This is a genomic window from Mumia sp. zg.B21 (assembly GCF_019550855.1).
Lineage (GTDB): Bacteria > Actinomycetota > Actinomycetes > Propionibacteriales > Nocardioidaceae > Mumia.
On the sequence record NZ_JAHWCJ010000001.1, the window covers coordinates 1,692,660 to 1,747,457 of the forward strand.

Genomic DNA, 54,798 nt, shown 5'->3' on the forward strand with positions numbered 1-54,798 from the left:
GTGGCTCGGCCTGCCGACGACCAGCGCCGAGCTGAGCGTGGGAGCGATCGCGATCAGCGTGCTGGTGTTCCTCGGGATCCCGCTCGCCGCCGGCGCCGCCAGCCGGCTCCTGGGCGAGCGCCTCAAGGGCCGCACCTGGTACGAGACCCGCTTCCTCCCCACGGTGAGCCCGCTCGCGCTGTGGGGGCTGCTGTTCACGATCGTGGTGCTGTTCGCACTCCAGGGCGACGCCATCACCCGCCGACCTCTGGACGTCGGACGCATCGCCGTGCCGCTGCTCCTCTACTTCGTCGCGATGTTCGCCCTCGCCTGGATCGGCTCGCGCGCCGCCGGGCTCGACGACGCACGGACGACGACGGTCGCGTTCACGGCTGCCGGCAACAACTTCGAGCTCGCGATCGCCGTGGCGATCAGCACCTTCGGCGCCACCTCGGGTGAAGCCCTCGCCGGCGTCGTCGGCCCTCTCATCGAGGTGCCCGCGCTCCTGGCGCTCGTCTACGCCGCCCGCGCCCTCCGGCCACCCCCACCTCAGGAGATCCCCCGATGAGCGTTCGCGCCGTGCTTTTCGTCTGTGTCCACAACGCAGGCCGTTCTCAGATGGCAGCCGGCTTCGTCCGGCACCTCGCCGGCGAGTCCGTCACCGTGCTGTCTGCCGGCTCCGAGCCTGCTGACCGGCTCAACCCTGTCGCCGTGGCAGCCATGGCCGAGCTCGGCATCGACATCGCCCAGAACCAGCCGCGGCTCCTCGAGACGACCGACGTCCGGCGCGCCGACGTCGTCGTCACCATGGGGTGCGGCGACACGTGCCCCGTCTATCCCGGCACCCGGTACGAGGACTGGGTGCTCGACGACCCCGCGGGACGCACCCTCGAGGAGGTCCGCCCGATCCGGGACGAGATCCGTGCCCGGGTCCGACGACTCGTCGAGAGCCTCGAGCCGGTCGACTGAGCGGAGGCGTCAGTCGACGCCGAGGTCCACGAGACTCTCGGCCACGAAGTCGCCGAGCTCTCGATGACCCGCAGGTGTCAGGTGGAGCCCGTCGTCGAGGTAGGGCAGGTCGAGCCCGACCGTCGAGACGTACGCCGCCCCGGCCCGGCCCGCGAGCAGCGCGAGCTGGGCGTCCACCCGCCGCGCCCCCCGTTCGCGGGCCGGCGCGGCGGCGGGCCCGACCACGACCACGGGCGGACCCTGCACGGACCTCATCACGCGCTCGAAGCCGGCCCGGACCGCCTCCGGCGTCTGGTCGACGTCGTTGAGCCCTCCTGCGATCACCACCAGATCCGCTCCGCCGGCCACGGCACGGGCAGCACGGGCGGCGAACCACGAGCCGTCGCACGGGCTCGCGGACCGGCTGAAGCCCGAACCGGAGAACGCGTCGACGTGGACCTGCCCCGACAACCGGGATGTCCAGGCGTCGCCGGCATCGTCCAGACCGAGCCCGGCGGACCAGGAGTCGCCGATCACGACGACCCGCTTCCCGGCGGGGGCGCCGACGACCCGGCGTGCCTCGGACTGCGACGTGAACCGCTCGCACCGCACGGCGTCGGCCCGGCTCTGCCCGAGGTCGGTGAGGAACGCCGCGCTGATCGTCAGGAGGAGCAGAACCACGGCCAGACGCGCCCGCCAGGAGACGTCCAGCAGACGTGGTCGGGCGACGCGACGTGCTCTCACCACCCCATGATCACTCCCCGCGGCGCCGAACGGTGAGAACCTGCGGAACAGATCAGGCCACGTAGACCTTCCGCAGCCGCTCGCGCACCTCCCACACCGTGCGATCGCCGGCGTGCAGGCGTACGGCGACTCCGGGTCGCAGCTCGAGGGCGCTACGGTCCTCGAACCGTACGGTCGCGTCCCCGGACAGCACCACGAACACCTCGTCGACCTCGGTGTCACGGACGGTGCCGGCAGTCATCTCCCAGATCCCGACCTCGGTGTCCCCGAGCGCAGCGAGTACGGCCGAGGCCGTCTGTGGCACCCCTGCGACGACGTCGCTCGGGTCGAGCGCGTCACCGGTGAGCGCGTGCGTCCGCACGTCGACGGAGACGACGCGGTCGTCGACGGGATCCATGTCTCTCACCCGCCCGTGAACGTCGAGGCGACGGCGGCGTTGTCGTCGCCCGAGCGGCGCAGCACCGCCCACACCACCGCGAGCGCAGCGAGTGTGAGGAGCAGCATCACGGTCGACACCGCGGCGATCTCCGGCCGCAGCCCGACCTTGAGCGACCCGAACACATAGACCGGCCACGGCGTGTAGCCGGGGACCTGGATGAACGAGGCGACGATCGTGTTGTCGAGGCTCAGCGTGAACGCCATCAGGGCGCCGGCGAAGATGCCGGGCCAGGCCAGCGGCATCGTGACCTGACGGAACCTGTTCCACGGGTTCGCGTACAGGTCGGCCGCCGCCTCCTCGATCTGCTCGTCCATCCCCCGCATGCGCGCCCGGACGATGAACGTGACCACGGCGAGCGCGAGCGAGGTGTGCACGATGACGAGCCGCACCATCCCGTTGTTGACGACCGAGAGCCCGCCGTCGGTCCCGAGCGTCACGAGCCACGGCAGGATCGCGATGCCGTCGATGACCTCCGGCGTGATCAGCGTGACCGCGAGCAGCGCGGTCAGCAGCCCCGCCCACCGGGCGCCGGACCGGGCGCGGGCGAGCGCGACACCGCCCACCGTCCCGAGCACGGTGGCCACGAGCGACGCGAGCACCCCGGAGACCAGCGACGTACGGACGGCGTTGCCGATGACCGGGTTCTCCCAGGCCCGCGTGTACGCGTCGAACCCGAAGCTGTCCCAGGCGCCGAGGAGTCGGCCGGTGTTGAACGAGTAGACGACGATCACGAGGATCGGCAGGAAGAGGAACACGAAGACCAGCACGCCGAGCACCGCGAGCGCGAGGTTCACCGGATCCGTACGGCGACGAGTGGCGCTCACGGCGTCACCTCCAGGTTCAGGTGGCGGGCTCGTCGTATGACCGCCCGTACGAGCAGGAAGGCCGCGGCGGCAAGCACCACCGTCAGCAGCACGAACACCATCAGCGTGACGGCCATCGCCGCCCCGAGCGCCCAGTTCTGGGCCGACGTGAACTGGCGTGCCACGACCTGGCCGATCATCGTGCCGCGAGCGCCGCCGAGCACCGACGCGGTGAGGAAGTCGCCCATCAGCGGGATGAACACCAGGAGGCAACCCGAGGCGATCCCCGGCAGCGTGTCGGGGACGGTGACGGAGAAGAAGGTCCTCCACCGTCCGGCGCCGAGGTCGCGGCTCGCCTCCCGCTGGCTCGGGTCGAGCCGCTCGAACACGACGTACAGCGGCAGGATCATCAGCGGCAGGTAGTTGTAGACGACGCCGAGCTGGACGGCCCCACGCGTGTAGAGGACGTCGAGCGGGCCGCTCAGGATGCCCAGCCACTGGAGTGCGTCCGACGCCATGCCGTTCGGCGACAGGATGATCTGCCAACCGAGCGTCCGGACCAGGAAGTTCGTCCAGAACGGCACGAGCACGAGGGCGAGCAGGAGCGGGCGCCAGCGCGGGTCGACCTTGACGGCCATCCAGTACGCGAACGGGACGCCGACCAGGAGGCACAGCAGCGTGCCGGTGGCGGCGATCCTCAGCGTTGCCCAGAACGTCGACATGAAGACGCCGTCGAGGACCTCGGCGTACCGGTCGAACGACAGGTTGTCCATGGAGACGGCGGTGAAGAGGTCGGGCTTCTCGCCGAACGAGTACCAGACGACCAGCGCCAGCGGGGTGAACACGAAGAACGCCAGCCACGCCCACACGGGGAACGACAGCCAGGCGCTCGTCGCGCGGGGACGGAGTCGCGACATCGTCCTCATCCCGCCTTCGCCTGGACGTGCTCGAGGATCGCGGTGAGACGGTCCTGGGCATCGCTCAGCGTGGCCGGCGTGAGTCGCGAGACCACCGCGTCCGACGGGAAGATCAGGTCGAGCATCTCCAGCTCCCACTCCTCGGCGAGGTCCCGTTGGCCGGTGATCCCGGTCGGGTAGCCGTTCCAGTCGACCTCGCCGATCGCGGTCTCGGGGTCGAGCATGAAGTTGATGAACGCGTGCGCGGCGTCGACGTGCTGCGCGCCCCGCGCGATCGCCCAGGTGTCGACCCACAGATTCGCGGTCGGCGTCGGGTAGACGAAGCGCCACCGGTCGGGGTCGTCGGACTCGGAGAAGGCGAGCCGGGCGTCGCCGTTGTACATCTGCAACAGCGCGAGCTCGTTCTGGACGACGCTCTGCGTCGGTGCCGAGTTGAAGGCCCGTACGTGCGGGGCGAGCCGGCTCGTCAGGTACGCCTCCGCCGCGTCGAGCGCCTTCGGATCGGTCGTGTTCGGGTCGATCCCCTCGGAGCCGAAGTAGATCGAGGCGACCTCCCACGGGTCGTCGAGCAGCGACACGGAGCCGCTCGCCTGCCCCGCGGCGAGATCGAGGAAATCGCGCCACGAGGTCGGGTTGCCGTCCACCTTCGTCGCGTCGTAGGCGAAGCCCGTCGTCCCCCACGCCTTCGGGACGGCATGGGTGTTGCCCGGGTCCCAGGGTTGGTCGACGAACGCCGTCTCGAGGTTCGCGATGTTCGGGATCAGACGGTGGTCCAGCGGGGACAGGAGGTCGTTCGCGACCATCATCGGGACGAACTGGCCCGACGGGACGAGGACGTCGTACCCGCTGGTCCCCCGGCTCGCGCCGATCTTGGCGATCATCTCCTCGTTGGAGGCGAAGCTGTCGACCTGGACGGTGATGTCGTGCGAGCTGCGGAACGCGCGGATGTTGTCCGGGCTCTCGTAGTCGCCCCACGAGTAGACGTTGAGCCGGTCCTCGAGGGTTCCGTCGGGCACGGCGGTGGTCGCCATCGTGCGGCTGCCGCTGCACCCGAGCAGCGTCGCGGTGCCGATCGCCGCAAAGCCGCCGAGCAGCGCCCGCCTGCTGATCCGCCCCGCCTCGGCGCGCGGTGCGAGAACCCGCACCGTGGCGGGCGGGCGTCGGCGGGTCATCCCTGCTCTTCCGCGAACACGTGGACGGCGGACGGCTCCCACGTCGCCCAGACCGTCGACCCGGTGGCGAGCGCAGGCGACGTGGACGCAGGGGTCCTCGCCAGCACCTCCCGGCCTTCCTCGCCGAGCACGACGTGCTGCACGACGTCGCCGAGGAACGACGTGCTGGCGAGCGTGCCGGCGACGACGTTCGGCGCACCCACCACAGGCTCGTCGGCCGTCACCGTCACAGCCTCGGCGCGCACCGCGACGCGTGCCGCGACGCCGTCGTCCATGCCGTCGAGCGCGGACGACTCGGGCACGAAGGTGACGCCGTCGGCGATCACGGCACCGTCCTTCACGATGCCGTCGGCGAAGTTCTGGGTGCCGATGAACCCCGCGACGAACGCCGTCGCGGGCGCGCCGTACACCTCCTCCGGCGTCCCGACCTGCTCGATCCGGCCGGCGTTCATCACCACGATCCGGTCGCTCATCGACAACGCCTCGGCCTGGTCGTGGGTGACGAACACGAAGGTGATGCCGACCTGGCGCTGGATCAGCTTGAGCTCCACCTGCATCTGCTCGCGCAGGTTGCGGTCCAGCGCCGACAGCGGCTCGTCGAGCAGGAGCACGTCGGGTCGGTTCACGATCGCGCGGGCGAGCGCGACACGTTGCTGCTGGCCGCCGGACAGCTTCTTCGGGCGCCGTTCGGCGTAGTCGCTCATCCGGACCAGCGCGAGCGCCTCGCGGACCCGCTCCGCGATCACGGCCTTGGCGAGGCGCGGCTGGCCCGCCCGCCGCTGGCGCAGGCCGTACGCGACGTTCTCCGCGACGGTCATGTGCGGGAACAGTGCGTACGCCTGGAAGACGGTGTTGACCGCGCGCCGGTTCGGGGGCACGCCGACGACCGACGTCCCGGAGAGGAGGACGTCACCCTCGTCCGGCTCCTCGAACCCGCCGATCACCCGCAGCAGCGTCGTCTTGCCACAGCCCGACGGTCCGAGAAGCGAGAGGAACTCCCCCTCGGCGATGTCGAGGTCGACTCCGTCGACGGCGGTCACCGTGCCGTACGTCTTGCGGATCCCGCTCAGCGAGACCGTGGTGGTGGTCATGCGTACCCTTCCGTGTTCCCGTGTCAGCCCCCGCTGGTCGAACCCGCCGCGATCTAGGAGTCGAACCCGAGCCCTGCGGCGTCCAGGGCGCGGAGCCAGATGTTGCGGTGGCCTTCGCGGTGGTCCGCACGGTCCAGCGACCAGCGGGTGAGGTTGATCCCCACGGCTGCCGCGGGCTCGGGAGGGAACGGCAGCGGCTTCTTACGGACCATTGCCACCTCGGTCCGGGGAGTCCGCTCACCCGACAGCCGGTCGAGCATGACGTCGGCCGCGAAGTGCGTGGCGGCGACGCCGAGCCCCGTGAACCCGGCCGTGTAGGCGACGCGACCCTGCTTGGCCAGCCCGTGGAACGCACAGAACTGCGTCGACGTGTCGATCGCACCGGCCCACCGGTGGGTGAACCGGATCCCCTCGAGCTGCGGGAACGTCGTGAGGAAGTGCGAGGCCAGCGTCCGGTAGGTCGCCGGACGGTCCTCGTAGGCGGAGCGAACCGCGCGCCCGTAGTGGTAGACGGCGTCGTACCCGCCGAACAGGATCCGGCCCTCCGGCGTGATCCGGTAGTAGTGGAACTGGTTCGCCATGTCGCTGACGCCCTGGCGGTTGTGCCAGCCGATCGCGTCGCGCTGCTCCTGCGACAGGGGCTCCGTCATCAGGGCGTAGTCGTAGACCGGCACGGTGAGCAGCCGGGTGCGTGCCAGCAGCGACGGGAACACGTTGGTCGCCAGGGCGATGCGGTCGGCCCGCACCGATCCGCGCGGGGTCCGGACGAGCACGGGCCCGGAGCGTCCCGAAGTCTCGAGCGACTCTGCCGAGCTGTTCTCGAAGATCTCGACCCCGAGCCCTGTCGCGACCCGGGCCAGCTCCTTCACCAGCTTGGCCGGGTGCAGCATCGCGGTCGAGTCGCGGTGCCACACGCCCGCCAGGTAGGTCGGGCTGTCGACCTCAGCGCGGACCGCAGCGGCGTCGAGCACGTCGCCACCGCCCTCCAGGAGCTGCTCGACCTGGTACGGCTCGACCGCCACGTCGAGGCTGCCCGTGCGCTCGAGCTCGCAGTCGATCCCCAGCGCATCGACGGCCTTCGCGAGCGACTCAAGGTTGTCCTGCCCGAGCCGTTCGAGGGTGTCGTACTCGTCCGGCCAGCGCGCGCGTCCATTGTCCTCGCCGTGGGTGAGGCTGGCGTCGCAGAACCCGCCGTTGCGGCCGGAGGCCGCCCATCCGACGGTCTGGGCCTCGAGCAGGACGACGCGGGCCGCGGGGTTGCGAACCTTCGCCTTCACCGCCGTCCACAGTCCGGTGTAGCCCCCGCCGACCACGAGAAGGTCGGCGGTGCGCGCCGCGGTGAGGACGGGGTACGTGACCACGTCACCGACGTCCTCCAGCCAGAAGCAGGCGTCGCGCACGCCGTCCAGCGCCTCGTCGACGAGCCCTGCCGGCGGCGCCTGGCGCTCGAAGACCGTGGGTCGTCCGCCTCCGCGCGACGATCTAGCGGGCGGCATGGGCATCGCCGACCGACAGCGCCTCGTCCAGGACCGCCAGACCGGCACGCGCCTCGTCGGCGGTGATGTTGAGGGCGGGCACGACGTGGAGGCGGTGGTAGTTCACGAACGGCAGCAGCCCGTGCTTCTTGCACGCCGCGACGATCTCGTTCATCGCCGGGCTCGTCCCCCCGTACGGTGCCAGCGGCTCCCGGGTCTCCCGGTCGGCGACGAGGTCGAGCGCCCAGAACGCCCCCACCCCACGGACCTCACCGACACAGGGGTGTCGCTCGGCCAGCTCGGCGAGCCCCGGTGCGAAGACCGTCTCCCCCAGCGTGGCGGCGTTCTCGACGATGCGCTCGTCCTTCATCGTCTCGATCGTGGCGACCGCGGCGGCGCAGGCGAGCGGGTGGCCCGAGTAGGTGAGGCCGCCGGGATAGGGTCGATCGGCGAAGGTCCCGTAGATCGGCTCGGAGATGATCACGCCGCCCAGCGGCACGTATCCCGACGTCACGCCCTTGGCGAACGTGATGAGGTCCGGTGTCGCGTCGTACAGGTCGAGTGCGAACCACGTGCCGGTCCGGCCGAACCCGGCCATCACCTCATCGGCGATCCAGACGATCCCGTAGCGGTCGCACAGCGCCCGCACCCCCTCGAGGTAGCCCGGCGGCGGGGGCATGATGCCCGCGGTGCCCGGGATGGTCTCGAGGATGATCGCCGCGATCGTGTCGGGCCCCTCCATCTGGATCGTGTGCTCGAGGTGCGTGAGCGCACGCTCGCACTCCTCGGCCTCGGTCGTCGCGTGGAACTCGGTGCGATAGAGGAACGGCCCGAAGAAGTGGACGACACCGTCCGCCCCGTAGTCGTTGGGCCAGCGCCGCGGGTCACCGGTCAGGTTGACCGCGGTCTGGGTGCCACCGTGGTACGAGCGGTAGCGGCTCAGCACCTTGCGGCGTCCGGTGTGCAGGCGCGCCATGCGCACGGCGTGCTCGACGGCGTCCGCCCCGCCGTTGGTGAAGAAGACGCGGTCCATCCCCTCGGGCGCGAGCTCGGCGACGAGGGCCGCGGCCTCCGAGCGGGCGGCGTTGGCGTGCTGGGGCGCGATCGTGCACAGGCGCGCGGCCTGGTCCTGGATGGCCTTGACCACGCGCGGGTGCTGGTGCCCGATGTTGGTGAAGACCAGCTGCGAGGAGAAGTCGAGGTATCGCTGCCCCTGGTCGTCGACGACGTAGCTCCCCTCGGCGCTCTCGATCACCATCGGGTTCATGGAGGCCTGCGCGACCCACGAGTGGAAGACGTGCGCGCGGTCGAGCTCGTACGTGCGGTTCGTCATGACGTCCTCTCTAGCTGTTCTTCGGGAAGGCGAGCTCGAGGCCGCCGACGGGCTTCACGGCGGGATCACCCCACCGCGAGGTGACCACCTTTCCACGGGTGAAGAAGTGGACGCCCTCGGTCCCGTGCGCGTGGCTATCGCCGAAGAGCGAGCTCTTCCACCCGCCGAACGAGTAGTACGCCATCGGCACCGGGATCGGGACGTTGATGCCGATCATCCCGACCTCGACCTCGTACTCGAACTTCCGCGCGGCCCCGCCGTTGCTGGTGAACAGCGCGACACCGTTGCCATACGGGTTCGCGTTGACGAGGGCGACGGCCTCGTCGTACGTGTCGGTGCGCACGACCGAGAGGACCGGGCCGAAGATCTCCTCGGTGTAGACGCTCATGTCGGGCGTGACCTGGTCGAACAACGTGGGGCCGAGCCAGAAGCCCTCCGCTCCACCGTCGGCGGCGACCTCGCGCCCGTCCACGACCAGCTTGGCTCCGGCCTCCTCGCCGGCATCGACGAACGACGCGACCTTGTCGCGGTGCGCCCGGGTGACGAGCGGCCCCATGTCGGCGCCCTTCGTCCCGTCGCCGGTGCGCAGGGTGCGCGTGCGGTCGGCGATCTTGGCGACGAGCTCGTCCCCGACTCCACCGACGGCGACGACGACGCTGATCGCCATGCAGCGTTCGCCGGCAGAGCCGTAGCCGGCGCTGACCGCCTGGTCCGCGGCCAGGTCGAGGTCGGCGTCGGGCAACACGACCATGTGGTTCTTGGCACCACCCAGCGCCTGCACCCGCTTGCCCGACTGGCTCGCCCGCTCGTAGACGTAGCGGGCGATGGGCGTCGAGCCGACGAAGCTGATCGCCTTGACGTCGGGGCTGTCCAGGAGTGCGTCGACGGCGACCTTGTCCCCCTGGAGGACGTTGAAGACACCGTCGGGCAGCCCGGCCTCCTTCCACCGCTCGGCGATCCAGATTGCGGCCGAGGGATCCTTCTCGCTCGGCTTGAGGACCACCGTGTTGCCCGCGGCGATCGCGACCGGGAAGAACCACATCGGGACCATCGCCGGGAAGTTGAACGGGCTGATGATCCCGACCACGCCGAGCGGCTGGCGCTTGGAGTGCACGTCGACCCCGGAGGAGACGCCCTCGGAGTAGCCACCCTTGAGCAGGTGCGGGATCCCGCAGGCGAACTCGACGACCTCCAGGCCTCGGGTCACCTCCCCCAGAGCGTCGTCGAGCACCTTGCCGTGCTCGGCGGTGATGATCGCCGCGAGCTCGTCCTTGCGGGCGTTGAGGATCTCGCGGAACGCGAAGACGGTCTGCGTGCGCCTGGTGACCGACGTGTCGGCCCAGGAGCGCGCCGCGGCCGAGGCCGCACCGATCACGCGCTCGGCGTCGGCCTGGTCGGCGAAGACGACCTGCCCGGTCACGGCGCCGGTCGCGGGGTTGGTGACATCGCCGGTACGAGCGGCGGCGCCGGACCTGGAGCTGCCGAGGAACGGTGCGCCGTCGAGCCAGTGCGGAATCACGGTGGGAGTGCTCATGGGCACGAGCGTGCGCCCGGCGGGCCACCCCCCACAATGGACGGATTGTCACCCGTGCTCGATACAGGATTGCGGAGTGTAGCCTTCTGCCATGCCGCTCCCGACGCTCCGCGCCGTCTTGGCCTCGGACGCCCTCCGCGTCGCCGAGCCGCAGGTGCTGGCGGGCGCCGACCGGCTCGACCGGCAGGTCCGTTGGGTCCACGTCAGCGAGGTCCGAGAGGTCACCGGGCTGCTCACCGGCGGCGAGCTGCTCCTCTCCACCGGCCTGGCGATGCGGGGGGACGAGGCCGACGCGGCGGCGTACGTCGGTGAGCTCGTCGACGCCGGCGCGACCGGGCTCCTCGTCGAGCTCGGCGAGTCCTTCAGCGCGGTGCCCGCGGCGGCGCTGGCCGTCGCCCGTCGGCGCCGGTTCCCCGTGGTCGCCCTCCGGAGGCCCACCCGCTTCGTCGAGATCACCGAGCAGGTGCACCGTGCGATCGTCGCCGAGCAGTACGAGCACGTCGACTTCGCGCGGCGGGTCCACGAACGCTTCACCTCGCTGAGCCTCGAGGGAGCCGGGGCCCAGGTGATCGTCGAGGAGACCGCCGCCCTGGCCGGCTCGTCCGTCGTGCTCGAGGATCTGTCTCGTCACGTCGTGGCCTACGCGGCGCTGGGGCGTCCCGCCGCCGGCCTGCTCCAGGCGTGGGAGCGACGCTCGCGGCTGGTCGCCTTCACCGACCTCACCGGCGTGACGGGGCCCGAGGGCTGGATGACCTCCCCGGTCGGCGTGCAGCAGCAGCGCTGGGGCCGGCTGGTCGTCGTGAATCCCGCCTCCGACCAGGAGCGCCTCGCGATGGTCCTCGAGCGCGCGGCCCAGGCGCTGGAGCTCGGCCGGATGGTGGAGAGCGACCGGTTCGGGATCACCCACCAGGCTCAGGGTGGATTCCTCACCGAGCTCGCCGCGGGTCGCGTGGTCGACGTCGCCGAGGCCGAGGCGCGCGCCCGAGCGCTCGGGCTCCCCGCGGTGGCGCCGTACGTGGCCCTCGTCGTGCGCGCCGCACCGCGCGCCGGAGGGACGAGCACCGATCCGGTGGCGGCCCACCGCGGCGCACGGCGCCTCGTCGAGCGCGTCGCCCAGGCCGGGCGCGACGCCCGGCTCCCCCTCATCCTCGGCTCGCTCGGGCCTGTGGAGGTGGCGGTGCTGCTCGCGACCGGCGAGCGGGGCGGCGACGCCGCTGTCGCGCAGCTCGCGGAGACCCTGCACGCCCAGCGCGTCCGCCAGCCCGACCTCGATCCCGTGTCGGTCGGCGTGGGCGTCCCTGCCGAGACGGTGCTCACCGCCGGCGCTGGGCTGCGGCACGCCCAGCACGTCGCGGAGGTGGCCCACGCCCTGCCACCGGCACGCCGCAGACCGTTCTTCCGGGCCAGCGACGTCCGTCTCCACGGACTCGTGGCCCTCTTGCAGGACGACCCGCGGGTCCAGGCGTTCGCCGAGGCAGAGCTCGACCGGCTGCTCGTCCACGAGGCGACGCACGAGGACGGGATGCTCCAGCTGCTCCGCCAGTACCTCGCCGTGGGCGGCAACAAGACCGAACTGGCGCGCGTCAGCCACCGCAGCCGCCCCGCGCTCTACAAGAAGCTCGCGCACCTCGAGCGCATCCTCGGCGTCCGCCTCGACGACGCCGACTCCCGGCTCGCCCTGGGGGTCGCCCTCCTGGTGCACGACCAGCCGCGGTGACCGCGCGCGGTCGACGCCGCCTCGACCGATAGGTTGGTGACCCAGGCCGCACCGGCGGCCACGGGAGCGAGGAGCACGACATGACGACCTGGGGCTGGATCGCCGTCTTCACCGTGGTGGCAGGTTTCGGCATGCTGCCGCTCGTCGTCGACCGCGCGACGTCCGCCAAGCTCGTCGGCACCACCGCGGCGTGCCTGGTGCTCGCCTTCTTCGCCGCCCTCCTCGTCATCGCACTGCCGAAGACGATCGCCTGAGCGGCGACACGACGTCACCGCAGACGACCCTGTGGTGACACACCGGCTGTTGTCCGCTCGCGGACGACGTGCTGGAATCGCGCCATGACCACACCCCGCGCCTTCGACCCCGCCAGCATCCCCGCCGGACAGCACATCGGCGGTCGGTACGCCGACGGCTCCGGTGCCGACGACGTCGTGGTCAGCAACCCCGCGACGGGGGAGGTCGTACGCAGGTTCGCCTCGGCCACAGACTCCGACGTCGACGACGCGGTGGCCGCAGCGGCCCGCGCGTACCCCGGATGGTCCGCCGCCACCCCTGGTGAGCGGAGCACCGCGCTCCACGCGCTGGCGCGCCGGCTCGAGCAGATCGCGGACGACCTCGCCGCCGCCGAGACGTTGCAGACGGGCAAGTCGATCCGGATGTCCACGGAGTTCGACGTCCCGGGCACGATCGACAACACCGCCTTCTTCGCCGGGGCTGCCCGCAACCTGGAGGGCAGGGCGAGCGCCCGCTACTCCGCCGACCACACCTCCTCGATCCGGCGTGAGCCGATCGGCGTGGTCGGCTCGGTCGCCCCGTGGAACTACCCGCTCCAGATGGCGGCCTGGAAGGTCCTCCCGGCGATCGCCGCTGGCAACACCGTGGTCCTCAAGCCGGCCGAGATCACACCGTTCACCTCCCTGATGCTCGCCCAGGCCGCCACCGAGGCCGGGCTGCCCGACGGTGTCGTCAACGTCGTCAACGGCCCCGGTCCGACGACCGGGAGCGCCGTCGTCGGCCACCCGGGCGTCCGCATGGTGTCCTTCACCGGGTCGACGGCGGTCGGTCGGCAGATCGCGACGACGGCCGCCGCCTCGGTGAAGCGCGTACACCTCGAGCTGGGCGGCAAGGCGCCGTTCGTCGTGTTCGACGACGCCGACCTCGAGGCGGCCGTCCGTGGCGCCGTCGCGGGCTCGCTGATCAACGGCGGGCAGGACTGCACGGCGGCCACCCGGGCGTACGTCCACGCGAGCCTCTTCGAGGCGTTCGTCGACGGGGTCGCCGAGCTGATGCGCAAGGTGGTCGTCGGAGACCCCAGCGACCCCGCGACCGACCTCGGGGCGCTCAGCTCGGCGGCGCACCGCGACAAGGTGGCCGCGATGGTCGACCGCGCCCGGGCCGCCGGCGCCCAGGTGGTGTGCGGTGGAAGCTCGCCCGAGCGCGCGGGCTTCTTCTACGAGCCGACCCTCCTGACGGGGCTCCCCCAGGACGCGGAGGCCGTCCAGCAGGAGATCTTCGGGCCGGTCCTGGTGGCGCTTCCGTTCGAGTCCGACGACGAGGCGGTCCGGCTCGCCAACGACACCCCGTACGGCTTGGCGGCGTCGGCGTGGACGCGTGACGTCTACCGTGCCCAGCGCGCGGCCGCGGAGATCCAGGCCGGCTGCGTCTGGATCAACGACCACATCTCCATCGTCTCCGAGATGCCGCACGGCGGCTACAAGCAGTCGGGCTACGGCAAGGACATGAGCGCGTACTCGTTCGAGGAGTACACCCAGGTCAAGCACGTGATGCAGGACGTGACCGGCACTGCTCGCAGGCCGTGGCACAGCACCGTCATGGGGGTGTGACCGGCGGCACCTTCAGCAGAGCCGGGGGATTGCATAGAAGGTCTATCTGTTGACGGGCGTATAACATAGGTCTGTGGACTCGCTGCCTCCGGTCGACCAGACCGACATCCGGTTCACGCTCGGGATGCAGCTGCGAGAGCTCTTGCGCGTCGCACCATCGGTGCACGCCCGCCTCGCCTCCGAGATCGGGATCGGCGTCACCGACGCCCTGGCGCTCGACAACGCCATGGCGGCACTGCCGCGACCCCTGGGCGTCGGCGACCTGGCCCACCGGCTCGGAATCCGTTCCGCCTCGGCGACCGTCGCGGTCGACCGCCTGGTCTCGTCGGGGCACATGGAGCGCACTCCGCACCCGACCGACCGGCGTCGCACCAGCCTCCAGCCGACCGGCTCCGCCTACTCCGACGCCCGACGTGCTCTCTCTCCGCTGATCTCCGCCATCCGCGAGCTCACCTCCGACCTCGATGACGAGTCGGCCCGCACGATCACGACGTTCCTCGACGACGCCATCGCGATCCTGCGCGAGTACGCCGACCACGGAGGCGCTGACGAGCCCGTGCGCGGGCCCGCGAGCGACGACCCGGCTCCCCGTTCCGACACCTAGGAGAGTGCGGCCAGAGCGGCGCGGATCAGCCGTTCGTCCCGCTCACGCACCACGAGGGTGACCGCACGCTCGCCGCGTCGGACCGCTCGGGCGGCCCGGTCCGCGCCGGGCGACCCGATCTCCACAGCGCCCACCTCGTCGGTCAGCGTGCGTACGGCGAGGGCATCGAGGACGAGCGGCCCGTGGATCTCGTCGCGGTCGACCTCCACCCGCGTGCGGTCGCGGGTCGCACGAGCGCGCGCCTGAGCCACGACGACGTCCACGAGGGAGTCGCGCTCCGGCTCGGTCGGGGCCCGCACGTCGAGGACGCCGGTGGTCTCCCCGGCGGTGAGGCCGTCGGCGGGCTCGCGGGACGCGAGTTCACCGAAGGTGGCGCGCACGTCGGCATCTCCGTGCACCTTGGCCTGCTTCGCGGCCGCCAGGACCGTCATCGCACAGGTCAGCGAGGGGTCGGCGCGTACCGCCATGGGCGCCTCGTACGGCACGGGGTCGCCGCGGAAGGTGAACCTCCACCGACCGCGTGGCCAGGCGATTGAGACGACCCCCGCCGCGGCCTCGGGTGGGAGCACGCAGGCGAGGTCGTCGGCGACCTCGACCCAGACGCCCGAGGGTGTGCGCCACCACGTCCACCCGGGCCCCTCCCCCACCACCGACGCACCGTCCATGACGGCCATCCTGCCGGGTCTGGCACGAGGAGCGCGACACCTGCACGGGATACTGGCGCCATGCGCATCACCCGGGACGACACCGACGCTGTCGAGGAGTCCGACCTCACCGCCCGCCAGAAGGCCGAGAAGCTGGTCGAGCTCGCCACCGGCGCGGGCTACGAGCTCGCCGACGACGTCACACCGCGCTCGCTCCTGGTCGCCGCCTCGGAGTTCCTCGGGTTCGACGGCTCGTGGGACCGGCAGGAGGAGGTGCTGGCGATGGCGGACACGGCCGCGGGCGCCTCGGCCATCCACCCCGACGTCGTGCGGGTCGGCGCTGCGCTCGCACGTGGTCTCGACCCGTCGGAGTACGCCGACCGCTACCGCCGGTCGGGACGCATCACGCCACTGTCGGCCCACTACATGGCCGACCTCTACGACGAGGCCGGCGAGCCGCTGGCGGCCGAGCGGTGGCTCAACATCGGGATCCGGGCGCTCGAGCACCTCGACCCCGACATGGTGGACACGAGCACCTGGGACCTTCTGCTCCTGTCCCGCCGCAACCTGCGCGCACGCCTCGGCCGCCCCAAGGACGGGTACGACGAGGAGGCAGAGGCCGCCGACACGCACGTCGCGATCGACAGCGACGAGAGCGATTGACATGGAGCTCGGGGACGTCGTCCGGAGGCGACGGATGGTGCGGGCCTACGACGGACGACCGGTGCCGCGGGCACTCGTCGACCGGATGCTCGAGCACGCGACCCACGCTCCGAGCGCGGGGTTCAGCCAGGGATGGGCCTTCCTCGTCCTGGACTCCCCCGAGGACGTCACCCGGTTCTGGGAGGCGACGACGCCCCCGGACCGGGCGGCCGCGCCGTCACGGTGGCAGCGCGGCATGCGGACCGCTCCGGTGGTGATCGTGCCGCTGGCGCACAAGGACGCCTACCTCGAGCGCTACGCCGAGCCCGACAAAGGATGGACCGACCGCGACGAGGCACGCTGGGCGGTGCCGTACTGGTACGTGGACACCGCCATGGCGTCGCTGCTCATCCTGCTGACCGCCGTCGACGAGGGCTTGGGCGCGTGCTTCTTCGGGATCCCCCCGACGCGTACGGCCGCGTTCCGCAGCACCTTCGGCGTCCCTGAGGCGTACGACCCGATCGGCGCGGTCACGGTCGGATACCGCGCCGAGGACCACGTGCCGTCCTCGCGCGGACGTGCGCGCCGTGGACTCGACGAGGTCGTCCACCGGGGGTCGTGGGGCCTGCCGTCCGACGATGATCTTGGCATGTGATCAACATCACGAGTAGCCTCACCGCATGCTGCTCGCCGAGGAACTCACGCTGCTCGCTCTCGACCCGGAGACGGGAATGCTCCGGGGACGTGAGGCGTGCGTCGACCACGCCCTCGCCGGTGCCGTCCTCCTCGACCTCGCCGCGGCCGGCCACCTCCGTCTCGACGACGACACGATGCTCGTCCTCGGTGACACGTCACCGAGGTCGCCGCTGCTCGGCGGCGGCCTGTCCTTGCTGACCGGCCAGCTCCCCGTCGGCGTGCGTGACGCGATCCGGCACCTCGCGCCCACGCTGCGGGCCACGGTGCTCGAGAGCATGGCCGAGCGCGGCATGCTGCGGCGCGAGATCCACCGCAGCCTGGTGCTCAAGATCCTCGTCCGGTGGTACACCGCGTCACCCGACACGAGCGACTCCGTCCGCGCCGACCTGGAGACGATCTTCGCAGCTGTCGGCGGCTCGGCACCTGAGCCCGGCACCGACCTCGAGCCACGGGCGGCCGGCCTCCTCACCGTCCTCGACGGGGCCGACCTTCTCGAGCTGGTGAGCCCGTCGCAGCCGGACACGACACAGGTGCGCTCGTGGTGCCAGACACCGCGGCCCGACGAGGGCGACGACCTCCGTTGCGCCGTGCACGCCGCGCTCAGCGAGCTCTCTGCTCCCGGTCCGAGAGCCTCGCGCACGTCCAGGCGGACCGCCTCGGTCTGAGGCGCCGGCGGGTCAGCCCTCGGGTCCCCGTGACCTCGGATACGCGCGGGGCGCACCCAGGTCGCATCCCGGCTGCCTCTCGACGGGGATGGTGTGCGCTCTCGGCCTGGTACGGATCGTCGCCCAGGCCACGACCGCGCCGAGTCCCAGCATCGCCGCACAGATGACCATCGCCTGGTCGAAGCCCGCGTCGAACACTCCCGGGTCCGACAGTGCACCGCCGACGATCCCGACCAGGGGCGGCAGCGCGGCCACCGCGAGCAGCTGCGCCGTACGCGCCACCGCGTTGTTCACCCCCGACGCGATCCCGGCGAGGCGGTCGGGCGCCGCGGCCAGGACCGCCGTGGTCAGCGGCGCCACCAGCACCGTGAGCCCGATCCCGAAGACGACGACTCCCGGCGCCACCTCGCTCAGGTACGCCGCGTCCGGACCGATCCGCAGCATCAGCAGCAGCCCAGCCGCCGCGACGACCGGCCCCACGGTCATGGGGATCCGCGGCCCGATGCGGGTCGCCACGGCGCCGGCGTAGGAGGAGAAGAGAAGCATCAGGAACGTGACCGGAAGCGTCGCCGCGCCCGCCGCCAGCGGCGAGTAGCCGGCGACGACCTGCAGCTGCACCACGAGCAGGAAGAAGACCGCGCCCAGCGCGCCGTACACGACGAACGTCACCAGGTTCGCGCCGCTGAACACCCGGTCGCGAAAGAGACCGAGCGGCACGAGCGGGTCAGGACTGCGACGCTCCTGCACGACGAAGAGCAGCAGGACGACGAGACCGCCGACGGCCAGCCAGTCGCTGGAGGCGATGAGGCCGTAGGTCAGGACGGCCAGTCCGCCCGCGGCCAGCGCCACCCCGACGAGGTCGAGATGCTTCGGCGCCCGCGGGTCCCGACTCTCGGGCACGTGCCGGGCGCACACCCAGACCACCAGCACCGCGAGCGGCAGGTTGAGCAGGAACACCGCACGCCAGCTCACCGCCTCCACGAGCCATCCCCCGAGGAGGGGGCCCACGGCCGCAGCGACTCCGCCAAGTCCCGACCACGCCCCGATCGCCGCTCCTCTGTCCTCGGGGTCGAACGACGCGGAGATCAGCGCCAGGCTCCCCGGTGTCAGCAGAGCCCCGCCGATGCCCTGGAGGACGCGGGCGGCGATCAGCGTGGAGACGTCCGGAGCGACGCCGCACAGCAGCGAGGCGACCGCGAACCAGAGCACGCCGATCACGAACACCCGCCGCCGGCCGAAGCGGTCACCGAGCGCACCGCCGAGCAGGATCAGCGACGCGAGGCTCAGCGTGTAGCCGTTGACGACCCACTGCAGACCGCCGATGTCGGCGTCGAGGTCGTCGCCGATCGTGGGGAGGGCGACGTTGACCACGGTGCCGTCGAGCATCGCCATGCTCGACCCGAGCACGGTGGCGAGCAGGAGCCAGCGGCCTGCGGCGCTGCGGAGACGGACGGGCTCGTCCACGTGCGACACCGTACGCACCGATGGGGCCTCATGGGGAAGACTGGCGTCATGACGGTACGCACGCCCGACCCCAACCCCGGCTGGCTCTCCGATCACGCGCTCGACGAGACCCGCGGCCGGGTCCCGATCCTCTACGTCGAGGCCATCCCGGTCCGCATGGATCCTGACGGGCTCGTCGCCGAGATCGGGCTGCTGCTGCGGGGCTCCGCGCACACCGGCGCGATCTCGCGCTCGTTCGTCTCCGGGCGCGTCATGCACGGCGAGCGCGTCCGCGACGCTCTGATGCGCCACCTCGAGAAGGACCTGGGCCCGACCGCCTTCCCGGTGCTGCCGGTCAGCACCGTGCCGTTCGCGGTCACCGAGTACTTCCCCTACCCGGGGGCGTCGCAGTTCTTCGACGCCCGCCAGCACGCCGTCGCGCTCGCGTACGTGGTGCCGGTCTCGGGCGAGTGCCAGCCGCGCCAGGACGCGCTGGAGCTGACGTGGCTCACCCCGGGCGAGGCGTCGACCGACGCGGTCGCGGCCGAGATGGAGGGCGGTCGCGGGGCCCTGCTGCGGCAGGCGCTGGGCTACCTGGGGGTGCTCGGCGGCTGACCGCCTCAGCCCACCGCCTTGAGCCCCACCACCCCGCCGATGATCATCGCGAGGAACAGCAGGCGCACCACGGAGACCGGCTCGACACCGGTCGCCATCGCGTACGCGACGGTGAGCGAGGCGCCGATGCCGACCCACACGGCGTACGCGGTGCCGGTCGGCAGGCTCCGCATGGCGTACGCCAGCCCGACCATGCTGAGGACCACCGCCACGCCGAACACGACCGACGGGACGAGTCGGGTGAGACCGGCCGATCGCCCGAGCGCGGTCGCCCAGACCGCTTCGAGGACGCCGGAGACGACGAGGACCAGCCATGCCATGACGGGCTCCTGACCACGTGGTGTCGACGTCTTCGCATGACCGGGTACGTCGCTTCTCGTCCGGAGCCGGGTGGCTGATCACAGCGTACGAGACGCCTCGAAGTTACCCACCGGTAGTGTTTGGCGTACCTTACCCAGAGAACGCCCTTCGCTGGGGCTAAGGTGCGCTAGTCAGTACTACCGGCAGGAGCAGAGCATGCAGGTCGTCGCGATCGTCGTCTCGCTGGCCATCACCGCCGTCGCCGTCGCGCTCGCCGCCAGGGCGGTCGCCTCGATGGTGCGCGTGGTGAGGATGGGCCGGCAGACGCACAACCGGACCGACAACCCGGGGACGCGCTGGAAGAACATGCTGGTCGAGACCCTCGGCCACACGCGGATGCTCCAGTGGCACTGGATCGGCATCATGCACTGGTTCGTGTTCGCGGGATTCATCCTGCTGTCCACGATGGTCGCCGCGGCCTACTTCCAGATCTTCGACGCCCACGCGGTGCTTCCGATCATCGGGCACTGGGTCGTCTACCAGTGGGTGAGCGACCTCCTGTCGTGGCTGACCCTGATCGGCATCCTGTACCTGATCTTCGTCCGCCAGCGGAACAAGCCCAACAAGCTCGGCCGCAAGTCCCGCTTCTTCGGCTCCACGTTCTGGCAGGCCTACTTCGTCGAGGCTGTCATCCTGTCGGTCGTCGTCTGCGGCTTCCTGCTCCGCGGCCTCGAGTACGCGCTGTTCTCGCACGACGACCCCGCCCAGGCGACGTTCGCCCACTTCCCCGGCACCTTCTGGCTCGGGGAGCTCTTCTCCGGGATGTCGGCCGGAGCGCTCGAGACGACCATCTACGCCGTCGCGATGGTGAAGATCGCCATCTCGATGACCTGGTTGATCACGATCTCGCTCAACATCACCATGGGTGTCGCCTGGCACCGCTTCACCGCCTGGGTCAACATCTGGTTCAAGCGCGAGGCCTCCGGCGCTCCCGCCCTCGGTGGGCTGAAGCCGATCTACGTGGACGACACGCCGGTCACGATCGAGACGATGGAGGACCTCGACGAGGACGCGTTCGAGAAGCTCGGCGTCGGCAAGGTCGAGGACTTCTCCTGGAAGGGCATCCTCGACTTCACCACCTGCACCGAGTGCGGCCGCTGCCAGTCGCAGTGCCCCGCCTGGAACACCGACAAGCCGCTCTCGCCCAAGCTGCTCGTGATGGGTCTGCGCGACCACGCGTACGCCAAGGCGCCGTACGTCCTCGCCGGCGAGGACGGTCGCGACGGTCTCTCCGAGGCGGTCACCACGGAGGCGGAGCGTCCGCTGATCGGCGACGAGTCGGTCTACGGCGTCATCGACCCCGACGTCCTCTGGTCCTGCACCAACTGCGGCGCCTGCGTCCAGCAGTGCCCGGTCGACATCGAGCACGTCGACCACATCATGGACATGCGCCGCTACCAGGTGCTCGTGGAGTCCAACTTCCCCACCGAGCTCAACAACATCTTCAAGGGCCTCGAGCGCAAGGGGAACCCCTGGAACATGTCGCCCAAGAACCGGATGGACTGGGCGAAGGACCTCGATTTCGAGGTGAAGCAGGTCGGCGTCGACATCGAGGACCTGGACGAGGTCGACTGGTTGTTCTGGGTCGGCTGCGCCGGGGCGTACGAGGACCGCGCCAAGAAGACCACGCAGGCGGTCGCCGAGCTGCTCGACACCGCGGGCGTCTCGTTCGCCGTGCTCGGTGACGGCGAGACGTGCTCGGGTGATCCTGCCCGCCGCGCCGGCAACGAGATCGTGTTCGCCCAGCTCGCGGCGCAGAACGTCGAGGTCTTCAAGGAGACGAAGGTCAAGAAGGTCGTCTCGACCTGCGCCCACTGCTTCAACACGCTCAAGAACGAGTACAAGGACTTCGGCATCGAGCTCGAGGTCGTGCACCACACGCAGCTGCTCAACCGGCTCGTGCGCGAGGGCCGGCTCACGCCGCTCGCACCGGCCGACGAGAAGGTCGCCGGCAAGACGATCACCTACCACGACCCGTGCTTCCTCGGCCGCCACAACAAGGTGTACGAGGCGCCCCGCGAGCTGCTCGACGTGATCCCCAACGCCGAGCTCAAGGAGATGCCGCGCAACTCCGAGCGCTCGTTCTGCTGCGGTGCTGGTGGCGCCCGGATGTGGATGGAGGAGACGCTCGGCGAGCGGATCAACCTCAACCGCACCCAGGAGGCCATCGACACCGGTGCCGACCAGATCGCGGTCGGCTGTCCGTTCTGCCGGGTCATGCTGGCCGACGGCCTAACCGCGAAGCAGGCCGACGGTGCTGCTCGCGAAGAGGTCGAGGTGCTCGACGTGGCGCAGCTCCTCCTCGCCGGCGTCAAGCGCAAGGCGGCCGCCGACCCCGCGACCGAGCCCGGGCCCGACGCGACCGCCGCCGACGCCGGCATGGCGGCGACGGCGACCGCCGTCCTCGAGCGGCCCGAGGGCCCCGGTGAGGACCTCGACGAGCCCGAGGCGGGCACGCCGGAGGAGAACCGCAAGATCGCCGAGGAGTCCGACATCCCCGTCGACGACGAGGGCCACGGCCACTCCAAGCCCTGACGCCCGCCCTCGCGTGATTCGGTGAGGAGATCGGGGGCCGTCGACGGCCGAGTCCCGATTTCCTCACCGAATCGCCGTCTTGGCGGGCGGGGTCACGCGTCGCGGCGGCGGAGCGCGACAGCTGCGAGCGCCATCAGCACGGCGATCTCCGCCGCGAAGATCGCGAAGCTCGGCCAGGCGTCCAGCAGGTTCGGGTTGAACGACACGGGCGTCGCGATCACCGCTCCGGCGCTCCCCGGCATGACCCGCTCGAGGAACAGGCCGAAGTCACCGGGGATCAGCGCGACCATGTTGCTGGCCACGAAGCACAGCCCGATGGTGATCGTGATGGCCGCCGCGGTGTGGCGCAGCAGGGTCCCGATCGCGATCGAGAGCAGCCCCAGACCCGCCATGAAGAGGCCGCTGCCGTACATCGCCCGCAGCACGTCCCCCTCGAGCGCCATGCCGATGCCCTCGCGGTCGAGGAAGTAGTTGCCGCCGAAGTAGCCGATCAGGGCCGTCAGCGTGCCGACGACGAACAGCAGGCTCGCGACCAGCAGCGACTTCGCTGCGAGCACGCGCCCTCGTCGGGGAACGGCGGCGAACGTCGCCCGGACCATCCCGGTGCCGTACTCGCTGGTGACGGCGAGCACCCCCAGCACGACGGCCGTGATCTGGGCGATCATCATGCCCCAGGTGAGGAAGGCGCCGGGCGACTCGTCGGCCTCCGGGCTCGCGAGCCAGTCGGCATTGCCCCAGCACACGACGATCGTCAGGCCGGCTCCCAGGCCGACCAGAGCGGCGAGGGTCCACCACGTCGCGCGGACCGAGCGCAGCTTGATCCACTCGGCGCTGAGCACGTCGCCGAACCCTTGCCGGTGGACCGCCTGCTCCGACCCGACCGCGACGGTCTGCGTCGCGGTGCTCATGCCGCTGCTCCTGCCGTGACGGCGCCAACCTTCGAGCGGTACTCGACACTGTCGGCGGTCAACCTCATGAAGGCGTCCTCGAGCGAGGACCGCACCAGCGTGAGCTCGTGCAGCGGGAGGCTGTCGTGGTGCAGGAGATCGCCGATCGCCGACGCGTCGAGGCCCTGGACGTGGAGCGCGTCGCCGACGCCCTCCACGTCGAGCCCGCTCCTCGTCAGCAGCTCGGTCACGGCCGTGCGTGCCGGTGACTTGACCCGGACGTACGAGGTGGCGTGCGCGGCGATGAAGTCTTCGGTCGACATGTCGGCGAGGATCTGTCCGCGCCCGATGACGATCAGGTGGTCGGCCATCATCGCCATCTCCGACATGAGGTGGCTGGAGATGAAGACCGTACGGCCTTCGTCGGCGAGCCGGCGCGCGAGTGCGCGGACCCACCTGATGCCCTCGGGGTCGAGCCCGTTGACCGGCTCGTCGAGGATGACGACCGGCGGATCGCCGATCAGCGCAGCGGCGATCCCGAGCCGCTGCCCCATCCCCAGCGAGTAGCGTCCCGCCCGCTGACGAGCCACGGACTCCAGACCGACGAGCTCGAGCACCTCACCGACGCGGGTGGCCGGGATGCCGTTGCTCGCGGCGAGCCAGCGCAGGTGGTCACGCGCTGATCGGCCTGGGTGGAAGGCGTGGGCGTCGAGGAGCGCGCCGACCGAGCGCAGCGGCGCAGATGACGTCTGGTGCCGATGACCGTTGACCGTCACCGAGCCCGCCGTCGGGGCGTCCAGACCGAGGATCATCCTCATGGTGGTCGACTTCCCCGCACCGTTGGGGCCGAGGAATCCGGTCACGCGACCTGGTCTGACCGTGAAGTCGATGGCGTCGACGGCGACATTGTCGCCGAACGTCTTGGTGAGTGCCTGGGCGCGGATCATCCGATCGCCCGCCCCGATGTCTGAGCTGTCCATGCGCTCAGAGTCACGGGCAGTGGCGCCTGGGGGCATCGGGGAAACACCCCGGCCGTCCCCTGAGCCGACCCTGGAGACCGCCGTCGTACGGCGTCAGCCGATGACGGGGCGTGACTCCCCCAGCGCGGGGCGTGCGCCGGTACGAGACACCGCGAGAGCGGCCGTCTCCGCCCCTCGGCGCAGCGCCTGCTGCGCGTCGAGGCCGTCCACGCTCGCGGAGAGGAAGCCGGCGGCGAACGCGTCACCCGCGCCGGTGAGGTCCTCGACCTCCGTCTTCTCGGCGCGCTGGCGTACGAGGAAGCCGTCGGGGGTCATCTGGACCGCCCCCGAGGCGCCGAGGGTGGCGACCGCGGTCGGGTACCACCGGCCCAGCGCCAGCAGCGCCCTGTCGGGTTCGTCCTCCCCGGTCATGCATCGCAGCTCGTCGGCGTTGGGCAGAATCACGTCGACCCCGGACGTCCAGTCCACGAACTCCTCGACCCCGGCCTCGCGCAGGAACGCCACCGACCCCGGGTCGACCGACACCACAGCGCCGCGGTCGCGTGCACGGGCGACGATCTCCTGCGCGACCGGACGCGTCGCGGGATCGAAGAACGAGTAGCCGGTGAGGTGGACCCACCGGACGTCCTTCCAGGCCGACAGGGGGACGTCCTTGGTCGACAGGGCGCTGTTCGCGCCGCGGTCGACGAACATCGTCCGCTCTCCCGCCTCGTCGAGGGTGATGACGATCGTGGCGGTGTCGTGCTCCCCGTCGGCGGCGATGCGCGCCTGCACGCCGAAGCGCTCGAGCGACTCCGTGTGCCGGCGTGCGCCGTCCCTGCCGGCACGTCCGACGAACATCACATCGGCACCGAGCGACCCCAGCCACGCCGCGACGTTCGCCGCGGAACCGCCATCGCGCCTGCGGATCACCGCGGGGGTGTCGCTCGCTGGGGTGACAGTCGAGAGGGGCCGGACGATGAGGTCGTCGACCACGTCACCGACCACGAGGATGCGTGCCATGCGTCGAACGCTACCGCCCGGATAATCGGGTGCGCCGGACCTGCCCTCGCCCTAGTGTCGGAGCCAGTTGCCAACGAACGAGCCGCGGAGGGAGGCAGAGATGGATGACTGCACGCACGACATCATGACGCGTCAGCGCGAGGCCTACGTACGCCGCACGCTGGAGCGCCGTCGGCCCGGGACGATCCACCAGGCCTCCTGGCGGGCCCGGGCAGCCGGCGCGGTGCGCCGGCTCGCCGACTCGGTCGACTCCCGCCCAGCGGGGACGACCGCGCCCACTCGTCCGATGTGACCCTCGGTCGCCCCGGATCGACGTGACGCCGAGCGCCGCAGACGCGGCGCCGCCACGACGGTGAATCCTCCCCGTCTACCGCACGAACCACACATCATCGACGTCCCGTACGGGCACGTCGACGACGCCTGCACAGGCATAGGGGCAATGACATGAACGAGTACACCCATCTCCTGCTCACGAACATGCGTGAACGAGAGCTCACCCGCCGACTCGAGCAGCGAGAGCACCTCGGTACGACCTACCGCCCCTCGCTGCGCAACCGGACGGCCAGGACGCTGCACAGGGTCGCCGACCGCCTCGACGGCCAGTCGTGACCGACGACCGTCAGAGCCGACACCACCGAGACCGGTGTCACCGAGACCGGTGTCACCGGTCTCGTGCGCTCCAGGCAGTGGCGATCTCGGCGCCGACTGTGATGTTGTTGGCCGCGATGTCGAGGTTGACCTCGAGGCTCGAGCCGTGGGTCAGCTCGACGATCCGGGCGAGCAGGTAGGGGCTGACGTCCTTGCCGGTGATCGCATCGCGCTCGGCCTCGGCGAGCGCCTGCCGCAGCGCCTCGTCGTGGACCCGCGGGTCCAGCTGCTTGTCGGACGGCAGGGGGTTGGCCACCAGCACCGCGCTCTCACGTCCGAGGGCGTCGTTGGCGGCCATCACCGCAGCGACCGTCGCGGCGTCGGGGACCGCCCAGTCCAGAGTCTCCCCCGACTCCGTCAGCCAGAAGCTCGGGAACTGGTCCGTCCCGTAGCCCAGCACCGTGACGCCGAGGGTCTCGAGGCGCTCCAGGGTCGCCGGGATGTCGAGGATCGACTTCACGCCGGCCGACACCACCGTGATCCGCGTGCCGGCGAGCGTGGTGAGGTCGGCCGACTCGTCGAACGTGGCGCTCGCCCCTCGGTGCACCCCACCCAGGCCGCCGGTGGAGAACACGCGGATCCCCGCCCGGGCCGCGAGGAAGGCCGTGGCCGCGACCGTCGTGGCACCGGAGGTCCGGGTCGCCATCGCGACGGGAAGGTCGCGTACGGACACCTTCACCACGGAGTCGTCGAGGGCGATCCGCTCGAGCGCGGCGTCGTCGAGCCCCACGTGCGGCTCCCCGTCGAGCACGGCGATCGTCGCGGGGACGACGTCGCGCTTGCGCAGGATCTCCTCGAAGTCACGGGCCGCCTGCAGGTTGCGGGGTCGTGGCAGGCCGTGGGAGATGATCGTCGACTCGAGCGCGACGACAGGTCGGCCGGCCTCGCAGGCAGCGGCGACGTCGGGGTGGATCCTCATCCGAGCGGTCTCTCCTCAGATCGTGGCGCGATAGAAGTTGGCGAAGGAACGCGAGGGCGTGGGACCGCGTTGGCCCTGGTAGCGCGACCCGTACTTCTCGGAGCCGTACGGGTGCTCGGCCGGCGACGAGAGCCGGAAGAAGCAGAGCTGGCCGATCTTCATGCCGGGGTAGAGCTTGATCGGGAGCGTCGCCACGTTGGCGAGCTCGAGCGTGACGTGCCCGTCGAACCCGGGGTCGACGAACCCTGCCGTGGCGTGGGTCAGGAGACCGAGACGCCCGAGCGACGACTTGCCCTCGACCCGGGCGGCGACGTCGACAGGGAGGGCGACCCGCTCGTACGTCGACCCCAGGACGAACTCGCCGGGGTGCAGGATGAACGGTCCACCGTCGGCCGCCGTGACCTCTTTGGTGAGATCGGACTGGTCCTCTGCGGGGTCGATGTGCGGATAGCGATGGTTCTCGAAGACCCGGAAGAACTTGTCGAGGCGGACGTCGATGCTGGACGGCTGCATCATCTCCTCGTCGTAGGGATCGAGGACGATCCGTCCTTCGTCGAGCTCGGCTCGGATGTCGCGGTCGGAGAGCAGCACAGACCGACGGTAGCGCAGGTCTGTGGACGGAGGCCTTGGCTGACCCCGGGTGGATGTGCTTCACTTCCGAGGTCCCCCCTGCTCTCCACGGAAGGTGAACTTGTGGCTACCCCCGGCCGCAGGAAGGCTCACCGCGCCCCCCGCAAGCGCAAGACGAGCCCGACGTCGTCCAGGATCCGTCCTTCCGTGACGGTCACGCCCGAGACCCCGCACGAGCGCCTGGAGGCTCTGCCTCTGCGCTCCGCCCGTCGCCGACCCGCCGCGCTGGCCGGTCTTCTGCTCGCAGGAGTGGCGACCGTGGCCGCTTCTGCCCCGCAGGCGATCAGCACGACCGCTGCCAACGTCGAGGGCGCGTCGACCAGCGGCATCGTGATCCGGTCCGCCCCCAGCCTCGAGCAGCACATCGCCGAGCGTCGTGAGATCGCCGTCACGCGCTCGAGCGGACGTGCGGCCCTCACCGCCCCCGGCAAGCAGGTGGTCGCCGGCGTCGCCGAGGCCACCGCAGAGCCGGAGGAGGAGGACGCGGCCGAGACCGAGGGCGCAGACTCCGAAAGCCCCGACACCAGCACGCCGAGCGGATCGGTCTCGGGCAAGCCGTGCGCCAGCGGCTCCTCGGTCGAGAGCGGCCTCTCCTCGAACGCGATCGCCGTCCACCGGGCGGTGTGCGCCGAGTTCCCCAGCGTCTCCTCGTACGGCGGGGTCCGCGCGGGAGACGGCGGCGAGCACGGCACCGGACGCGCGCTCGACATCATGGTGAGCGGCTCGACCGGTGACGCGATCGCCGCCTTCGTGCGCGCGAACGCCTCCAAGCTCGGCGTCTCAGAGGTCCTCTGGGCGCAGAAGATCTGGACTACCCAGCGTGCCTCCGAGGGCTGGCGCCCGATGGAGGACCGCGGCTCGTCGACAGCGAACCACTACGACCACGTCCACGTGACGGTGAGCTGAGCGGCACCTATATAGTGGTCGGCGTCGCCTCGGCGACGACGCCCGCGGGCGTAGTTCAATGGCAGAACATCAGCTTCCCAAGCTGATAGTGCGGGTTCGATTCCCGTCGCCCGCTCCCTTCACGAAGGCCCTGGCCGAGACGACAACAGTCCCGGCCAGGGCCTTTGCTGTGAACTAGCTCGACCAACCGAGGCCGTCGACGAACTCCTCCACCGCGGTCACGACGCGACCCAGGACAGCGACCGAGTCGGTCAGCGGGCCGGGGACGTACATGCCGTGATCGGCGCCCTCGACCTCGAGCACCCGCGCCGAGAGGCGGCGCGCGGCGTCGGCGTCCCACAGTGGGTCCGCCGTGCCTCCCACGAGCAGGAACGGCGCGGTTGCGCGGCTCAGGGCGTCGACCACCCACGGGAGGGTGAGTAGCGGCGTGATCCACACGGCGGGCAACGATCTTTCCGCGGCGATCGCCGCGGCATTCGTGCCCAGGGACTTGCCGATCAACAGCGGTCGGCCGCCCACGTGGTCGATGAGAGGAACGACCTCGCCGCAGACCCAGTGCTCGATCCCCGGCTGATCGAGAGCCGAGGGCTGTCGGAACCACGAGTGCCGGTGCACGGTCGCGCCCCGCCGCTCTGCGACGTCACCGGCATACATCAGCAGCGGCGCGCCCGGTCCGAATCGAGCGCCGGGGATCACGACGACGTCGGTCATGCGGAGACCGTACCGACCGCGAGGCCACTTCGGGGCCATCGTCGTTCGTCGAGCAAGACCTTGTGCCCACCGTGCGATCAGTTCATTCGTCGCTGGCAGCGATTCGCCAGGTTCTCGCCCGCGCCGCCTGGCTCGCGCGGCGAGTTGCTGCCACGAACGGGACATTTCGGTTGCTGCCCCTGTTGCTGTCTCGTCGGCTGGCCTAAGTTGAGGCGGTCCAACACGACTCAACGAGGAGGTCCGTAGTGCGAAGAGCACTTACCGGAGCCCTGGGAGCAGCCGTCGCCGCCACCTTGGTGACCACTGCAACACCGGCAGCGGCAATCGACGACGTCAACACGACGCAGCTCCGCAAGGCTGTCACCGTCAACGGCATCCTGAAGCACGCACGTGCGCTTCAGGTCATCGCCAACCAGAACGACGGGACGCGCGCCTCCGGGCTCCCCGGCTACGAGGCATCCGTCGACTACGTCACCAAGCAGCTCCGCCGATCGGGCTACTCGGTCAAGAAGCAGGCCTTCACGTTCTCGTTCTTCCGGTCGCTCTCCGAGCCGACCCTCTCGCAGGTGTCGCCGACGGCCACCGACTACGAGACCGACATCTACAGCTACTCCGGCGGCGGTGAGGTGACCGGCGTCGTCGTGCCCGCGAACGACAACGTCATCCCCGCGACCGAGGAGCCGAGCAGCACCGCCGGATGCACCCCGGGCAGCTTCGATCCCGCGCCGGCCGAGGACGCGATCGCGCTCGTCCAGCGCGGCGGCTGCGACTTCGCCGTCAAGGTCGACAACGCCGCGGCGGCGGGCTACGACGCCGTGATCATCTTCAACGAGGGCAACCCGGGCCGTACCGAGCTGTCCATCGGGACCCTCGGCGATCCCAAGGACATCCCGGTCGTCGGGCTGTCCTACGCCGACGCCGTGGCACTGCTCGAGCAGGCCGCCGCAGGCCCCGTGACGCTCTCGGTCTCGACCGAGGTGGAGACCGATCCCAACCGCACCACGTGGAACGTGATCGCGGACCTCTCGCCGAAGGACCTCAAGAAGGTCAAGAACAAGGACCAGGTCGTCGTCGTGGGCGCCCACCTCGACTCCGTCCCCGAGGGCCCCGGCATCAACGACAACGGCAGCGGCTCGGCCGGCACGCTCGCGATCGCACAGGCGATGTCGGACCTCAAGCTGACCAAGAAGCTGTCCCGCCCGGTGCGCTTCGCGTTCTGGGGTGCTGAGGAGTCCGGTCTGCTCGGAGCCGAGCACTACGTCGCGTCGCTGAGCGATCAGCAGCGCTCGAAGATCTACGCGAACCTCAACTTCGACATGATCGGGTCGCCGAACTACGTCCGCTTCGTCTACGACGGCGACGGCTCCTCCGGCGGTCCGGTCGGTCCGCCCGGATCCGACGTCATCGAGACGATCTTCACGGACTACTTCGAGAGCCAGGGTCTGGCGAGCGAGCCGACCGACTTCGACGGACGCTCCGACTACGGGCCGTTCATCGCGGCCGGCATCCCGGCGGGCGGTCTCTTCTCGGGCGCCGAGGGTGTGAAGACGCCGGAGGAGGCAGCCGTCTACGGCGGTACGGCCGGCGAGTGGTACGACCCGTGCTATCACCAGGCCTGCGACGACATCACCAACCTCAGCGTGAAGGCGCTCAACGAGCTCGGCGACGCCGCTGCGCACGCGACCTTGACGTTGACGAAGTCGAAGTCCGGTCTCTTCCCCGACGGCAGCCGCAAGGCGAACGCTGCGGCGTCGGCGAAGGCCCAGGCCCTGTCCGCGCCGGCCCCGGCACGGCATCAGGGTCACGCGGCGACGCGCTGAGCCGACCGACCGGTTCACCATCTGACCGATGCCCCTCCGCTCCCTCGGGCGGAGGGGCATCGGTGTGTCCTCAGTCGTTCGGCACGCGCTGGACCGCGAGGAGCGCCTCGCCGAGAGCCCTCACACCATCCTCGCCGACGACGTCACCGAGGAGACCCAGGAACGCGCCTTCGAGCGCGCTCTGCGCATCGCGCCAGCGGCCGGAGTCGCTGGGCCGCTGGCGCAGCCTCGCCTCGGCGATCTCGTCGTCGTTCCACCCGAGCGTGGACATGCGCTCGGCGCCTGCGCCCGGATCGACGAGCATCGCGCGCGGGACGGAGAGCCCGACCAGGCCGAGGGCGGCGAAGTACTGACCCCCCCGGATCTCCCGCACCGCCATCGCCGCCTGCGCCAACCGTGCCGGGACGTCGTTCGGGCGCTCGGCCCGCTGCCAGCCCTGAGCCAGCAGCATCGGCGCCAGGTCGGCCTCGTCGAGCACCTGCTCGAGCAGGGCCGTGGCGCGACCTGCCGCCTTGTCGTCCACGAGGTTCTCGCGGCCCCACCGGTGACACACGTCGAGGTAGGCGTCCACCGCGGCCTGTGGCGCCGTCTCGGCACTGCGCTCCCAGACGCTGTCGACCACACGCCGGGAGAAGATCCCCAGGACGTCGAAGGCCGCGTCCGTCGAGACGTCGCCGAGGACGCCGACGCGCCCGCGGAAGTAGAGGGCTGAGGCCGGCATGCCGGCCTCCTTGGAGGTCGACCGGATCATGGTCGACGTCATGAAGGTGCTGCCGAGTGTGTTGAGCGCGTCGCGCCAGGGGTTCGCGGGGGGCATGGGTGCACGGTAGCCGCCCCCAGAGGCCCCGCGCAGGGCGCCGTCGCTAGACTCGGCGGGACTTCTCCCTGAGGAGGTCCCCCTTGCTCGTCCTGCGAATCCTCGCGGCCAACGCCGCTGTCGTCGTGGTGTGGATCGCGGCGCTCTCGGCGCTCGGCTTCCGGGCGATCCCGATGGAGGTGGCCCTTCTCGCGATGGGACTCATCACCTCGTCACTCCTCGTGACGCGCGCGGTGATGGCGCGCGAGCGCCGCCGCGTCCCGGTCCCCGGGCTGATCGAGGAGCCCGCGCGCCTCGAGCCGTGAGCGGATCCGCTCGGCCCGTCGTCTCAGCGACTCAGTGCGGCTGCCACGCGTCTTCGTCCGTGGTCATCGCCTCCACCGCATCCGGGAGGACCCCGTCGGCGAGGTGCTGGATCGTCACCGACTCGAAGACCTCACGGAGACTCGCCCGGGCGGCGATCCACACGTGCTGCAGCACCTCTGCCGACCCGGTGTAGGCCACGGACTCGGGCCGCAGTCCGTACACGCTCACGAGAGGGCCGTCGACCGCACGGATGACGTCGGCGACGGTGATCTCGGTGGCGGCCCGGGCAAGGCGCCAGCCACCGGACTGGCCGCGCTGGCTGACGACGATCCCCGAACGACGGAGGTCGGCGAGGATCGCCTGGAGGAAGCCGTGGGGGATCTCCTGCTTGCGCCCGATCTCCTCGGCAGAGACCGGGGAGGCATCGTCGCGGCTGGTGATCTCGATCAGGCCCCGGAGGGCGTAGTCGGACTTGGTGGAGACCCGCATGGCTGAAGTCTCCCAGATCCCTCGACGTACCCCGGTTCGGCGCCCCGGGGTTGCGTCGGTTACCCGCGAGTAGGACACTTGTTATTACTCGCGAGTAATCCGCTGCGTGCGAGGCAGCACGAAAGACTAAGGACCTGTCGCCGTGAGCCACTACAAGAGCAACCTTCGCGACATCGAGTTCAACCTCTTCGAGGTCTTCGGCCGCGACGAAGTCTTGGGGAAGGGCCTGTTCGAGGACCTCGACGTCGACACCGCCAAGAGCATCTTGAGCGAGATCGACCGGATGGCGCGCGAGGACCTCGCCGTGTCCTTCGCCGAGGCCGACCGCAACCCCCCGGTCTACGATCCCGAGGCCTGCACCGTCACGATGCCGGCCGGCTTCGCCAAGAGCTACAAGACGTGGATGGACTCGGAGTGGTACCGCCTCCAGCTCCCGGTCGAGCTCGGCGGTCAGCCTGCTCCCGCGTCGCTCGTGTGGTCCACCGCAGAGCTGGTGCTCGGTGCCAACCCCCCGGTCTGGATGTACTCGGCCGGCCCGAACTTCGGCTCCATCCTGCACCGCAACGGCACCGACCGTGACAAGAAGATCGCGCAGCACATGGTCGACCGCAAGTGGGGCGCCACGATGGTCCTCACCGAGCCCGACGCCGGGTCCGACGTCGGCGCCGGCCGCACGAAGGCGTACCTCCAGGAGGACGGCACCTGGAACATCGAGGGTGTCAAGCGCTTCATCACCTCCGCCGAGCACGACATGAGCGAGAACATCATCCACCTGGTGCTCGCGCGCCCGGTCGGCATCGAGGGCGTCGGCGGCCCCGGCACCAAGGGCCTGTCGCTCTTCATCGTCCCCAAGTACGGCTTCGACCTCGACACCGGTGAGCTCGACGGCACCCGCAACGGCGCCTACGTCACCAACGTCGAGAAGAAGATGGGCATCAAGGTCTCGACGACCTGCGAGGTCACCTTCGGCGACCCGTCGGTCGGCAACGGCGCTCCGGCCAAGGGCTGGCTGCTCGGTGAGGTGCACAACGGCATCGCCCAGATGTTCCAGGTCATCGAGAACGCCCGCATGCTGGTCGGCACCAAGGCCATCGCGACGCTCTCGACCGGCTACCTCAACGCCCTCGAGTACGCCAAGGAGCGCATCCAGGGTGCCGACATGCTCGACCCGGCCAAGGACGCGCCGCGGGTGACGATCACCCACCACCCGGACGTGCGTCGCTCGCTGATGACCCAGAAGTCGTACTCCGAGGCGCTGCGCTCGCTGGTCATCTACACCGCGACCTGGCAGGACCGCGTGATGATGTCCGAGGCGGCCGGCGAGGAGGACACGCTCGCCGAGCGCGTCAACGACCTGCTGCTGCCGATCGTCAAGGGCTACGGCTCCGAGCGCTCGTGGGTCCTGCTCGGGACGGAGTCGCTCCAGACCTTCGGCGGCTCGGGCTTCCTTCAGGACTACCCGGTCGAGCAGTACGTCCGTGACGCCAAGATCGACACCCTGTACGAGGGCACCACCGCGATCCAGGGGCAGGACCTCTTCTTCCGCAAGATCGTCAAGGACCAGGGCCAGGCGATCGCCCACATGGCGCAGGAGATCCAGTCGTTCATCGGCTCGGAGGCGGGCAACGGCCGCCTCAAGGTCGAGCGCGAGCTCCTCGCCAAGGGTCTCGAGGACGCCCAGGGCATCCTCGGCGCGGTCTTCGGTCAGATGATGTCGGCCAACCCGGCCGACGGTGGCGACCCGAAGAACGTCTACAAGGTGGGGCTCAACAGCACCCGCCTGCTCATGGCGCTCGGTGACGTGGTCTGCGCGTGGCTGCTGCTGCGCGGCGCCGAGGTCGCCCTCGCGAAGCTCGAGGGCGCCGTCTCGCCGGCGGACAAGCACTTCTACGAGGGCAAGATCGCCGCGGCGCAGTTCTTCGCGCGCCAGGTCCTCCCGAAGCTCGCCGCCGAGAAGGCCATCGCCGAGGCGATCGACCTCGACGTGATGGAGCTCGACGAGGCTGCGTTCTGACGACCTGACGAACATCTCGACAGAAGGACCCGACTGTTCGCCCCGGAGACGGGGGAACGTCGGGTCCTTCTGTCGGGTCCTCGTCTCAGGACGACGGACCTGAGCAGGTGCGCGAGCTGATCACGTCCTTGGGTCGGACCAACTCGCACAGATCCCAGCTGCGGTCGTCCGTACGGGTGGTGCCCGGGCTCTTGCTGATCCCGCCACCGTTCTCCTGGTCTCCCGGCGCGTCCAGCAGGTTGCCGTCGTCGTCGAGCACCTGCGTCTCGAGGGTCAACGCGCGCACCCCGACGAGATCACGCTTCGCGATCCGCGCCTGGAGGAAGACGTAGCCGTCGACAGCCCGAGCCACGTGCCACGGACCGGCCTGCCCGTCGACGACGAAGCGCCGGCGCATGGACGCCACCCGCTCGTCGACCTGGTAGGTGTCCCCGGCGTACCCGAGGGCGTAGCCGCCCGGACCGTCGACCGGGACCGCAGGATGCGTCGTGTCGTTGGCGTTCCTGGTCGACTTGCTCCCCGGCCCACGCATCAGCGCGGAATCCATCCCGACGGTGGTGCCCCGGTAGCGCAGCGGGATCTCGCACCCGATGCGCTGCCCCGTCGCGGAGTCCTCGGCGACGACGACCGCCGTCCGGCCGAGGCCGGTCATCCCGCGTTGCACCTGGGCGGACAGCACCTCCTCCGGCTCGAACACCGAGCGTCTGCTCCCCATCCCCTTCGCGCAGTCGGTGGCGAGAGCGGCGGCCTCCTCGCGCGGGAGGTCACGCAGCCACAGCTCGACATCGGGCTGGGCGGGCTCCGGTCGCGCCGTCGGCGACGCCGCGACCTCGGACTCCGGGACGGCGGGCGGCGAGGTCGCGGGGTCGTCGCCGGCGAAGGCCAGGCTCAGGCCGATGACCGCCGCCGCCGCCACGGACGCCACGGCCGGGCCCGCCCAGCCACGTGTGATCGGGCGGCGGCCCCGGGATGCCGTCGCGACGATCTGCGCGGCGCGCTCGTCCTTGTCGGTGAGCACTCGCTCGGTCGGAAGCTCGATCCTCATGACCGCTCCTCACGTTGCAGGATGACTGACTGCTCGCCGAGGCGCGCACGGGCGCGAGCGAGCCGGGACTTCACCGTGCCGACAGGCAGCCCGAGCGCCTCGGCGGCCTCCTGCATCGAGCAGCCCGACCACCACACCAGCTCCACCACGACCCGCTGGCCGGCGGGCAGCCGACCGACGACGGCGCGGATCTCACGCATCCGTCGTTCGCTGTCGACGTCGGCCGCTACCCCGTCGGCGTGGTCGTGGTCGATCTCGTTCAACGGCACCTTGCGCCTCAGCGCCGCCAGCCGCCGACGCCCACGCAAGGCGTTGGCGCACTCCTGCGACGCCATCGCGAGCAGGACGCCGCGAGCGGACTCGCCCCTGAGCTCGTCGACCCGTCCGTCAGCGGCCCGCCGCCACAGGGCGACGAACGTGGCCTGCGCGACGTCCTCGGCGGTCGCCCAGCACGCCACCCGGCGGAACGCGAAGTTGTAGACCGCGTCGCCGTACCGGGTGAACAGCTCGGCGAACGCGTGCTCGCTCCCCGATCGCAGCTGTGCCCACACCTCCTGATCGGGGTGCGGGTCGATGCGGTCCTCCACCTGGCTGCTCACACCCTGGAGAGTCCACCACCGACGATCGGGTTCCCTCGACGCCCCGCGATCAGATCGTTGAGCCATCCGTAGTCGACCGCGCCCGCGGTCGCGCCGTAGGTGCCGCTCGACGCCATCTCCTCGACCGCGCGCTGGACCACGGCGTAGGCGGCCTGCGCCACGCTCGACCCCAGACTCACCCGTGCCACCCCGAGACGGCCGAGGTCGTCGATGCTGAGTGCTCCGGGTCCGACCATGACGTTGACGGGGACGGGGAGCGCGGCCGTGAGGGCACCGATGCACTCGGCGGTGGAGGCACCGGGGACGAAGATGCCGTCCGCACCGGCCTCGATGTAGCGGTCGGCGCGCGCGAGCGCCTCGGCGAGCTGCTCGTCGGGGGAGCCGACCGCTGCGAGGAAGACGTCTGTACGAGCGTTGATGAACATCGGCACGCCGGCGGCGTCGGCAGCTCGTCTCGCCGCGACGATCCTCGCGACGAGCTCCTCCGGACCGCGGTCGCCGTCCTCGATGTTGATGCCCACGGCCCCCGCGTCCAGGATCACAGCCACGGTCTCGCCGACGCCGTCGGCCGACGCCGCGTAGCCGCCCTCGACGTCGACGGTGACGGGCACGTCGACCGCGGCAGCGATCGCGGACACGACGGCCGTACCCCTTGCACGGTCCAGCTGGTTGCCGTCCGGCCTCCCCAAGGCCCAGGCGACTCCCGCGCTGGTCGTCGCGACCGCCGACGCACCGGCTTCCTCGGCGACGACCGCGCTCGCTACGTCCCAGACGTTGGTCAGGGCCAGCGGTCGCGTCCCTTCATGGAGTGAGCGGAAGCGGGCGGCCTTGTCGTTGCTCGTCGCGTTCATCGCCCTAGTACACCGGGATCGCAGCACTCCGGGCTGGCGGATATCGGACGTCACCAGCGAGTCGCGGTCACCGTCCCCAAGGCCAGGCGGCCGAGCTCCCGTGCGTGCACCTCGACACTGTCGACGAGGGGAACTGGGACTTCGTGGGGCTGGATCAGCAGACCGATCTCGGTGCAGGCGAGCACGACCGCATCCGCACCCTGGTCAGCCAACCGCTGGATGGTGTCGATGTACGCCGACCGGGAGGCGACCTGCACGATCCCCTTGGTCAGCTCGTCGAAGATGATGGTGTCGGACATCTCGCGGTCAGCCTCGTCGGGGATGACCGAGTCGATCCCGTGCCGAGCCAGCCGCCCGGCGTAGAAGTCCTCCTCCATCACCCACCGGGTGCCCAGGATGCCGAGCGTCCGCCACCCGTTGCGGGCCGCCTCCGCGGCGACGGCGTCCGCGATGTGAGCGAGTGGGACGTCGATGCCGGCTTCGACCTCGGGGGCGACCTTGTGCATCAGGTTCGTGCAGATCGCCACCGTGGTCGCTCCGCTGCGGACGCAGCGCTGCCCTGCCTCGGTCAGCAGAGCCGCGGCCGAAGCCCAGTCACCGCGGATCTGGCACTGGCGGATCTCCTCGAAGTCGAGCGACTCGAGCGTGATCCGCGCGGAGGCGTGACCGCCTCTCGCGGCGGCCACGATCTCGTTGATGATCCGGTAGTAGGTCGCGGTCGAGTGCCAGCTCATGCCGCCGATCAGTCCTAAGGTCTCCATGCCTCCATGCTGTTCCGACCCTGGCGTCCCCGGAAGCCCACACTTGCCGAGGGCATCTCTTAGCGCCTCTAATGGGTCGAGATGGACCCACGACGTGTGCTCATGTTCCGTGTCGTCGCTCGTACGGGCTCGCTCAGTGCCGCGGCCCGCGAGCTCGGCACCACGCAGTCGGCCGTCAGCCAGCAGCTGAGACAGCTGGAGCGCGAGGCCGGCGGCCCGCTCCTGCTGCGGACCGCGCGGGGGACACAGCTCACCGAGGCCGGCGCCTCCCTGCTGGGGCACGCCGACGTCATGCACGGGGCCCTGCACCTCGCCGGCGAGGAGCTCGGTGCGCTGGCGCAGAGGCACAGCGGGGTCGTACGCCTCGCGTCCTTCCCCTCGGGTGTCGCGACCTTCGTGCCACCGGCCGTACGCTCGCTGCGCGCCGACCACCCCGGTGTGGGGGTCTCCCTGGTCGAGACCGAGCCGCCCGAGGCGTGGGCGTCGGTGCTTGCCGGCGAGACCGACGTAGCCCTGGTCTTCGGCTACGACGGCCCGCCGGACGACGACGGCTCGCTCAGCTGGGCGCCGCTCGGGGTGGAGCCGATCCACCTCGTGATCCCGCCCGGTACGGCGCCGACCGAGCTCGACACCCCGTGGCTCGCCGAGCAGGACTGGGTCGCCGGCTGCGCTCGATGCCGTCAGCACCTCGTGTCCTGCTGTCACGGCGCAGGCTTCGAACCGCGACTGCTCCACGAGAGCGACGACTACGTCGCGGTCCAGAACCTGGTGGCGCACGGGTTCGGAGTGACCGTCCTGCCGCAGCTCGCCCTCTCGGCGTTCCGACACCCCGATGTCGAGGTACGGCGGTCCACACTGTTCGGCGAGCGGCACGTCGGGATGGTCCACCGCAGAGGCGCGGAGGCCGTCCCCGTCATCCGCGCGTTGATGGAGCGCCTGCAGGTCTGCGCCCGGGGGCTGCTCGGGGCGAGCGCGGCCGGGTCATGATGCCGTCCCTCCTGCCCCGTCACGACGGCGAGGTGCTGGTGGTCGGAGGCCCGACGCTGGTGATGGACCTGGGCGGGTTGCGCATCGTCAGCGACCCCACCTTCGACGACCCGGGACCGCACGGCTACCTCACGAAGACCTCGGGCCCGGTCGTGACCGAGGGCCAGCTGGCCGACGTCGACATGGTGTTGGTGAGCCACGACAACCACGCCGACAACCTCGACGACCGTGGCCGTGCCTTTGCGATGGCGGCTCCGCTGCTGCTCACCACGACCGGTGGCGCAGAACGCCTCGGCTCTCCAGCGCAAGGCCTCGCCGCCTGGGAGACACGGAGGTTCCCCCGGCCCTACGACGGTGAGCTGACTGTCACCGCCGTACCGGCCGTGCACGGCCCCGAGGACGGCGAGCGGGACGCGGAGGGCAACGTCAACTGCCAGGTCGTCGGATTCGTCCTCGCCGGAGCCGGTCTGCCGACCGTCTACGTCAGCGGTGACAACGCGTCGGTCCGGACCGTCGCCGAGACCGCCCGGCGCGTCCCCGGCATCGACGCGGCGGTCCTCCACGCCGGCGCGGCCCGCGTCCCGGGGAAGTTGCGCGGGCGCCCGGTCAGCCTCGACAGCGTCCGCACGGCTGCGGCAGCCGCGATCCTGTCCGACCCGGTCACCATCCCCGTCCACTACGACGGGTGGGCGCACTTCACCGAGGGTCGCGACGCGATCGTCTCCGCGTTCGACGACGCCGGCCTCGCTGCCGTCCTGCGCATCGCCGACCACGGCACCTGGATCCCGCTGACGCCCTAGCGCCTCCGGCCCGGAGAGGGCACCGATACGCTCGCGCCATGGTCCAGCCCGTCACCTCGCGCGAGCCACGACGCCCGCGGCGGCTCTCTCGAGGCTGGTACGCCGTCGGCGCGGTGATCGCCCTCGTCGGGCTCGCCGGCGCACTCGTCCTCGGTCTCGGCGCCGTGGGCGTCGCCCGCGACGCAGCCGTGACGGCGCTGCCCGACGACAGCTCCGTCACCGTGACCAAGAACCGCCTCGCGGTGTGGGTGCGAGCCGACGTCCCCGCGGAAGCCACGGGTGCCGACCTCGGTGTCGCGTGCGACCTGATCCCCCAAGGCGGGCCCGTCATCGAGGTTCCCGCGCTGCGCAACCAGTCCGCGGCGGTCGGTGGGTGGCACCTCGTGGCGCTGTCGGCACGAGACTCGACGACCGGCTGGGTCGGCACGGAGGCCACGCTGTCGTGCGACGCGACCGACCCACGGCTGGCGACGGCCACGTGGGGCACGGGCAAGCAGCCGCAGGTGCTCGGCGTCGTCGCGCTGTCCCTCGGTGCGCTCGCGTTCGGCGTCGGCGGCGTCGTCGTCGGGACGCTCGCGGCGCTCCTGGTGTGGCTCGCGCGGAGGCGGACGCTGCGGCCCTGAGCCGCGACCGGTCCGCTAGGCCGTACCGCCGAGCGGGAGCACGATCCGAGCCTCGCCGTCTGGTGTGACCCGGACCGGGACCCCCCAGTCCTGCTGATGGATGTAGCAGGCGGCGCCGACTCCGCCGTCGTCGTCGCAGGACGCCGCCATGGCGGCCACGTGGAGGACTCCGTCGCCGACCGCGGGATCGAGGACCAACCGACGGTCGAGTCCGGTCTCCCGGCCCTCGCCCTCGCGGAGGAGTGCCGGCGGCGTCGACGTGACGACCAGCCGCGTCGCGGGGCCGTACCGCTCGTCGAGGTGCTGCCCCGGTGGCGGCGTGAACGCGACCACCAGCTCGACCTCGCCGCCGCGGACGTCGGTGGTCGGGCGGCCGGTCGTGTGGCTGGCGCCGCTGGCGGCCGCGGAGGACCCGACCGCCACTCGGGTGAGCCGGTGCCCCGTCGACTCGACGACGAGCACGGTGTCACCGTCCACGAGCAGGCCGGACGGCTCGGCGAGGCCGGTGGCCAGGGTGCTCACCTCGTCGGTCGCCGGGTCGTAGCGGCGCACGGCGCCGTTGTAGGTGTCCGCGATCGCCACCGAGCCGTCGGGGAGGACCGCAAGACCGAGCGGGTGCTGGAGGAGCGCCTCGTCGGCCGGGCCGTCGACGAAACCGAAGTCGAAGAGGCCTTGCCCCACGACCGTCTCCACGACGAGCTCACCGTCGCGCTCGACGATGCGGCGAAGCGCGCTCGCCTCCGGGTCGGCCAGCCACAGCACCTCCCCGTCGGGGGCGAGGCGCGACGGCTGGGCGAACCACGCGTCGATCAGCGGCCCGTCGACCAGTCCTTCGTTGGTGGTGCCGGCGACCACCTCGACGGTTCCGGTGGCCGGGTCGTAGGTCCAGAGCTGATGGATCCCGGCCATCGCGACCCAGACCCGGCCGCGCCACCAGGCCACGTCCCACGGTGACGACAGCGACGTGGTCCCGTCGCCCTGCATCCACTGCCGACCGTCACCCGCGAGCGGCTCCGCCGCACGGTCGTCGAGCCGGAGTCCGACGAGCTGGTGCGCCACCGTGTCGGCGACGACCACGTCGTACGCGACGGTGTCCCGTACGCCCTCGGGGAGGAGCACGAGTCCGTTCGGCTCGCGGAACCCCTCGTGGCGGCCGACGACGGTCGCCGCGTCCGCCGCGAGCTCGACGACGCTCCCGCTGCCGGCGTCCGCGACGAGGACGTTGCCGGACGGGAGCCGGATCGCGGTCGCGGGAAAGCGGAGGTCGCCCGGCTCGGGATCGGGAGCGACGTACGGCGACCGGCCTCGCGTGAGCGAGCCTCGCTCCTCGTACTCGGGGACGAGCGTCGCGAGCAGCGCGTCGATGGCGTGCACGTGGCCCTCCCCGGCGTACTGGGCGACGACGTAGCCCTCCGGGTCGACCACGACCAGGGTCGGCCAGGCGCGCACGGCGTACGCCTGCCACGTCGTCAGGTCGGGGTCGTCGAGGACCGGGTGGGTGACGCCGTTGCGCTGGACCGCCGCGGCGAGCGCGTCGGCGGTCGCCTCGTGGGCGAACTTGGGCGAGTGCACGCTCACGACCACCAGCGCGTCGGCGTACTTCTCCTCCAGCGGGCGCATCTCGTCCAGGACGTGCAGGCAGTTGATGCAGCCTGAGGTCCAAAAATCGAGGACGACGAACCGTCCGCGCAGGTCGGCGAGCCCGAGGTCCGCGCCCCCCGTGTTCAGCCAGCCGCGACCCACCAGCTCGGGCGCCCTGACACGGACGCGACGCTTCTCGTTCACGCTCCGAGAGTAGGCACGGCGACCCCAGCGCGGAGGGGCCCGCCAGAATCAGGACAGGAAATGTCCGCAATCGACCTTAACGTCGGGTCATGACGACATCACCCATTCCTCCCGACTACGGCACGCTGACCCCCTACGTCTCCGTGCGAGGTGCTTCAGAGTTCGTCGACTTCATGGTGGCCGCCTTCGGGGCGGTCGAACGCGGGCGGTTCGCGCTCCCCGACGGACGGCTCGGGCACGCCGAGGTGCTCATCGGCGACCGTGTCGTCATGGCGTTCGACGCAGCACCGGAGTGGCCAGACTGCATCGCCCTGCTCAGCCTCTACGTCGAGGACGTGGACGCGACGTTCGTCTCGGCGCTGAATGCCGGAGCTCAGGAGGTGACTCCACTGGCCGACGACGCCTTCGGCAACCGAGGGGGCCGCATCCGCGACCCCTTCGGCAACGTCTGGTGGCTCGCGTCGCACGTCGAGGACGTCACACCGGACGAGATGGCGGCACGCCTCGCTGAGCCCGCGTACCAGCAGCAGATGACGACGGCGATGGAGACGTTCGACGCCGAGATGCGGTCGCGTCGCTCGAGACGCGGGTGATTTCTCGAAGGTCGGGTCCAGCACCGTCCCGGCTCCCCTAGGCTTTCGCGCATGGATCTCTCGCTGTACGTCGACGCCTGGGCCGAGTCCGCCGACCGGACCCTGGCGCTCCTCGACGCCGTGGTGGACGACGCGTGGGAGCTGCCGACCGGCTGCCCGGGTTGGCGCGTCCGTGACGTGGTCGCTCACCTCGCTGCGCTGGAGTCGGAGCTCGCGGGCACCGGCCGCGGTGGCCCCGCGCAGGGACGTGTCGACGGCGGCGAGTTCACGTCGGCGTACACCGAGGCCGGGGTGCGTGAGCGCGACGACGCCACGCCCCGCGAGCTGGTCGACGAGCTCCGCGAGGCCGTCGAGGTCCGCAAGAAGGCCCTCGCGTCTCTCCCCGACGACCCGTCGGCCGCCGCGGGGGTCACGCCCGGAGGCATCGGCTGGAGCAACGAGACGCTGCTGCGCAACCGGATGGTCGACATGTTCGTGCACGAGCAGGACCTGCGCGGCGCCGTCGGCGCCCCGGGCGGGTACGACGGCCGCGCCGGCGCCCTCGTGGTCGGAAGCTTCCTGACCGCGTTGCCCTATGTCCTCGCCAAGCGGCTGAAGGCCGAGCCGGGCACCGAGCTGGACGTCGAGCTCACCGGCGGCGTGAGGCGCTCGGTCTGGGTCGAGGTCGGCGACGGCGGACGGGGACGGCTCCACGACGGCACGTCCCCGCAGCCGACGGCGCGGGTCAGCATGGCCGCCGAGACGTTCCTGATGCTCGTCTCGGGGCGCGAGGCGCTCCATCCCCTCTCGGTCACCTGGACCGGCGACTCCAGCCTCGTAGGTGACCTCCTCGCCGAGATCGCGGTCACGCCGTGACGCCGGCGCCCGCGGCGGGTTCCTGGACCACTGACGACATCGGCGACCTCCACGGCACCACGGTCGTCCTCACCGGGGTCACCGGAGGCCTGGGCACCGAGGTGGCCTTTCAGCTCGCGCACCACGGCGCGAAGATCGTCGCCGCCGGGCGCGATCTCGCCACGGTGGAGGACGCACTGTCAGCGCTGCGGCATGGGGTGCGTGACGCGCAGGCGCTCGCCGTCCGGCTGGACCTCGCCGACCTGGACTCGGTCGCCGCGGCTGCCACCGAGATCGCCGAGCGCGCCGGGCGGATCGACGTGCTGATCAACAACGCCGGCATCATGGCGGCGCCCTTCCGCACCTCCGCGCAGGGGTTCGAGCTGCAGATGGCGACCAACCACCTCGGCCACTTCGCGCTCACCGCGCACCTCTGGCCGACCCTGACGACGAGCCGTGCGCGGGTCGTGTCGGTCTCGTCGCTGATGCACTCGTTCGCCCGCAAACTCGACCTGAGGTCGCTGGAACCGGGTGCGCCGCTCGCCCGCTACGACCGCTGGGGGGCGTACGCGCAGTCGAAGCTCGCGAATCTTCTCTTCATGCGCGAGCTGGACCGACGGGTCCGCGCCGCCGGGATCGACGTCACGAGCCTCGGGGCACACCCGGGCTATGCGCTGACGCAGCTCTCCCGGTCGGGCCTCCAGCTCGGCGGCCGCAGCCTCCAGGGGGCCGTCGTCCACCAGGTCAGCCGAGCGGTCGCTCAGTCCGCCTCCGCAGGGGCGTGGCCGATCGAGCGCGCGGCGACGGACCCGACGCTCGAGGGCGGCGCGTACGTCGGGCCGTCAGGCTTCCGCCAGCTCCGTGGCCGGCCGAAGCCGGTCGGGATGACGGCGCTGGCCCGTGATCCCGAGCTCGCCGCCGAGCTCTGGGATGCCTCGGAGACCGCGGCCGGGGTGAGGTTCACCATCGGCTGAGCGCCGGCGAAGAACTCCCGCCTGGGCTCAGCACAGGTTAGGCTCCCGCCATGCTGGTACGCCGGATCGACGACCCCGATCTCGACGCCGTGCTCGCCCTCAACCAGGGCGCGCTCGAAGGCGTCGGGCCCCTGACCATGGAGCGGCTCGAGGAGATCCTCGGGTACGCCGAGCAGGCCGTGGTGGCGCAGGACGCCGACGGGGCGCTGGGAGGCTTCGCCCTCACGCTGCCGCCAGGCACCGCCTACGACAGCATCAACTACCGCTGGTTCTGTGACGAGCTGGACGACTTCTCCTACGTCGACCGGGCTGTCGTCGCGCCCGGCTTCCGACGGCGCGGCATCGCGACGATGCTCTACAACGTGCTCGAGGAGCGTGCGCGTGCGCGTGAGCTGATGGCTCTGGAGGTCTACGTGGAGCCGCGCAACGATGCGTCCCTGGCCTTCCACGGCTCGCGCGGCTACGCCGAGGTGGGGCGGCTCGACCAGGCCGACGGCAAGAAGGCCGCGATGATGACGAAGCAGGTCGGTTGAGCCTCAGGCACCGACGCTGACGGACTCGCCGCGCCTCATCGCCGCCAGGACGTCGGGCGCGGTCTCGGCGAGCTTGCGCCGGATCCTGCGGCGGTGGCGCACGATCATCGCTGCACCGAGGAGCCACGGGACGACCTGGACCGCCATCGCGCCTCGGAAGGCACTGGAGGCGTAGACGTCGGAGCCCGCGGGTGTGAGCAGGTCGAGCACCACCCCGATCGCGAGGATCGTGCACAGCGACGCGATGAAGCCACCGGTGTTGACCAGGGCTGTCGCCAGGCCGGCGCGCTCGGCACTGCCGAAGGTGCGCACGAAGTCGAAGCCGACCATCGATGCAGGCCCCCCGACGGCCGTCACCACGACCATCGTGACCAGCAGCCACGGCGGCGCGTCACCCGGCCAGAGCAGCACGGCGGCCCACGAGCTCGCGATCGCGGCCACGATGGTGAGGGTGGTCGACGACCGGTGGTACGGCCGGTGGGCGGTGAGCCACGCGAGGAACGGTCCGCTCGCCATCGTGGCGAGGGTGAGCAGGGTCAGCAGGAACGCCGCGAACGCCGGAGTGGTGTGCTCGCCGCGGACGAAGAACGGGTAGCCCCAGAGGATGCCGAGGACCGTGGCGCTGAACTGGGTCGAGAAGTGCGTCCAGAACCCGAGCCGAGTCCCGTCGTCGCTCCACGCGTCACGGATGCGGCTTGCCAGCCCTCGGATCTGGAGCGGAGCACCGAGGTGCCGCCGGACGCCAGGACGGTCGTGCACGACGACGAGGAGCGCGGCGGCGAGAACGAGCCCGGCCACGGCGGTCGTGAGATAGGCCCAGGTCCAGCCCAGCCGGTGGAGCGCCCACGTCATCGGCACCGCGGCCAGGATCATCCCGAGCTGGCCGCTGATCCCGGTCAGCTGCGTCATGAGCGGCACCGTGCGGGGCGCGAACCAGTAGGCGACGAGCCGCAGCACGCAGACGAACACCATCGCGTCACCGGCGCCGACAGCGATGCGCGCGACCAGGGCCACGGGGTAGGACGTGGCGAGGGCGAACACGACCTGCGCGGCGCTCAGGGTGAGGACACCGGTGAGGATCACCGCACGAGGTCCGAACCGGTCCAGCGCGAGGCCGACCGGGATCTGCATCCCCGCGTAGACGACCAGCTGGAGGACGGTGAACGTCGAGAGCTGGGCCGCGCCGATGTCGAACCGTTCGGTGGCCTCCAGCCCGGCGACCGCGAGCGACGATCGGTGGAACACCGCGAGCACGTAGACCGAGAGGGCGACGAGCCACACCACGTAGGCGTTGCGGCGCAGGCCGAGCCGGCGCGAGACCCGGGCGATCACGCCGACGCTCCGCCAAGACCCAGGACCGCGTGGCGGCTCGCTGAGAGGTGGGCGTCGGTCGCTGCCAGGAATGCGTCGAGATCGTCGCCGGCGATCAGGCGCGCGAGCTCGCGGTGGTCGCGTACGGCGGCCTCCATGCGCTCAGGAGACAGACCCATCGCGGTGGCGTTGACCATCATCTGCCGCTCACGAAGGCTGCGGTAGAAGCGGCAGACGTGCGGGTTGCCGGCCGCAGCGACGACGACCTCGTGGAAGCGGCGGTCCGCCTCGGTGAAGGCGGCCAGGTCGCGCTGCACACGGTGCTCCTCGGCGGAGTCGACGAGCGCGTCGAGCTCGGCACGGATCCGGCCCCCTGCGGCGAACGCACGCGGGGCGGCCCACTGCTCGACGAGCGCGCGCGCCTCCCACACCGACTCCGCCTCGGCACTGGTCACCGTCAGGACGATCGCACCGCGCTTGGGATAGATGCGTACGAGTCCCTCCGTCTGCAGGCGCAGCAGCGCCTCACGCACCGGCGTCCGCGAGCATCCAAGACGCTCCGCGAGCGCGACCTCTCCGAGCTCCTCCCCACCGGGAAGGTCGCCGACGAGGATCTCTCGCTTCAGGGTCGCGTACGCCCGCTCCGTCGCGGAGGCACGAGCAGGAACGGTGGGGGCAGCGTCAGGGAGGCGGCTTGCACACATGTTGCATACATGATGGCACGCGCGTGCGACAGGGTCCGACAGGAGCCCTACGGCGTCACCTCACCCGGACGTCGTCGACCCGTCCGCCGTGGTCCAGCCACCACTGGGCACCGTGGCGCATCGCCGACGAGCGACGGCGGTCCTTGCTGACCCGTTCGAGGATCGGGTCGCGCTGCATCCCGGCCGTGAACAACGCCGCGTGCGCGACGCTCAGGTCGGCATGGCCGAGCAGGTCGGCGACGCTGGGCACGGGACCTCCCGGCACGTGGGCGAGGGCGATGAGAGTCTGGCGGACGTCGGCGCCGCTCAGGCTCAGACGGTTGATCAAGGCGTCCCGCTCGGCCTTGCCGACGACGTACGGCAGCACACCCGGCGCTCCCTCGAAGCACCGGTTGGGCTGGGTCTGCTCGATCAGCACCTCCCCCAGCGCGGCGGCGTACGGGCTGCGCGACAGCACCAGGGCGGACTGGTGGCGCACGTCGTGGCTCGTCGCGCTGTAGGCGTCCTCGACGATCGTGCGACCGACGGGGTCGACCTCCCGCCCGGTGAACGACTCGATCCGCGCCGTCGCACCCCGGACCGCGGTCGCGAGCATCGTGGCGCGACTGGTCGCCGAGCTGGAGAGCGCGCGCGGACGCGACGGGAAGAGCTGCGGCCGGAGGCGTCGGAGCCGGTCCGCGGTCTGGACGGGAAGCACCTCCAGCAGCGGCACGATCCTGTGCAACGAGGTCTCGCTGGCCCCGTCGAAGAGCATGTGGGCCAGCTGCGCCTCCAGAGCCGCCATCGAGGACGGCGTGACCTCGTGACGGACGAGCTTGCGGTGCAACCCCCAGGTGGCACCGAGCTGGAGCTGGGCCGACGGCTGCGCGAGCAGCGAGATGAGGGTGTTGACCGCCTTCTCCGCGCGGACGTCGGCGATGAGGAGGACGGGGACGAGAGTGGCCTGGGCGCGCGGCTCGATCACCTGGGCACCCACCGCGCGCATGACGCGCGGCTGGTGCAGCGGCGCCTCGATCAGGCGGCGGAGCGCCTCGTAGCGGGTCACGAGTGCCAGGCCGTTGGCACGCGACGCCTCGCTGACCAGTCGACAGAGGAGGGGGTCGAGGGCGCTCAGGTAGGGGTCGTCGAACGGGTCCGACGCGGCGACGCACCCCGCCCACTCGAACCAGTCGACACCCTCGACGACCGGCCCCTGGACGGTGGCGAAGGCCTCGTCGAGCCGGGCACCGGAGACGTCGACGCTGCGGGCGGGAGGCCGCGCACCCCACGACCGCGCCAGTCCCTCGCAGGTCGCTGCGAGGCCGGCTCGCGGCAGACCGAGGATCTCCTCGTACGACCGCAGGACGGCTTCGGGGACCCGCAGGCGTCCCGACTCCCACCTGCTGACCCGCGAGGCGTCGGCCCGGTGGCCGTGCCGCGCGAGCTCCTCGGCGTACGGCTGGAGCTTGCGCAGATCAGTGTCTGCCGACATCAGCCGCCATTGGCGCAGGAGCCATCCCACGCGTTCGTAGGCGCTGATCTCCCGCGACTCGCCTGTCACCGGATCACCCCTTCCCCCCGGCAGCGGTCATCACGCGAACGTAACGACCCGGAGGGTCTGAGTGGACGTGTTCCGAGAATTTGGCGCATTTCCGACATGCCGCGGCGCATCGGCTCCGGAACCGATGCGCCACGGCTCAGACGCCGCGGGTCACTCTCAGAGGGCGAGTGCGCTCGCGGGATCCTCCAGCAGCCGACCGACGTCGGCGAGGAATCGCGAGCCCTGTTCACCGTCGACGACCCGGTGGTCGAACGACACCGCGAGGGTCGTCACCCATCGCGCCACGATGTCGTCGTCGACCACCCAGGGGCGGCGGTTGATCGCCCCGACGGCAAGGATCCCCGTCTGACCGGGCACCAGGATGGGCGTGCCTGCGTCGACCCCGAAGACGCCGACGTTGGTGATGCTGAACGTCCCTCCTGCAAGGTCGGACGGTTGCGTCTTGCCGTCGCGTGCCGTCCGGACGACCTCTCCGATCTCGGCGGCGAGGTCGGGCATCGAGCGGTGGTCGGCATCACGCACGACCGGGACGAGCAGACCGCGCGGAGTGGCCGCGGCGATACCGAGGTGGACGTCGTGCTTGAGCACGACCTCCTGCCGCTCGCTGTCGAACGACGCGTTCATCTCTGGCGTGCGTCGCAGCGCGAGGCACACCGCGCGGACCACGAGCAGGAGCGGCGACAGCTTGACCTCCGACAGCGCGCGATCGGAGCGCATGCGCTCCAGCAGCTCCATCGAGCGTGTGACGTCGACCGTCAGCCATTCGGTGACGTGGGGTGCCGTGAACGCCGAGGCGACCATCGCCTCCGCGGTGGCCTTGCGCACCCCCTTCATGGGGATGCGGGTCTCCCGGTCGCCACCGCCGGATGCGGTCGCCGCGGCGACGATGGTCGGAGCGGCCGGCGGAGCCAGGGCGGCCGGGGTGTCGGCCGCGGCGGGCCCCGTCGTTGGCATCGAGATCTGGCGCGCGTAGGCCTCCACGTCCGGACGGCGTACCACTCCGCCGTCGCCGGGCGGCACCTGGCGGAGGTCGACGCCGAGGTCCTTGGCCAGCTTGCGGACGGGGGGCTTCGCGAGGGTCCGGACCGCGGCGGGCGGCGCCGCTGCCGGAGCCGGTGCAGCCGCGGGAGCCGGTGCGGCTGCCGCTGTCGGTGCCGGCGAGGAAACGGTGTCGCGGCGGCGCCGGCGTACGGAGTGACGCTCTCGCGGGCCGTACCCGACGAGGGTCGCGACCGGCGCAGCCTCCGCCTCCGGTGGCAGCTCGGCCCCCGTCTCCGCCCGCTCCTCGACCGGAGGCGGCTCCGCCGTCCCCGAGGGCGGCGCCACAGCCTCGTCGGCGCCGTCGGAGACCGCGATGATCGGGGTGCCGACGGCGACGGTGTCACCCTCGGCGACCAGGAGAGCGGCGACCGTCCCCGCGTACGGGGTGGGCAGCTCGACGATGGACTTGGCGGTCTCGATCTCGCAGACGATGTCGTTGACCTTGAGCGTGTCTCCGACCGCGACGTGCCACGAGACGATCTCGGCCTCGGTCAGCCCCTCGCCGGGATCGGGCAGCTTGTACTCGTTCGTCGCCACCGCCCTCACCACGCCAGGCTGCGGTCGACGGCGTCCAGGACCTGGTCCAGGTCTGGCAGCCACGTCTCCTCGACGCGGCTCGGCGGGTACGGCGTGTCGAACCCGCCGACCCTCAGCACCGGGGCCTCGAGCGAGTAGAAGCACTCCTCGGTGATCCGCGCCGCCAGCTCCGCGCCCATGCCCAGGTTGCGGTGCGCCTCGTGCACGACGACGGCGCGCCCGGTCTTGCGGACCGACGCGTGGACCGGCGCCATGTCGAGCGGCGACAGCGTCCGCAGGTCGATGACCTCGAGGTCGAGACCGTCGGCGATGCCGGCCTCGGCGGCACCCATGGCGACCGCGACCGACGGCCCGTACGCGAGGACGGTCGCCGACGTGCCGGACCTGACGACCTGCGAGGAGAACAGCGGGGGCGGCGCCACGTCGAGGTCGATCTCGGCCTTCGTCGAGTGGTAGAGCCGCTTGGGCTCGAGGAACACCACCGGGTCCGGCGCGGCGACGGCCTGCTGGATCATCCAGTAGGCGTCACGCGGGTTGGAGCACGCCACCACCTTGAGGCCCGGCGTGTGCGCGAACTGCGCCTCGGGACTCTCGGAGTGGTGCTCCACCGCGCCGATGCCGCCGCCGAACGGGATCCGGATCACCAGCGGCATCACCACCCGCCCGCCGGAGCGGTAGCGGTACTTGGCGACCTGGCTGACGATCTGGTCGTACGCCGGATAGACGAAACCGTCGAACTGGATCTCCACGACCGGTCGGTATCCGCGCAGCGCGAGGCCCACGGCCGTCCCGAGGATGCCGGCCTCCGCGAGCGGGGTGTCCATCACCCGGTCCTCGCCGAAGTCCTTCTGAAGGCCGTCGGTGATACGGAAGACGCCGCCGAGGCGGCCGATGTCCTCACCCATGAGGATGACCTTGGCGTCGTCGTCCATCGCGTGCCGCAGGCCGGCGTTCAGCGCCTTGGCCATCGTCATCGTCGTGCTCACCGGGCCACCTCCGTCTCGAACGTCTCCGTCCAGGAGCGGAACTCCTCCTGCTCGGCCGCGATCTCGGCGGTCTGCTCGACGAACACGTTGGCGAACAGGTCCACGGGGTCGGGGTCGGGCAGCGCGCGTACGTCGGCGCGCAGGCGTTCGCCGAGGGCGTCGGCCTCCTCCTCGATGTCGCTGAAGAACTGGTCGTCGACCGCGTTGATGCGACGCAGGTAGGCGCGGACCCGCTCGAGCGGGTCGCGCAGCCTCCACCGCTCGACCTCGTCCGAGAGGCGGTAGCGCGTCGGGTCGTCGGTCGTCGTGTGCGCACCCATCCGGTAGGTGAACGCCTCGATCAAGGTCGGTCCGCTGCCCTCGCGAGCGCGCTGGAGGGCTTCCTGGGTGACCGCGTGCACGGCGAGGACGTCGTTGCCGTCGACGCGGACGCCGGGGAAGCCGAAACCGGCCGCACGCTGGTAGAGCGGCACGCGGGTCTGCCGGCTCGTGGGTTCGGAGATGGCCCACTGGTTGTTCTGGCAGAAGAACACGACGGGCGCGTTCATCACCGCGGCGTAGATGAAGGCCTCGTTGACGTCGCCCTGGCTCGTCGCGCCGTCGCCGAAGTAGGCGACGACGGCGGCGTCGCGGCCGGGCTCGCCGGTGCCGACCGCACCGTCACGCTGGATGCCCATCGCGTAGCCCGTGGCGTGCAGCGTCTGAGCGCCGATCACGATCGTGTAGAGGCCGAAGTTGTGCTCGTCGGGATCCCAGGTGCCCTGGTCGGTGCCGCGGAAGAGTCGCAGCAGCGCGATCGGATCGACCTCGCGGCACCAGGCGACGCCGTGCTCGCGGTAGGTCGGGAACGCGTAGTCCTGCGGGGCGAGGGCTCGACCGGACCCGATCTGTGCGGCTTCCTGCCCGAGGAGCGAGGCCCAGATGCCGAGCTCCCCGTGACGCTGGAGCGCGGTGGCCTCGGTGTCGATCCGGCGGGTGAGGACGAGGTCGCGGTAGAGACTCGCGATGGTGTCGTCGTCACCGTCGAAGTGGTAGTCGGGGTGCTCGACGCGCTCGCCCTCAGGGCTGAGCAGCTGGACGAGCGGAGGGTCGACAGGATCGGCCATGAGGCACTCCTCGCGTTCGGCGACCTCGGGGTCTCCGCGGCCGGCGGATGTGAGTCGTCGAACGCCAACCGGACGGTAGCCGGGCAGGCTGTCGACGGGGTGTGAGCGGGCTCACACGTGGAGCCAGGCTAGCACCGGCCCGCAGGGCCCGGAGGGTGCCTCCACATCCTCCAGGCCCTGCGGGGCGGACGCCGATCATCGTGCGCGGGTCACCGTGTGCTGGTCACCGTCACGCCCGGATCGGCGGCGTCGCCGGTGGAGTACACGTAGTCGGCGGCCGCACCGTCGCCGAGCTGCGCCTTGAGGAACGTCGCGGCCCAGCGTGCCGACGTCGCGATGCTCGCCGCCTGGCTGATCGGCTGCACGCTCGCGTCGGGGTCGGCACCTGCCGGGTTCTGCGTGTCGGTGATGCCGTAGTGGTTGGCACCGGCCACCCGGACGATCTGCTTCGGGCCGTTCTCGAGCTTGGTGTACGAGGTCTCCGCGTCGGCGGGCAGCGCCACGCCGTCGACCGTCCCCTGGACGAGCTGCACGGGGATCTGGTTGTCCATGCTCGCCGACGAGCCGAGCAGCGGGGACTTGTTGTTGGTGCCGAACAGCGAGGCAGCCTTCACCTCGTCGGGGAGGGAGAAGCCGAGAGTGGTGCAGAACGGGATCCCGCAGGACTCCTCGGCGACCCCGAGGGCAGCAGCGCCGCCGAAGGAGTGCCCGAGCAGGACGAGAGTGTCGGTGTCGATCCGTCCGGCGAGCGGCGACGACGCCGTGGCGTTCTCCGCAGCCATCCAGTCGATCGCCTGCGCCGGCATCTTCTGCGACGGGTAGTAGTCGCTGTCGAAGAAGACGAGACGCTTGTGGTTGGGGACGACGACCACGAAGCCGTACGCGGCGACGGCGCGCGCGTAGGCCGCGTAGTGCATGCGGTGGACCTGCGCACCCTGCATGAGCAGGGCGACGGGGAGCTCGCCCTGTGCACCGGCGGGGTAGTAGACGTCGGTGCCGTCGTTGACGATCTCGCTCGAGTAGTGGGCGACGGCGGGCGGGGGGGCAGCGGCGGCGGAGGTCGTCGGGACGACCGACAGGATTCCCCCGGTCAGGGCGGCGGTCAGGGCGAGGTGGGCGGCACGCTTCAGGGGCACGAATCCTCCAAGGATGTGGAACGACGTTCCAGCGGATGGTGCCCACCGTGGTCCCCCTCGCGCCCATCGTCAAGAGGCACAGGCGCCGGGGTGGGAACCCGCTCCGGCGTACGGTCGGACCGTGCCACCGATCTGGATCGCCCCGATGCTCGCCACGCTCACGTCGCGACGCTTCGACGACCCGGCGTGGGTGTTCGAGCGGAAGCTGGACGGCGAGCGCCTGATGGCGATCCGCGAGGGTGGCGAGGTGCGCCTGTGGACGCGCAACCGGATCGACGTCAGCGTCAGCTATCCCGAGATCATCGAGGCTCTTCGACCCTTCGACTCCGCCTCGGACTGGGTGCTCGACGGCGAGCTGTGCGCGATGCGAGGAGACCAGACCAGCTTCGAGGACCTGCAGAAGCGGATGCACGTCACCGACGCGCGAGCGATCGCCTCGGCCCACGTCACGCTCGCCTACGTCGTCTTCGACCTCCCCCGCTACGACGGGCACGACCTCCAGCGCCTGCCGCTCACCACCCGCAAGGACGCGCTCCGTGACGCGTACACGTTCTCCCCGACGCTCCGCTTCAGCGAGCACCAGGCGGGCGCCGGGACGGCGATGTTCCACCACGCGGAGAGCGTCGGGTGGGAAGGGGTGATGGCCAAGCGGGCCGCCTCGACGTACCAGGCGGGACGACGCTCACCCGACTGGCTGAAGCTCAAGGTGGTGCGCGGGCAGGAGCTCGTGGTCGGCGGATGGACCGACCCGCAGGGCGCCCGCAGCGGCCTCGGCGCGCTGCTGCTGGGCTACTACGAGGGCGACGACCTCCGCTACGCCGGCAAGGTCGGGACGGGGTTCGACGAGAAGACGTTGGCCCACCTGGGCTCCCTGCTCGCACCGCTGTCCCGCTCCACCAACCCGTTCGCCGACTCCGCCGACGAGATCCGCAGGACCAGTCGGACGGCGGCGGCGCAGACACACTGGGTGGAGCCCCGCCTCGTCGTGCAGATCGGCTTCAGCGAGTGGACGGGAGCGGGCCGGCTCCGCCACCCGCGCTACCAGGGGCTGCGCGACGACAAGGACCCGCGAGAGGTCGTCCGCGAGGAGCCGCACCCGATCGGCCCGTGACTGCGACGGTCAGCGCCTGGCCGAGCAACCCGCTGCGAGCACCGCCGGAGGCCCTCATGGGCGCGTGACGCGGTCCACGGTCTCCCGGATGTCGTCGTCGGTGGTCCAGGGCTGGATGCCTGCCATCGTCGTGGTGAGGGTGTCGTCCTCGAGGGCGGGGTCTCGCGAGAGCGCGTAGAGGGTCACCGCATGCCCGCGCGCGACCCCGGCTTGGAAGGTGACCTTGTTGGTGATGGCGTTGACGACGGTGACGGCGGCGAGGAGGAGGCACAGCCCGGTCGCAGTGTCTTCCCCGACGACGTACAAGGCTGCGGCGGCGGCAGCCAAGACGGGTGCCATGACGAGTCTTGCCGGCCCACCAGCGCCACTGCGCGCCGACGTCTTTGCGCTGTGGTTCTGTCATGGCGAGCATCGTGCCAGGCCGGAAGGTCTTGTCTTCGCTCGTGAGCTGCCGCCTGGTGACAGGGGACCGACTCGTTCACACGGTCAGCGCGTGGCGGACACGAGGGTCGAGACGCCCAGAGTGGCGATGATCCCGGCCGTCCCGCGGTCGATGGCCTGTTCCACCCGCGGACGACGCAACCAGTCGACGGCACGCCCCGCGACGACGGC

General features: G+C 71.1%; 59 protein-coding genes, 1 tRNA gene and 1 riboswitch (2 of these 61 running past the window's edge). Of the genes, 26 read left to right on the forward strand and 34 right to left on the reverse strand.

Features of this window, described 5'->3' with window-relative positions:
* Positions 1-547: the 3' portion of an ACR3 family arsenite efflux transporter gene (gene arsB, locus KV100_RS08160; protein WP_220342334.1), read on the forward strand. It extends 530 nt beyond the left edge of the window; the window shows 547 of its 1,077 coding nt (coding positions 531-1,077); the start codon falls outside the window, past its left edge; the stop codon is at positions 545-547.
* A complete protein-coding gene (locus KV100_RS08165) occupies positions 544-948 on the forward strand; it encodes an arsenate reductase ArsC (protein WP_220342335.1) in 405 nt (134 codons plus the stop codon). The genes arsB and KV100_RS08165 overlap by 4 nt, the downstream gene beginning before the upstream one ends.
* A 9-nt stretch (positions 949-957) precedes the next feature.
* Here the strand turns inward: KV100_RS08165 and KV100_RS08170 are convergent, their stop codons facing one another.
* The 9 genes from KV100_RS08170 to KV100_RS08210 are packed head-to-tail and all read right to left on the reverse strand — an operon-like array spanning position 958 to position 10,435.
* Positions 958-1,671, reverse strand: a complete 714-nt coding sequence (locus tag KV100_RS08170) for an SGNH/GDSL hydrolase family protein (RefSeq protein ID WP_220342336.1) — start codon at positions 1,669-1,671, stop codon at positions 958-960.
* Between the two features lie 52 nt (positions 1,672-1,723).
* Complete coding sequence (locus KV100_RS08175; protein ID WP_220342337.1) at positions 1,724-2,068, reverse strand: cupin domain-containing protein; 345 nt, start codon at positions 2,066-2,068, stop codon at positions 1,724-1,726.
* 5 nt (positions 2,069-2,073) lie between these two features.
* Positions 2,074-2,934, reverse strand: a complete 861-nt coding sequence (locus tag KV100_RS08180; RefSeq protein WP_301022787.1) for an ABC transporter permease — start codon at positions 2,932-2,934, stop codon at positions 2,074-2,076.
* Positions 2,931-3,830 carry an ABC transporter permease gene (locus tag KV100_RS08185; protein WP_220342338.1) on the reverse strand — a complete coding sequence of 300 codons (900 nt, stop codon included), beginning with the start codon at positions 3,828-3,830 and terminating at the stop codon, positions 2,931-2,933. Before KV100_RS08185 ends, KV100_RS08180 begins: the two co-directional genes overlap by 4 nt.
* Before the next feature lie 5 nt (positions 3,831-3,835).
* Positions 3,836-5,002, reverse strand: coding sequence for a spermidine/putrescine ABC transporter substrate-binding protein (locus KV100_RS08190; RefSeq protein ID WP_220342339.1), 1,167 nt, complete (start codon positions 5,000-5,002; stop codon positions 3,836-3,838).
* Complete coding sequence (locus tag KV100_RS08195) at positions 4,999-6,093, reverse strand: ABC transporter ATP-binding protein (RefSeq protein WP_220342340.1); 1,095 nt, start codon at positions 6,091-6,093, stop codon at positions 4,999-5,001. Before KV100_RS08195 ends, KV100_RS08190 begins: the two co-directional genes overlap by 4 nt.
* Before the next feature lie 53 nt (positions 6,094-6,146).
* Positions 6,147-7,589 carry an FAD-binding oxidoreductase gene (locus KV100_RS08200; RefSeq protein ID WP_220342341.1) on the reverse strand — a complete coding sequence of 481 codons (1,443 nt, stop codon included), beginning with the start codon at positions 7,587-7,589 and terminating at the stop codon, positions 6,147-6,149.
* Complete coding sequence (locus tag KV100_RS08205; RefSeq protein ID WP_220342342.1) at positions 7,576-8,901, reverse strand: aspartate aminotransferase family protein; 1,326 nt, start codon at positions 8,899-8,901, stop codon at positions 7,576-7,578. The genes KV100_RS08200 and KV100_RS08205 overlap by 14 nt, the downstream gene beginning before the upstream one ends.
* Before the next feature lie 10 nt (positions 8,902-8,911).
* Positions 8,912-10,435, reverse strand: a complete 1,524-nt coding sequence (locus KV100_RS08210; protein ID WP_220342343.1) for a CoA-acylating methylmalonate-semialdehyde dehydrogenase — start codon at positions 10,433-10,435, stop codon at positions 8,912-8,914.
* A gap of 91 nt (positions 10,436-10,526) precedes the next feature.
* Here KV100_RS08210 and KV100_RS08215 point away from each other — a divergent pair, with 91 nt between their 5' ends.
* The 4 genes from KV100_RS08215 to KV100_RS08230 all read left to right on the forward strand — a co-directional run bounded on the left by KV100_RS08215 (position 10,527) and on the right by KV100_RS08230 (position 14,600).
* A complete protein-coding gene (locus KV100_RS08215) occupies positions 10,527-12,152 on the forward strand; it encodes a PucR family transcriptional regulator (RefSeq protein WP_220342344.1) in 1,626 nt (541 codons plus the stop codon).
* 80 nt (positions 12,153-12,232) lie between these two features.
* Positions 12,233-12,406: a hypothetical protein gene (locus KV100_RS08220; protein WP_220342345.1), complete on the forward strand. Its 174-nt coding sequence runs from the start codon at positions 12,233-12,235 to the stop codon at positions 12,404-12,406.
* Between the two features lie 84 nt (positions 12,407-12,490).
* The gene (locus KV100_RS08225; protein ID WP_220342346.1) at positions 12,491-13,996 is read left to right on the forward strand and encodes a gamma-aminobutyraldehyde dehydrogenase; all 1,506 of its coding nucleotides are present in this window, start codon (positions 12,491-12,493) and stop codon (positions 13,994-13,996) included.
* Between the two features lie 73 nt (positions 13,997-14,069).
* Positions 14,070-14,600 carry a MarR family winged helix-turn-helix transcriptional regulator gene (locus tag KV100_RS08230; protein ID WP_220342347.1) on the forward strand — a complete coding sequence of 177 codons (531 nt, stop codon included), beginning with the start codon at positions 14,070-14,072 and terminating at the stop codon, positions 14,598-14,600.
* Here the strand turns inward: KV100_RS08230 and KV100_RS08235 are convergent.
* Positions 14,597-15,265 (reverse strand): hypothetical protein, encoded by a 669-nt coding sequence (locus KV100_RS08235; protein ID WP_220342348.1) that lies wholly within the window; start codon positions 15,263-15,265, stop codon positions 14,597-14,599. The genes KV100_RS08230 and KV100_RS08235 overlap by 4 nt on opposite strands.
* A 60-nt stretch (positions 15,266-15,325) precedes the next feature.
* Here KV100_RS08235 and KV100_RS08240 point away from each other — a divergent pair, with 60 nt between their 5' ends.
* Genes KV100_RS08240 through KV100_RS08250 form a run of 3 tightly spaced genes read left to right on the forward strand, consistent with a single transcriptional unit; the run spans position 15,326 to position 17,247 of the window.
* Positions 15,326-15,907, forward strand: a complete 582-nt coding sequence (locus tag KV100_RS08240) for a hypothetical protein (RefSeq protein WP_220342349.1) — start codon at positions 15,326-15,328, stop codon at positions 15,905-15,907.
* 1 nt (position 15,908) lies between these two features.
* Complete coding sequence (locus KV100_RS08245) at positions 15,909-16,541, forward strand: nitroreductase family protein (protein WP_220342350.1); 633 nt, start codon at positions 15,909-15,911, stop codon at positions 16,539-16,541.
* Positions 16,542-16,566: 25 nt separating this feature from the next.
* Positions 16,567-17,247 (forward strand): GPP34 family phosphoprotein, encoded by a 681-nt coding sequence (locus KV100_RS08250; RefSeq protein WP_220342351.1) that lies wholly within the window; start codon positions 16,567-16,569, stop codon positions 17,245-17,247.
* Positions 17,248-17,259: 12 nt separating this feature from the next.
* On the opposite strand, the gene KV100_RS08255 is transcribed toward KV100_RS08250, so the two are convergent.
* Entirely contained in the window at positions 17,260-18,711 is a 1,452-nt protein-coding gene (locus KV100_RS08255; protein WP_308291388.1) for an MFS transporter, read from the reverse strand.
* Between the two features lie 48 nt (positions 18,712-18,759).
* On the opposite strand from KV100_RS08255, the gene KV100_RS08260 reads away from it, so the two are divergent.
* Complete coding sequence (locus tag KV100_RS08260) at positions 18,760-19,305, forward strand: NUDIX hydrolase family protein (protein ID WP_220342352.1); 546 nt, start codon at positions 18,760-18,762, stop codon at positions 19,303-19,305.
* A 5-nt stretch (positions 19,306-19,310) separates the two neighbouring features.
* Here KV100_RS08260 and KV100_RS08265 read toward each other — a convergent pair whose 3' ends face one another.
* On the reverse strand, positions 19,311-19,625 hold the full coding sequence (locus KV100_RS08265; protein WP_220342353.1) for a multidrug efflux SMR transporter: 315 nt from the start codon (positions 19,623-19,625) through the stop codon (positions 19,311-19,313).
* A gap of 19 nt (positions 19,626-19,644) precedes the next feature.
* Positions 19,645-19,705: riboswitch (guanidine-III (ykkC-III) riboswitch) on the reverse strand.
* A gap of 116 nt (positions 19,706-19,821) precedes the next feature.
* Here KV100_RS08265 and KV100_RS08270 point away from each other — a divergent pair.
* Positions 19,822-22,200 (forward strand): (Fe-S)-binding protein, encoded by a 2,379-nt coding sequence (locus KV100_RS08270; protein WP_220342354.1) that lies wholly within the window; start codon positions 19,822-19,824, stop codon positions 22,198-22,200.
* Between the two features lie 92 nt (positions 22,201-22,292).
* On the opposite strand, the gene KV100_RS08275 is transcribed toward KV100_RS08270, so the two are convergent.
* The 3 genes from KV100_RS08275 to KV100_RS08285 all read right to left on the reverse strand — a co-directional run bounded on the left by KV100_RS08275 (position 22,293) and on the right by KV100_RS08285 (position 25,069).
* Positions 22,293-23,108, reverse strand: coding sequence for an ABC transporter permease subunit (locus tag KV100_RS08275; RefSeq protein ID WP_220342355.1), 816 nt, complete (start codon positions 23,106-23,108; stop codon positions 22,293-22,295).
* Positions 23,105-24,067: an ABC transporter ATP-binding protein gene (locus tag KV100_RS08280; protein ID WP_308291389.1), complete on the reverse strand. Its 963-nt coding sequence runs from the start codon at positions 24,065-24,067 to the stop codon at positions 23,105-23,107. Before KV100_RS08280 ends, KV100_RS08275 begins: the two co-directional genes overlap by 4 nt.
* Positions 24,068-24,160: 93 nt before the next feature.
* Positions 24,161-25,069 carry a carbohydrate kinase family protein gene (locus KV100_RS08285; RefSeq protein ID WP_220342356.1) on the reverse strand — a complete coding sequence of 303 codons (909 nt, stop codon included), beginning with the start codon at positions 25,067-25,069 and terminating at the stop codon, positions 24,161-24,163.
* Positions 25,070-25,169: 100 nt separating this feature from the next.
* On the opposite strand from KV100_RS08285, the gene KV100_RS08290 reads away from it, so the two are divergent.
* Both KV100_RS08290 and KV100_RS08295 read left to right on the forward strand, forming a co-directional pair.
* Entirely contained in the window at positions 25,170-25,361 is a 192-nt protein-coding gene (locus KV100_RS08290) for a hypothetical protein (protein WP_220342357.1), read from the forward strand.
* 152 nt (positions 25,362-25,513) lie between these two features.
* A complete protein-coding gene (locus KV100_RS08295; protein WP_220342358.1) occupies positions 25,514-25,678 on the forward strand; it encodes a hypothetical protein in 165 nt (54 codons plus the stop codon).
* A 52-nt stretch (positions 25,679-25,730) separates the two neighbouring features.
* On the opposite strand, the gene KV100_RS08300 is transcribed toward KV100_RS08295, so the two are convergent.
* Together KV100_RS08300 and dcd are read right to left on the reverse strand one after the other, a co-directional pair.
* The gene (locus tag KV100_RS08300) at positions 25,731-26,636 is read right to left on the reverse strand and encodes a pseudouridine-5'-phosphate glycosidase (RefSeq protein ID WP_220342359.1); all 906 of its coding nucleotides are present in this window, start codon (positions 26,634-26,636) and stop codon (positions 25,731-25,733) included.
* A 15-nt stretch (positions 26,637-26,651) separates the two neighbouring features.
* Positions 26,652-27,227: a dCTP deaminase gene (dcd, locus tag KV100_RS08305; RefSeq protein ID WP_220342360.1), complete on the reverse strand. Its 576-nt coding sequence runs from the start codon at positions 27,225-27,227 to the stop codon at positions 26,652-26,654.
* Between the two features lie 186 nt (positions 27,228-27,413).
* Here dcd and KV100_RS08310 point away from each other — a divergent pair, with 186 nt between their 5' ends.
* Together KV100_RS08310 and KV100_RS08315 are read left to right on the forward strand one after the other, a co-directional pair.
* Positions 27,414-28,172, forward strand: coding sequence for a hypothetical protein (locus KV100_RS08310; protein ID WP_220342361.1), 759 nt, complete (start codon positions 27,414-27,416; stop codon positions 28,170-28,172).
* A gap of 44 nt (positions 28,173-28,216) precedes the next feature.
* Positions 28,217-28,287: transfer RNA gene (locus KV100_RS08315), tRNA-Gly, on the forward strand.
* A 59-nt stretch (positions 28,288-28,346) separates the two neighbouring features.
* Here KV100_RS08315 and KV100_RS08320 read toward each other — a convergent pair.
* Positions 28,347-28,883, reverse strand: coding sequence for an alpha/beta hydrolase (locus KV100_RS08320; protein WP_220342362.1), 537 nt, complete (start codon positions 28,881-28,883; stop codon positions 28,347-28,349).
* Positions 28,884-29,128: 245 nt separating this feature from the next.
* Here KV100_RS08320 and KV100_RS08325 point away from each other — a divergent pair, with 245 nt between their 5' ends.
* Positions 29,129-30,703 (forward strand): M20/M25/M40 family metallo-hydrolase, encoded by a 1,575-nt coding sequence (locus tag KV100_RS08325; RefSeq protein ID WP_220342363.1) that lies wholly within the window; start codon positions 29,129-29,131, stop codon positions 30,701-30,703.
* 70 nt (positions 30,704-30,773) lie between these two features.
* Here KV100_RS08325 and KV100_RS08330 read toward each other — a convergent pair whose 3' ends face one another.
* Positions 30,774-31,520, reverse strand: a complete 747-nt coding sequence (locus tag KV100_RS08330) for a hypothetical protein (protein WP_220342364.1) — start codon at positions 31,518-31,520, stop codon at positions 30,774-30,776.
* A gap of 83 nt (positions 31,521-31,603) precedes the next feature.
* Between KV100_RS08330 and KV100_RS08335 the strand changes: the two genes are divergently transcribed.
* Positions 31,604-31,825 carry a hypothetical protein gene (locus KV100_RS08335; protein ID WP_220342365.1) on the forward strand — a complete coding sequence of 74 codons (222 nt, stop codon included), beginning with the start codon at positions 31,604-31,606 and terminating at the stop codon, positions 31,823-31,825.
* Positions 31,826-31,856: 31 nt separating this feature from the next.
* Here KV100_RS08335 and KV100_RS08340 read toward each other — a convergent pair whose 3' ends face one another.
* Entirely contained in the window at positions 31,857-32,315 is a 459-nt protein-coding gene (locus KV100_RS08340) for an Rrf2 family transcriptional regulator (protein ID WP_220342366.1), read from the reverse strand.
* A gap of 142 nt (positions 32,316-32,457) precedes the next feature.
* On the opposite strand from KV100_RS08340, the gene KV100_RS08345 reads away from it, so the two are divergent.
* Entirely contained in the window at positions 32,458-34,329 is a 1,872-nt protein-coding gene (locus KV100_RS08345) for an acyl-CoA dehydrogenase (RefSeq protein WP_220342367.1), read from the forward strand.
* Between the two features lie 85 nt (positions 34,330-34,414).
* Here KV100_RS08345 and KV100_RS08350 read toward each other — a convergent pair whose 3' ends face one another.
* The 4 genes from KV100_RS08350 to KV100_RS08365 are packed head-to-tail and all read right to left on the reverse strand — an operon-like array spanning position 34,415 to position 37,585.
* Positions 34,415-35,374, reverse strand: coding sequence for a hypothetical protein (locus tag KV100_RS08350; protein WP_220342368.1), 960 nt, complete (start codon positions 35,372-35,374; stop codon positions 34,415-34,417).
* Positions 35,371-35,973, reverse strand: a complete 603-nt coding sequence (locus KV100_RS08355; RefSeq protein ID WP_301021972.1) for an RNA polymerase sigma factor — start codon at positions 35,971-35,973, stop codon at positions 35,371-35,373. The genes KV100_RS08350 and KV100_RS08355 overlap by 4 nt, the downstream gene beginning before the upstream one ends.
* Positions 35,970-36,824, reverse strand: coding sequence for an isocitrate lyase/phosphoenolpyruvate mutase family protein (locus KV100_RS08360; RefSeq protein ID WP_220342370.1), 855 nt, complete (start codon positions 36,822-36,824; stop codon positions 35,970-35,972). The genes KV100_RS08355 and KV100_RS08360 overlap by 4 nt, the downstream gene beginning before the upstream one ends.
* A 50-nt stretch (positions 36,825-36,874) precedes the next feature.
* Positions 36,875-37,585 (reverse strand): aspartate/glutamate racemase family protein, encoded by a 711-nt coding sequence (locus tag KV100_RS08365; protein WP_220342371.1) that lies wholly within the window; start codon positions 37,583-37,585, stop codon positions 36,875-36,877.
* A gap of 81 nt (positions 37,586-37,666) precedes the next feature.
* Here KV100_RS08365 and KV100_RS08370 point away from each other — a divergent pair, with 81 nt between their 5' ends.
* From KV100_RS08370 to KV100_RS08380, 3 genes are read left to right on the forward strand one after another with little or no spacing between them, the layout of a single operon-like run.
* Complete coding sequence (locus tag KV100_RS08370) at positions 37,667-38,572, forward strand: LysR family transcriptional regulator (RefSeq protein WP_220342372.1); 906 nt, start codon at positions 37,667-37,669, stop codon at positions 38,570-38,572.
* Entirely contained in the window at positions 38,569-39,372 is an 804-nt protein-coding gene (locus tag KV100_RS08375; protein ID WP_255565924.1) for an MBL fold metallo-hydrolase, read from the forward strand. The genes KV100_RS08370 and KV100_RS08375 overlap by 4 nt, the downstream gene beginning before the upstream one ends.
* Before the next feature lie 38 nt (positions 39,373-39,410).
* Positions 39,411-39,995 carry a hypothetical protein gene (locus tag KV100_RS08380; RefSeq protein ID WP_220342373.1) on the forward strand — a complete coding sequence of 195 codons (585 nt, stop codon included), beginning with the start codon at positions 39,411-39,413 and terminating at the stop codon, positions 39,993-39,995.
* Positions 39,996-40,010: 15 nt separating this feature from the next.
* On the opposite strand, the gene KV100_RS08385 is transcribed toward KV100_RS08380, so the two are convergent.
* A complete protein-coding gene (locus tag KV100_RS08385; protein WP_220342374.1) occupies positions 40,011-41,780 on the reverse strand; it encodes a thioredoxin-like domain-containing protein in 1,770 nt (589 codons plus the stop codon).
* Positions 41,781-41,869: 89 nt separating this feature from the next.
* On the opposite strand from KV100_RS08385, the gene KV100_RS08390 reads away from it, so the two are divergent.
* From KV100_RS08390 to KV100_RS08405, 4 genes are read left to right on the forward strand one after another with little or no spacing between them, the layout of a single operon-like run.
* On the forward strand, positions 41,870-42,373 hold the full coding sequence (locus KV100_RS08390) for a VOC family protein (protein WP_220342375.1): 504 nt from the start codon (positions 41,870-41,872) through the stop codon (positions 42,371-42,373).
* A gap of 51 nt (positions 42,374-42,424) precedes the next feature.
* Positions 42,425-43,228 carry a maleylpyruvate isomerase family mycothiol-dependent enzyme gene (locus KV100_RS08395; protein ID WP_220342376.1) on the forward strand — a complete coding sequence of 268 codons (804 nt, stop codon included), beginning with the start codon at positions 42,425-42,427 and terminating at the stop codon, positions 43,226-43,228.
* Positions 43,225-44,181, forward strand: coding sequence for an oxidoreductase (locus KV100_RS08400; RefSeq protein WP_220342377.1), 957 nt, complete (start codon positions 43,225-43,227; stop codon positions 44,179-44,181). The genes KV100_RS08395 and KV100_RS08400 overlap by 4 nt, the downstream gene beginning before the upstream one ends.
* A 50-nt stretch (positions 44,182-44,231) precedes the next feature.
* Positions 44,232-44,714 carry a GNAT family N-acetyltransferase gene (locus KV100_RS08405; RefSeq protein WP_220342378.1) on the forward strand — a complete coding sequence of 161 codons (483 nt, stop codon included), beginning with the start codon at positions 44,232-44,234 and terminating at the stop codon, positions 44,712-44,714.
* Between the two features lie 3 nt (positions 44,715-44,717).
* Here KV100_RS08405 and KV100_RS08410 read toward each other — a convergent pair whose 3' ends face one another.
* The 7 genes from KV100_RS08410 to KV100_RS08440 form a co-directional block, all read right to left on the reverse strand.
* Positions 44,718-46,046 carry a nitrate/nitrite transporter gene (locus KV100_RS08410; RefSeq protein ID WP_301021978.1) on the reverse strand — a complete coding sequence of 443 codons (1,329 nt, stop codon included), beginning with the start codon at positions 46,044-46,046 and terminating at the stop codon, positions 44,718-44,720.
* Positions 46,043-46,729 (reverse strand): GntR family transcriptional regulator, encoded by a 687-nt coding sequence (locus tag KV100_RS08415; RefSeq protein WP_220342379.1) that lies wholly within the window; start codon positions 46,727-46,729, stop codon positions 46,043-46,045. Before KV100_RS08415 ends, KV100_RS08410 begins: the two co-directional genes overlap by 4 nt.
* Positions 46,730-46,784: 55 nt before the next feature.
* Positions 46,785-48,269: a hypothetical protein gene (locus KV100_RS08420; RefSeq protein WP_220342380.1), complete on the reverse strand. Its 1,485-nt coding sequence runs from the start codon at positions 48,267-48,269 to the stop codon at positions 46,785-46,787.
* A gap of 156 nt (positions 48,270-48,425) precedes the next feature.
* Entirely contained in the window at positions 48,426-49,847 is a 1,422-nt protein-coding gene (locus KV100_RS08425; protein WP_220342381.1) for a dihydrolipoamide acetyltransferase family protein, read from the reverse strand.
* 5 nt (positions 49,848-49,852) lie between these two features.
* Positions 49,853-50,821 carry an alpha-ketoacid dehydrogenase subunit beta gene (locus tag KV100_RS08430; protein WP_220342572.1) on the reverse strand — a complete coding sequence of 323 codons (969 nt, stop codon included), beginning with the start codon at positions 50,819-50,821 and terminating at the stop codon, positions 49,853-49,855.
* An 8-nt stretch (positions 50,822-50,829) separates the two neighbouring features.
* The gene (gene pdhA, locus KV100_RS08435; RefSeq protein WP_220342382.1) at positions 50,830-51,939 is read right to left on the reverse strand and encodes a pyruvate dehydrogenase (acetyl-transferring) E1 component subunit alpha; all 1,110 of its coding nucleotides are present in this window, start codon (positions 51,937-51,939) and stop codon (positions 50,830-50,832) included.
* Between the two features lie 209 nt (positions 51,940-52,148).
* Entirely contained in the window at positions 52,149-53,075 is a 927-nt protein-coding gene (locus tag KV100_RS08440) for a hypothetical protein (protein WP_220342383.1), read from the reverse strand.
* A 121-nt stretch (positions 53,076-53,196) separates the two neighbouring features.
* Here KV100_RS08440 and ligD point away from each other — a divergent pair, with 121 nt between their 5' ends.
* Positions 53,197-54,186, forward strand: a complete 990-nt coding sequence (ligD, locus tag KV100_RS08445) for a non-homologous end-joining DNA ligase (protein WP_220342384.1) — start codon at positions 53,197-53,199, stop codon at positions 54,184-54,186.
* Positions 54,187-54,240: 54 nt separating this feature from the next.
* On the opposite strand, the gene KV100_RS08450 is transcribed toward ligD, so the two are convergent.
* Together KV100_RS08450 and KV100_RS08455 are read right to left on the reverse strand one after the other, a co-directional pair.
* Positions 54,241-54,525: a hypothetical protein gene (locus KV100_RS08450; protein WP_220342385.1), complete on the reverse strand. Its 285-nt coding sequence runs from the start codon at positions 54,523-54,525 to the stop codon at positions 54,241-54,243.
* A gap of 147 nt (positions 54,526-54,672) precedes the next feature.
* Positions 54,673-54,798 carry the 3' portion of a LysE family translocator gene (locus tag KV100_RS08455; protein ID WP_220342386.1) on the reverse strand. The gene runs 495 nt beyond the window's last position, so only the last 126 of its 621 coding nucleotides appear in the window; its start codon lies off the right edge, out of view; it ends in the stop codon at positions 54,673-54,675.

Bases quoted from the DNA above. Each gene is read 5' to 3' on its own strand.
- KV100_RS08165 (WP_220342335.1), top strand. From the start codon at position 544: ATGAGCGTTCGCGCCGTGCTTTTCGTCTGTGTCCACAACGCAGGCCGT.
- KV100_RS08175 (WP_220342337.1), bottom strand. From the start codon at position 2,068: ATGGATCCCGTCGACGACCGCGTCGTCTCCGTCGACGTGCGGACGCAC.
- KV100_RS08185 (WP_220342338.1), bottom strand. From the start codon at position 3,830: ATGTCGCGACTCCGTCCCCGCGCGACGAGCGCCTGGCTGTCGTTCCCC.
- KV100_RS08190 (WP_220342339.1), bottom strand. From the start codon at position 5,002: ATGACCCGCCGACGCCCGCCCGCCACGGTGCGGGTTCTCGCACCGCGC.
- KV100_RS08195 (WP_220342340.1), bottom strand. From the start codon at position 6,093: ATGACCACCACCACGGTCTCGCTGAGCGGGATCCGCAAGACGTACGGC.
- KV100_RS08200 (WP_220342341.1), bottom strand. From the start codon at position 7,589: ATGCCGCCCGCTAGATCGTCGCGCGGAGGCGGACGACCCACGGTCTTC.
- KV100_RS08205 (WP_220342342.1), bottom strand. From the start codon at position 8,901: ATGACGAACCGCACGTACGAGCTCGACCGCGCGCACGTCTTCCACTCG.
- KV100_RS08210 (WP_220342343.1), bottom strand. From the start codon at position 10,435: ATGAGCACTCCCACCGTGATTCCGCACTGGCTCGACGGCGCACCGTTC.
- KV100_RS08215 (WP_220342344.1), top strand. From the start codon at position 10,527: ATGCCGCTCCCGACGCTCCGCGCCGTCTTGGCCTCGGACGCCCTCCGC.
- KV100_RS08220 (WP_220342345.1), top strand. From the start codon at position 12,233: ATGACGACCTGGGGCTGGATCGCCGTCTTCACCGTGGTGGCAGGTTTC.
- KV100_RS08225 (WP_220342346.1), top strand. From the start codon at position 12,491: ATGACCACACCCCGCGCCTTCGACCCCGCCAGCATCCCCGCCGGACAG.
- KV100_RS08235 (WP_220342348.1), bottom strand. From the start codon at position 15,265: ATGGACGGTGCGTCGGTGGTGGGGGAGGGGCCCGGGTGGACGTGGTGG.
- KV100_RS08240 (WP_220342349.1), top strand. From the start codon at position 15,326: ATGCGCATCACCCGGGACGACACCGACGCTGTCGAGGAGTCCGACCTC.
- KV100_RS08245 (WP_220342350.1), top strand. From the start codon at position 15,909: ATGGAGCTCGGGGACGTCGTCCGGAGGCGACGGATGGTGCGGGCCTAC.
- KV100_RS08250 (WP_220342351.1), top strand. From the start codon at position 16,567: ATGCTGCTCGCCGAGGAACTCACGCTGCTCGCTCTCGACCCGGAGACG.
- KV100_RS08260 (WP_220342352.1), top strand. From the start codon at position 18,760: ATGACGGTACGCACGCCCGACCCCAACCCCGGCTGGCTCTCCGATCAC.
- KV100_RS08265 (WP_220342353.1), bottom strand. From the start codon at position 19,625: ATGGCATGGCTGGTCCTCGTCGTCTCCGGCGTCCTCGAAGCGGTCTGG.
- KV100_RS08270 (WP_220342354.1), top strand. From the start codon at position 19,822: ATGCAGGTCGTCGCGATCGTCGTCTCGCTGGCCATCACCGCCGTCGCC.
- KV100_RS08275 (WP_220342355.1), bottom strand. From the start codon at position 23,108: ATGAGCACCGCGACGCAGACCGTCGCGGTCGGGTCGGAGCAGGCGGTC.
- KV100_RS08280 (WP_308291389.1), bottom strand. From the start codon at position 24,067: ATGGACAGCTCAGACATCGGGGCGGGCGATCGGATGATCCGCGCCCAG.
- KV100_RS08285 (WP_220342356.1), bottom strand. From the start codon at position 25,069: ATGGCACGCATCCTCGTGGTCGGTGACGTGGTCGACGACCTCATCGTC.
- KV100_RS08290 (WP_220342357.1), top strand. From the start codon at position 25,170: ATGGATGACTGCACGCACGACATCATGACGCGTCAGCGCGAGGCCTAC.
- KV100_RS08295 (WP_220342358.1), top strand. From the start codon at position 25,514: ATGAACGAGTACACCCATCTCCTGCTCACGAACATGCGTGAACGAGAG.
- KV100_RS08300 (WP_220342359.1), bottom strand. From the start codon at position 26,636: ATGAGGATCCACCCCGACGTCGCCGCTGCCTGCGAGGCCGGCCGACCT.
- KV100_RS08320 (WP_220342362.1), bottom strand. From the start codon at position 28,883: ATGACCGACGTCGTCGTGATCCCCGGCGCTCGATTCGGACCGGGCGCG.
- KV100_RS08330 (WP_220342364.1), bottom strand. From the start codon at position 31,520: ATGCCCCCCGCGAACCCCTGGCGCGACGCGCTCAACACACTCGGCAGC.
- KV100_RS08340 (WP_220342366.1), bottom strand. From the start codon at position 32,315: ATGCGGGTCTCCACCAAGTCCGACTACGCCCTCCGGGGCCTGATCGAG.
- KV100_RS08350 (WP_220342368.1), bottom strand. From the start codon at position 35,374: ATGAGGATCGAGCTTCCGACCGAGCGAGTGCTCACCGACAAGGACGAG.
- KV100_RS08360 (WP_220342370.1), bottom strand. From the start codon at position 36,824: ATGAACGCGACGAGCAACGACAAGGCCGCCCGCTTCCGCTCACTCCAT.
- KV100_RS08365 (WP_220342371.1), bottom strand. From the start codon at position 37,585: ATGGAGACCTTAGGACTGATCGGCGGCATGAGCTGGCACTCGACCGCG.
- KV100_RS08370 (WP_220342372.1), top strand. From the start codon at position 37,667: ATGGACCCACGACGTGTGCTCATGTTCCGTGTCGTCGCTCGTACGGGC.
- KV100_RS08375 (WP_255565924.1), top strand. From the start codon at position 38,569: ATGATGCCGTCCCTCCTGCCCCGTCACGACGGCGAGGTGCTGGTGGTC.
- KV100_RS08380 (WP_220342373.1), top strand. From the start codon at position 39,411: ATGGTCCAGCCCGTCACCTCGCGCGAGCCACGACGCCCGCGGCGGCTC.
- KV100_RS08390 (WP_220342375.1), top strand. From the start codon at position 41,870: ATGACGACATCACCCATTCCTCCCGACTACGGCACGCTGACCCCCTAC.
- KV100_RS08395 (WP_220342376.1), top strand. From the start codon at position 42,425: ATGGATCTCTCGCTGTACGTCGACGCCTGGGCCGAGTCCGCCGACCGG.
- KV100_RS08405 (WP_220342378.1), top strand. From the start codon at position 44,232: ATGCTGGTACGCCGGATCGACGACCCCGATCTCGACGCCGTGCTCGCC.
- KV100_RS08415 (WP_220342379.1), bottom strand. From the start codon at position 46,729: ATGTGTGCAAGCCGCCTCCCTGACGCTGCCCCCACCGTTCCTGCTCGT.
- KV100_RS08430 (WP_220342572.1), bottom strand. From the start codon at position 50,821: ATGACGATGGCCAAGGCGCTGAACGCCGGCCTGCGGCACGCGATGGAC.
- pdhA (WP_220342382.1), bottom strand. From the start codon at position 51,939: ATGGCCGATCCTGTCGACCCTCCGCTCGTCCAGCTGCTCAGCCCTGAG.
- KV100_RS08450 (WP_220342385.1), bottom strand. From the start codon at position 54,525: ATGGCACCCGTCTTGGCTGCCGCCGCCGCAGCCTTGTACGTCGTCGGG.